69 protein-coding genes (1 of these 69 only partly in view) are annotated in these 53,211 nt (G+C 55.7%); 48 read left to right on the forward strand and 21 right to left on the reverse strand.

Annotation, left to right across the window (positions count from 1 at the left end; translation table 11 throughout):
• From KKW20_RS00005 to KKW20_RS00035, 7 genes are all read left to right on the forward strand, one after another.
• Positions 1 to 268, forward strand: a 268-nt coding sequence (locus tag KKW20_RS00005; protein ID WP_484771491.1) for an EF-Tu C-terminal domain-related protein, incomplete at its 5' end; no start/stop codon positions are given.
• 532 nt (positions 269 to 800) lie between these two features.
• Positions 801 to 1,277 carry a hypothetical protein gene (locus KKW20_RS00010; RefSeq protein ID WP_214565037.1) on the forward strand — a complete coding sequence of 159 codons (477 nt, stop codon included), beginning with the start codon at positions 801 to 803 and terminating at the stop codon, positions 1,275 to 1,277.
• Positions 1,278 to 1,432: 155 nt separating this feature from the next.
• A complete protein-coding gene (gene rpsJ, locus KKW20_RS00015) occupies positions 1,433 to 1,741 on the forward strand; it encodes a 30S ribosomal protein S10 (RefSeq protein WP_214565039.1) in 309 nt (102 codons plus the stop codon).
• 14 nt (positions 1,742 to 1,755) lie between these two features.
• Positions 1,756 to 2,481, forward strand: a complete 726-nt coding sequence (gene rplC / locus KKW20_RS00020) for a 50S ribosomal protein L3 (protein WP_214565041.1) — start codon at positions 1,756 to 1,758, stop codon at positions 2,479 to 2,481.
• Positions 2,478 to 3,095, forward strand: coding sequence for a 50S ribosomal protein L4 (rplD, locus tag KKW20_RS00025; RefSeq protein ID WP_214565044.1), 618 nt, complete (start codon positions 2,478 to 2,480; stop codon positions 3,093 to 3,095). Before rplC ends, rplD begins: the two co-directional genes overlap by 4 nt.
• Positions 3,092 to 3,388, forward strand: coding sequence for a 50S ribosomal protein L23 (locus KKW20_RS00030; protein ID WP_214565046.1), 297 nt, complete (start codon positions 3,092 to 3,094; stop codon positions 3,386 to 3,388). Before rplD ends, KKW20_RS00030 begins: the two co-directional genes overlap by 4 nt.
• A gap of 282 nt (positions 3,389 to 3,670) precedes the next feature.
• Positions 3,671 to 4,357: a L,D-transpeptidase gene (locus tag KKW20_RS00035; protein WP_214565994.1), complete on the forward strand. Its 687-nt coding sequence runs from the start codon at positions 3,671 to 3,673 to the stop codon at positions 4,355 to 4,357.
• Between the two features lie 112 nt (positions 4,358 to 4,469).
• Here the strand turns inward: KKW20_RS00035 and KKW20_RS00040 are convergent, their stop codons facing one another.
• Positions 4,470 to 4,769 carry a hypothetical protein gene (locus KKW20_RS00040; protein ID WP_214565048.1) on the reverse strand — a complete coding sequence of 100 codons (300 nt, stop codon included), beginning with the start codon at positions 4,767 to 4,769 and terminating at the stop codon, positions 4,470 to 4,472.
• A gap of 267 nt (positions 4,770 to 5,036) precedes the next feature.
• Between KKW20_RS00040 and KKW20_RS00045 the strand changes: the two genes are divergently transcribed.
• Positions 5,037 to 5,381 carry a hypothetical protein gene (locus tag KKW20_RS00045; protein WP_214565050.1) on the forward strand — a complete coding sequence of 115 codons (345 nt, stop codon included), beginning with the start codon at positions 5,037 to 5,039 and terminating at the stop codon, positions 5,379 to 5,381.
• Here KKW20_RS00045 and KKW20_RS00050 read toward each other — a convergent pair.
• Entirely contained in the window at positions 5,374 to 5,760 is a 387-nt protein-coding gene (locus KKW20_RS00050; protein ID WP_214565051.1) for a hypothetical protein, read from the reverse strand. The two genes, KKW20_RS00045 and KKW20_RS00050, sit on opposite strands and share 8 nt — an antisense overlap.
• Before the next feature lie 388 nt (positions 5,761 to 6,148).
• On the opposite strand from KKW20_RS00050, the gene rplB reads away from it, so the two are divergent.
• The 5 genes from rplB to rplP are packed head-to-tail and all read left to right on the forward strand — an operon-like array spanning position 6,149 to position 8,788.
• Positions 6,149 to 6,991, forward strand: a complete 843-nt coding sequence (rplB, locus tag KKW20_RS00055; RefSeq protein WP_214565053.1) for a 50S ribosomal protein L2 — start codon at positions 6,149 to 6,151, stop codon at positions 6,989 to 6,991.
• Between the two features lie 2 nt (positions 6,992 to 6,993).
• A complete protein-coding gene (gene rpsS, locus KKW20_RS00060) occupies positions 6,994 to 7,272 on the forward strand; it encodes a 30S ribosomal protein S19 (protein WP_214565055.1) in 279 nt (92 codons plus the stop codon).
• Between the two features lie 3 nt (positions 7,273 to 7,275).
• Positions 7,276 to 7,656 (forward strand): 50S ribosomal protein L22, encoded by a 381-nt coding sequence (rplV, locus tag KKW20_RS00065; RefSeq protein ID WP_214565057.1) that lies wholly within the window; start codon positions 7,276 to 7,278, stop codon positions 7,654 to 7,656.
• Complete coding sequence (rpsC, locus tag KKW20_RS00070) at positions 7,656 to 8,363, forward strand: 30S ribosomal protein S3 (protein WP_214565059.1); 708 nt, start codon at positions 7,656 to 7,658, stop codon at positions 8,361 to 8,363. Before rplV ends, rpsC begins: the two co-directional genes overlap by 1 nt.
• Before the next feature lie 11 nt (positions 8,364 to 8,374).
• Positions 8,375 to 8,788: a 50S ribosomal protein L16 gene (gene rplP / locus KKW20_RS00075; protein ID WP_214565061.1), complete on the forward strand. Its 414-nt coding sequence runs from the start codon at positions 8,375 to 8,377 to the stop codon at positions 8,786 to 8,788.
• A 113-nt stretch (positions 8,789 to 8,901) separates the two neighbouring features.
• Here rplP and KKW20_RS16680 read toward each other — a convergent pair whose 3' ends face one another.
• Positions 8,902 to 9,291 carry a type II toxin-antitoxin system death-on-curing family toxin gene (locus KKW20_RS16680; protein WP_214565063.1) on the reverse strand — a complete coding sequence of 130 codons (390 nt, stop codon included), beginning with the start codon at positions 9,289 to 9,291 and terminating at the stop codon, positions 8,902 to 8,904.
• 457 nt (positions 9,292 to 9,748) lie between these two features.
• Here KKW20_RS16680 and rpmC point away from each other — a divergent pair, with 457 nt between their 5' ends.
• The 30 genes from rpmC (at position 9,749) to KKW20_RS00230 (ending at position 32,117) form a co-directional block, all read left to right on the forward strand.
• Positions 9,749 to 9,955, forward strand: coding sequence for a 50S ribosomal protein L29 (rpmC, locus tag KKW20_RS00085; RefSeq protein WP_214565065.1), 207 nt, complete (start codon positions 9,749 to 9,751; stop codon positions 9,953 to 9,955).
• 13 nt (positions 9,956 to 9,968) lie between these two features.
• On the forward strand, positions 9,969 to 10,199 hold the full coding sequence (gene rpsQ, locus KKW20_RS00090; protein ID WP_214565066.1) for a 30S ribosomal protein S17: 231 nt from the start codon (positions 9,969 to 9,971) through the stop codon (positions 10,197 to 10,199).
• A gap of 88 nt (positions 10,200 to 10,287) precedes the next feature.
• Positions 10,288 to 10,656: a 50S ribosomal protein L14 gene (rplN, locus tag KKW20_RS00095; RefSeq protein WP_005621870.1), complete on the forward strand. Its 369-nt coding sequence runs from the start codon at positions 10,288 to 10,290 to the stop codon at positions 10,654 to 10,656.
• 1 nt (position 10,657) lies between these two features.
• Positions 10,658 to 10,963 carry a 50S ribosomal protein L24 gene (gene rplX, locus KKW20_RS00100; RefSeq protein ID WP_214565067.1) on the forward strand — a complete coding sequence of 102 codons (306 nt, stop codon included), beginning with the start codon at positions 10,658 to 10,660 and terminating at the stop codon, positions 10,961 to 10,963.
• On the forward strand, positions 10,963 to 11,517 hold the full coding sequence (rplE, locus tag KKW20_RS00105; protein WP_214565068.1) for a 50S ribosomal protein L5: 555 nt from the start codon (positions 10,963 to 10,965) through the stop codon (positions 11,515 to 11,517). Before rplX ends, rplE begins: the two co-directional genes overlap by 1 nt.
• Before the next feature lie 19 nt (positions 11,518 to 11,536).
• Positions 11,537 to 11,842, forward strand: coding sequence for a 30S ribosomal protein S14 (gene rpsN / locus KKW20_RS00110; RefSeq protein WP_214565069.1), 306 nt, complete (start codon positions 11,537 to 11,539; stop codon positions 11,840 to 11,842).
• 13 nt (positions 11,843 to 11,855) lie between these two features.
• A complete protein-coding gene (gene rpsH, locus KKW20_RS00115; RefSeq protein ID WP_214565070.1) occupies positions 11,856 to 12,248 on the forward strand; it encodes a 30S ribosomal protein S8 in 393 nt (130 codons plus the stop codon).
• Between the two features lie 10 nt (positions 12,249 to 12,258).
• Positions 12,259 to 12,792 (forward strand): 50S ribosomal protein L6, encoded by a 534-nt coding sequence (rplF, locus tag KKW20_RS00120; RefSeq protein ID WP_214565071.1) that lies wholly within the window; start codon positions 12,259 to 12,261, stop codon positions 12,790 to 12,792.
• Between the two features lie 11 nt (positions 12,793 to 12,803).
• A complete protein-coding gene (gene rplR / locus KKW20_RS00125; RefSeq protein ID WP_214565073.1) occupies positions 12,804 to 13,163 on the forward strand; it encodes a 50S ribosomal protein L18 in 360 nt (119 codons plus the stop codon).
• Positions 13,164 to 13,337: 174 nt separating this feature from the next.
• Complete coding sequence (rpsE, locus tag KKW20_RS00130; protein WP_214565074.1) at positions 13,338 to 13,904, forward strand: 30S ribosomal protein S5; 567 nt, start codon at positions 13,338 to 13,340, stop codon at positions 13,902 to 13,904.
• A 13-nt stretch (positions 13,905 to 13,917) separates the two neighbouring features.
• Positions 13,918 to 14,106 (forward strand): 50S ribosomal protein L30, encoded by a 189-nt coding sequence (gene rpmD, locus KKW20_RS00135; RefSeq protein ID WP_214565075.1) that lies wholly within the window; start codon positions 13,918 to 13,920, stop codon positions 14,104 to 14,106.
• 1,050 nt (positions 14,107 to 15,156) lie between these two features.
• Positions 15,157 to 15,627, forward strand: coding sequence for a 50S ribosomal protein L15 (rplO, locus tag KKW20_RS00140; RefSeq protein WP_214565076.1), 471 nt, complete (start codon positions 15,157 to 15,159; stop codon positions 15,625 to 15,627).
• A 104-nt stretch (positions 15,628 to 15,731) separates the two neighbouring features.
• Positions 15,732 to 17,087 carry a preprotein translocase subunit SecY gene (secY, locus tag KKW20_RS00145; RefSeq protein WP_214565077.1) on the forward strand — a complete coding sequence of 452 codons (1,356 nt, stop codon included), beginning with the start codon at positions 15,732 to 15,734 and terminating at the stop codon, positions 17,085 to 17,087.
• A complete protein-coding gene (locus tag KKW20_RS00150) occupies positions 17,084 to 17,662 on the forward strand; it encodes an adenylate kinase (protein ID WP_214565078.1) in 579 nt (192 codons plus the stop codon). The genes secY and KKW20_RS00150 overlap by 4 nt, the downstream gene beginning before the upstream one ends.
• A gap of 393 nt (positions 17,663 to 18,055) precedes the next feature.
• Entirely contained in the window at positions 18,056 to 18,424 is a 369-nt protein-coding gene (rpsM, locus tag KKW20_RS00155) for a 30S ribosomal protein S13 (RefSeq protein ID WP_214565079.1), read from the forward strand.
• Positions 18,425 to 18,439: 15 nt separating this feature from the next.
• Positions 18,440 to 18,832: a 30S ribosomal protein S11 gene (rpsK, locus tag KKW20_RS00160; protein WP_214565080.1), complete on the forward strand. Its 393-nt coding sequence runs from the start codon at positions 18,440 to 18,442 to the stop codon at positions 18,830 to 18,832.
• Positions 18,833 to 18,946: 114 nt separating this feature from the next.
• Positions 18,947 to 19,963, forward strand: a complete 1,017-nt coding sequence (locus KKW20_RS00165; protein ID WP_214565081.1) for a DNA-directed RNA polymerase subunit alpha — start codon at positions 18,947 to 18,949, stop codon at positions 19,961 to 19,963.
• A 235-nt stretch (positions 19,964 to 20,198) separates the two neighbouring features.
• The gene (gene rplQ / locus KKW20_RS00170) at positions 20,199 to 20,621 is read left to right on the forward strand and encodes a 50S ribosomal protein L17 (protein ID WP_214565082.1); all 423 of its coding nucleotides are present in this window, start codon (positions 20,199 to 20,201) and stop codon (positions 20,619 to 20,621) included.
• A 240-nt stretch (positions 20,622 to 20,861) separates the two neighbouring features.
• The gene (locus tag KKW20_RS00175; RefSeq protein ID WP_214565084.1) at positions 20,862 to 21,473 is read left to right on the forward strand and encodes an autoinducer binding domain-containing protein; all 612 of its coding nucleotides are present in this window, start codon (positions 20,862 to 20,864) and stop codon (positions 21,471 to 21,473) included.
• A gap of 94 nt (positions 21,474 to 21,567) precedes the next feature.
• A complete protein-coding gene (locus tag KKW20_RS00180) occupies positions 21,568 to 22,104 on the forward strand; it encodes an acyl-homoserine-lactone synthase (RefSeq protein WP_343207536.1) in 537 nt (178 codons plus the stop codon).
• Between the two features lie 200 nt (positions 22,105 to 22,304).
• Complete coding sequence (locus tag KKW20_RS00185) at positions 22,305 to 23,639, forward strand: replication-associated recombination protein A (RefSeq protein ID WP_214565088.1); 1,335 nt, start codon at positions 22,305 to 22,307, stop codon at positions 23,637 to 23,639.
• 39 nt (positions 23,640 to 23,678) lie between these two features.
• A complete protein-coding gene (locus tag KKW20_RS00190; protein WP_214565090.1) occupies positions 23,679 to 24,326 on the forward strand; it encodes a cytochrome b/b6 domain-containing protein in 648 nt (215 codons plus the stop codon).
• Positions 24,327 to 24,357: 31 nt separating this feature from the next.
• Positions 24,358 to 24,735 carry a fluoride efflux transporter CrcB gene (crcB, locus tag KKW20_RS00195; protein WP_214565092.1) on the forward strand — a complete coding sequence of 126 codons (378 nt, stop codon included), beginning with the start codon at positions 24,358 to 24,360 and terminating at the stop codon, positions 24,733 to 24,735.
• Positions 24,732 to 25,781, forward strand: a complete 1,050-nt coding sequence (locus KKW20_RS00200; protein WP_214565094.1) for an RluA family pseudouridine synthase — start codon at positions 24,732 to 24,734, stop codon at positions 25,779 to 25,781. Before crcB ends, KKW20_RS00200 begins: the two co-directional genes overlap by 4 nt.
• 18 nt (positions 25,782 to 25,799) lie before the next feature.
• The gene (locus KKW20_RS00205; protein ID WP_214565096.1) at positions 25,800 to 26,483 is read left to right on the forward strand and encodes an HAD-IA family hydrolase; all 684 of its coding nucleotides are present in this window, start codon (positions 25,800 to 25,802) and stop codon (positions 26,481 to 26,483) included.
• Positions 26,480 to 27,190 carry an ATP12 family chaperone protein gene (locus tag KKW20_RS00210; protein WP_214565098.1) on the forward strand — a complete coding sequence of 237 codons (711 nt, stop codon included), beginning with the start codon at positions 26,480 to 26,482 and terminating at the stop codon, positions 27,188 to 27,190. The genes KKW20_RS00205 and KKW20_RS00210 overlap by 4 nt, the downstream gene beginning before the upstream one ends.
• A 232-nt stretch (positions 27,191 to 27,422) precedes the next feature.
• A complete protein-coding gene (locus KKW20_RS00215) occupies positions 27,423 to 28,442 on the forward strand; it encodes an amino acid ABC transporter substrate-binding protein (protein WP_214565100.1) in 1,020 nt (339 codons plus the stop codon).
• A 123-nt stretch (positions 28,443 to 28,565) separates the two neighbouring features.
• Positions 28,566 to 29,828, forward strand: a complete 1,263-nt coding sequence (locus KKW20_RS00220; protein WP_214565102.1) for an amino acid ABC transporter permease — start codon at positions 28,566 to 28,568, stop codon at positions 29,826 to 29,828.
• A 1-nt stretch (position 29,829) separates the two neighbouring features.
• The gene (locus KKW20_RS00225) at positions 29,830 to 31,320 is read left to right on the forward strand and encodes an amino acid ABC transporter permease (RefSeq protein WP_214565104.1); all 1,491 of its coding nucleotides are present in this window, start codon (positions 29,830 to 29,832) and stop codon (positions 31,318 to 31,320) included.
• An 11-nt stretch (positions 31,321 to 31,331) separates the two neighbouring features.
• On the forward strand, positions 31,332 to 32,117 hold the full coding sequence (locus KKW20_RS00230) for an amino acid ABC transporter ATP-binding protein (RefSeq protein ID WP_214565106.1): 786 nt from the start codon (positions 31,332 to 31,334) through the stop codon (positions 32,115 to 32,117).
• A gap of 391 nt (positions 32,118 to 32,508) precedes the next feature.
• Here the strand turns inward: KKW20_RS00230 and KKW20_RS00235 are convergent, their stop codons facing one another.
• The 5 genes from KKW20_RS00235 to argB all read right to left on the reverse strand — a co-directional run bounded on the left by KKW20_RS00235 (position 32,509) and on the right by argB (position 35,759).
• Complete coding sequence (locus KKW20_RS00235) at positions 32,509 to 32,880, reverse strand: GFA family protein (protein WP_214565108.1); 372 nt, start codon at positions 32,878 to 32,880, stop codon at positions 32,509 to 32,511.
• A gap of 21 nt (positions 32,881 to 32,901) precedes the next feature.
• Positions 32,902 to 33,405 carry a SixA phosphatase family protein gene (locus KKW20_RS00240; protein WP_214565110.1) on the reverse strand — a complete coding sequence of 168 codons (504 nt, stop codon included), beginning with the start codon at positions 33,403 to 33,405 and terminating at the stop codon, positions 32,902 to 32,904.
• Positions 33,402 to 34,040 (reverse strand): ferredoxin, encoded by a 639-nt coding sequence (locus KKW20_RS00245; protein WP_214565112.1) that lies wholly within the window; start codon positions 34,038 to 34,040, stop codon positions 33,402 to 33,404. The genes KKW20_RS00240 and KKW20_RS00245 overlap by 4 nt, the downstream gene beginning before the upstream one ends.
• Entirely contained in the window at positions 34,037 to 34,831 is a 795-nt protein-coding gene (locus KKW20_RS00250) for a sterol desaturase family protein (RefSeq protein WP_214565113.1), read from the reverse strand. The genes KKW20_RS00245 and KKW20_RS00250 overlap by 4 nt, the downstream gene beginning before the upstream one ends.
• 67 nt (positions 34,832 to 34,898) lie before the next feature.
• Complete coding sequence (argB, locus tag KKW20_RS00255; RefSeq protein WP_214565114.1) at positions 34,899 to 35,759, reverse strand: acetylglutamate kinase; 861 nt, start codon at positions 35,757 to 35,759, stop codon at positions 34,899 to 34,901.
• 108 nt (positions 35,760 to 35,867) lie between these two features.
• Here argB and KKW20_RS00260 point away from each other — a divergent pair, with 108 nt between their 5' ends.
• The gene (locus KKW20_RS00260) at positions 35,868 to 36,602 is read left to right on the forward strand and encodes an SDR family NAD(P)-dependent oxidoreductase (RefSeq protein ID WP_214565115.1); all 735 of its coding nucleotides are present in this window, start codon (positions 35,868 to 35,870) and stop codon (positions 36,600 to 36,602) included.
• A 159-nt stretch (positions 36,603 to 36,761) separates the two neighbouring features.
• Here KKW20_RS00260 and yihA read toward each other — a convergent pair whose 3' ends face one another.
• The 11 genes from yihA to KKW20_RS00315 form a co-directional block, all read right to left on the reverse strand.
• Positions 36,762 to 37,415, reverse strand: coding sequence for a ribosome biogenesis GTP-binding protein YihA/YsxC (yihA, locus tag KKW20_RS00265; protein ID WP_214565116.1), 654 nt, complete (start codon positions 37,413 to 37,415; stop codon positions 36,762 to 36,764).
• Positions 37,412 to 38,170: an MOSC domain-containing protein gene (locus KKW20_RS00270; RefSeq protein ID WP_214565117.1), complete on the reverse strand. Its 759-nt coding sequence runs from the start codon at positions 38,168 to 38,170 to the stop codon at positions 37,412 to 37,414. Before KKW20_RS00270 ends, yihA begins: the two co-directional genes overlap by 4 nt.
• The gene (gene yidC / locus KKW20_RS00275; RefSeq protein WP_214565118.1) at positions 38,170 to 40,005 is read right to left on the reverse strand and encodes a membrane protein insertase YidC; all 1,836 of its coding nucleotides are present in this window, start codon (positions 40,003 to 40,005) and stop codon (positions 38,170 to 38,172) included. The genes KKW20_RS00270 and yidC overlap by 1 nt, the downstream gene beginning before the upstream one ends.
• A 94-nt stretch (positions 40,006 to 40,099) precedes the next feature.
• Positions 40,100 to 41,644, reverse strand: a complete 1,545-nt coding sequence (locus KKW20_RS00280) for a putative bifunctional diguanylate cyclase/phosphodiesterase (protein ID WP_214565120.1) — start codon at positions 41,642 to 41,644, stop codon at positions 40,100 to 40,102.
• A 99-nt stretch (positions 41,645 to 41,743) separates the two neighbouring features.
• Positions 41,744 to 42,589, reverse strand: coding sequence for a tRNA 2-thiocytidine(32) synthetase TtcA (gene ttcA, locus KKW20_RS00285; protein ID WP_214565123.1), 846 nt, complete (start codon positions 42,587 to 42,589; stop codon positions 41,744 to 41,746).
• Positions 42,590 to 42,778: 189 nt separating this feature from the next.
• A complete protein-coding gene (locus KKW20_RS00290; protein WP_214565124.1) occupies positions 42,779 to 43,027 on the reverse strand; it encodes a hypothetical protein in 249 nt (82 codons plus the stop codon).
• 201 nt (positions 43,028 to 43,228) lie between these two features.
• Positions 43,229 to 43,453, reverse strand: a complete 225-nt coding sequence (locus KKW20_RS00295) for a hypothetical protein (RefSeq protein WP_214565126.1) — start codon at positions 43,451 to 43,453, stop codon at positions 43,229 to 43,231.
• A gap of 439 nt (positions 43,454 to 43,892) precedes the next feature.
• Positions 43,893 to 44,162, reverse strand: coding sequence for a membrane protein insertion efficiency factor YidD (yidD, locus tag KKW20_RS00300; RefSeq protein ID WP_214565128.1), 270 nt, complete (start codon positions 44,160 to 44,162; stop codon positions 43,893 to 43,895).
• 80 nt (positions 44,163 to 44,242) lie between these two features.
• Complete coding sequence (gene rnpA / locus KKW20_RS00305; protein WP_214565130.1) at positions 44,243 to 44,716, reverse strand: ribonuclease P protein component; 474 nt, start codon at positions 44,714 to 44,716, stop codon at positions 44,243 to 44,245.
• A gap of 15 nt (positions 44,717 to 44,731) precedes the next feature.
• Positions 44,732 to 44,866 (reverse strand): 50S ribosomal protein L34, encoded by a 135-nt coding sequence (gene rpmH, locus KKW20_RS00310; RefSeq protein WP_048599009.1) that lies wholly within the window; start codon positions 44,864 to 44,866, stop codon positions 44,732 to 44,734.
• A 222-nt stretch (positions 44,867 to 45,088) separates the two neighbouring features.
• A complete protein-coding gene (locus KKW20_RS00315) occupies positions 45,089 to 45,730 on the reverse strand; it encodes a LysE family translocator (RefSeq protein WP_214565132.1) in 642 nt (213 codons plus the stop codon).
• Between the two features lie 267 nt (positions 45,731 to 45,997).
• On the opposite strand from KKW20_RS00315, the gene KKW20_RS00320 reads away from it, so the two are divergent.
• The 4 genes from KKW20_RS00320 to KKW20_RS00335 are packed head-to-tail and all read left to right on the forward strand — an operon-like array spanning position 45,998 to position 49,665.
• The gene (locus tag KKW20_RS00320) at positions 45,998 to 46,726 is read left to right on the forward strand and encodes a TVP38/TMEM64 family protein (protein WP_214565134.1); all 729 of its coding nucleotides are present in this window, start codon (positions 45,998 to 46,000) and stop codon (positions 46,724 to 46,726) included.
• Positions 46,726 to 48,093: a dihydrolipoyl dehydrogenase family protein gene (locus KKW20_RS00325; RefSeq protein WP_214565136.1), complete on the forward strand. Its 1,368-nt coding sequence runs from the start codon at positions 46,726 to 46,728 to the stop codon at positions 48,091 to 48,093. Before KKW20_RS00320 ends, KKW20_RS00325 begins: the two co-directional genes overlap by 1 nt.
• 20 nt (positions 48,094 to 48,113) lie before the next feature.
• The gene (locus KKW20_RS00330; RefSeq protein ID WP_214565138.1) at positions 48,114 to 49,502 is read left to right on the forward strand and encodes a sensor histidine kinase; all 1,389 of its coding nucleotides are present in this window, start codon (positions 48,114 to 48,116) and stop codon (positions 49,500 to 49,502) included.
• Between the two features lie 19 nt (positions 49,503 to 49,521).
• Complete coding sequence (locus KKW20_RS00335; RefSeq protein WP_214565139.1) at positions 49,522 to 49,665, forward strand: hypothetical protein; 144 nt, start codon at positions 49,522 to 49,524, stop codon at positions 49,663 to 49,665.
• 147 nt (positions 49,666 to 49,812) lie between these two features.
• On the opposite strand, the gene KKW20_RS00340 is transcribed toward KKW20_RS00335, so the two are convergent.
• Together KKW20_RS00340 and KKW20_RS00345 are read right to left on the reverse strand one after the other, a co-directional pair.
• Positions 49,813 to 53,028 (reverse strand): reductive dehalogenase, encoded by a 3,216-nt coding sequence (locus KKW20_RS00340; protein WP_214565142.1) that lies wholly within the window; start codon positions 53,026 to 53,028, stop codon positions 49,813 to 49,815.
• A protein-coding gene (locus KKW20_RS00345; protein ID WP_214565144.1) for a sulfatase-like hydrolase/transferase crosses the window boundary here: on the reverse strand, positions 53,029 to 53,211 show its 3' end. Its footprint extends 1,494 nt past the window's final position; only the last 183 of its 1,677 coding nucleotides appear in the window; its start codon lies beyond the right edge, outside the window — the gene reads right to left on this strand; it ends in the stop codon at positions 53,029 to 53,031. It abuts the gene before it with no gap.

The following is a 53,211-nucleotide window of genomic DNA, read 5'->3' on the forward strand; positions in this document are numbered from 1 at the left end:
AGCCGAGGTCTATATCCTGACCAAAGACGAAGGTGGCCGTCACACGCCGTTCTTCGCGAACTACCGTCCACAGTTCTACTTCCGGACCACCGATGTGACCGGGACTGTTGAACTGCCAGAAGGTACTGAAATGGTTATGCCAGGCGACAACCTGAAGTTCGGTGTTGAACTGATCGCCCCGATCGCCATGGAAGATGGCCTGCGCTTCGCGATCCGCGAAGGCGGTCGTACCGTTGGTTCCGGCGTTGTGTCGAAAATCATTGAGTAATTGCGACAGCAATTCTCGAACGAGAAGGGGCTGCCAATCGGCGGCCCCTTTTGCGTTCAAGTTACGAGATGATTTGAGGCGCACAATCAAACATGTGTCGAAAATTATCGAGTAATTACGGGGCGGCTTCGCGTAAGCGAAACGCACCGAAGACTAAACTGGGCGACAGGTGAATTGGCAAAGCCAAATCACCGAGAGCCTAAGCGGAAAACTAAAGAAGGGCCTCGCAAGACGCGGGGCCCTTTTTACATAAGCGCAAAGCCATCCCAAAGGGCCCGCCCGACCCCGGGTGGGCGCGGATACAGCCTTGGAAATCCAGCAAGTCACACCGCGCGTAACCGTCCTGCGTGATGAAAGCTCGCAATACGTCCTCCCGCGGGGATGAGGAGGGGACCGTCGCCCCAGTGGGGCGGCGAAAGCCCTGACGAACGGGCGTGGCCCGTGCCTTTCCATATCTCCGAAAGCGTGCTCAAGTAGGCAACTCATATTAGTTTCACGGTGTGGGAACTGTATTGAGGCGTGAGGGAACTTGATGGCGACTAGAGACCAGTTGTACGCAAAATTTGGCATTACTGCGGAGGCGGCACAGCTATTTGAAACGGTTCTGGGAACGATCGTACTCATTGCCAAGGGCCGGAATAACGATTGGTTCGTGGATGCGGATCCTGTAGCGGCGGCCACAATATTAAAACGCGTTGAGCGTAGTACTCTCGGCGGAATCTTAAATGGGCTGCTAAGCAAAGAACATCAGCTTAGCAGTGAAGATCTTGTAATGTTCAAAAAAGGGCTGGATACCCGAAATAAGCTTTTTCATGGATTTTATGAACGACACAATTTTAGTATTCAAACTGAAGCGGGTCGCGATGAGATGATTGCTGACCTCGAAGAGATCCATACTGAGCTTTTCAACTGTTGGCAGCGAGCTGGAGAAATCTGTGATTGCCTCAGTGATGGGCTTCTTTCGCAAGAAATGATTGACGAGATAGTAGAACGTGGAATTGGCAAATAAGCCTTGCCACACACCCCTTCCCGCTGTAATGCACAGCAGTTCGCAATGCGAATAACCACGAGACGGGATTCGTTCCCGTCTTTTGGCATTGAAGAGGGCAGGGGGAATGAGCCACCTGTCGTCCTATCAACTCTTTGCCTGAAAGGGCGAATGCTATGACAAGTCAAAACATTCGTATCCGTCTTAAGGCGTTTGACTATCGTGTACTGGATGCCAGCACACAAGAGATCGTCAACACCGCCAAACGCACGGGTGCAGACGTTCGCGGGCCCATCCCGCTTCCCAACAAGATTGAGAAGTTCACGGTTCTCCGTGGTCCGCACGTTGACAAGAAATCCCGCGATCAGTTCGAGATCCGTACGCACAAGCGTCTTCTCGACATCGTTGACCCAACACCGCAAACCGTGGACGCGCTGATGAAGCTCGACCTCGCCGCTGGTGTTGACGTCCAAATCTCGGTTTAAGGAGGGTATCCAAGATGCGCTCTGGTGTAATCGCGAAAAAAATGGGCATGACCCGTTTGTTCATGGAAGACGGCAAGCAGATCCCTGTGACCGTTCTTCAACTGCAAAGCCTGCAGGTTGTTGGCAACCGCACCGAAGACAAGCACGGCTATACCGCCGTTCAGCTTGGCGCCGGTGAGGCAAAAGCAAAACGCACATCCCAAGCCATGCGCGGCGTTTTTGCCGCTGCTAACGTGGCGCCCAAGCGTAAGCTGGTGGAATTCCGTGTATCAGAAGAGAACCTCATCGAAGTTGGTGCGGAAATCTCGGCTGAGCATTATGTGGAAGGCCAAAAAGTTGACGTCGCCGGTACCTCGATTGGTAAAGGTTTTGCCGGTGCTATGAAACGTCACAACTTTGGTGGTCTTCGCGCCACGCACGGTGTGTCGATTTCGCACCGTTCGCACGGTTCGACTGGCCAGTGTCAGGATCCGGGCAAAGTTTTCAAAGGCAAAAAGATGGCCGGTCACATGGGTAATGTCCGTGTAACCACCCAAAACCTTGAGGTTGTTCGGACCGACGCAGATCGTGGCTTGATCATGATCAAAGGCGCCGTACCGGGTTCCAAAGGTGGCTGGGTCACCATCAAAGACGCTGTGAAAAAGAAACTGCCAGAGAATGTTCCATTCCCGGCCGCTTTGAAATCAGCAGCAACTGAAGCTCCCGCAGTGGAAGCTCCAGCGGAAGGTGGTGAAGCATGAAACTTGATGTGATCAAACTTGACGGTGGCAAAGCTGGTTCTGTTGAACTGAATGATGCCCTCTTTGGTCTTGAGCCGCGTGCAGACATTCTGCACCGTGTGGTTCGTTGGCAGCGTAACAATGCGCAGGCCGGCACCCACAAGGTAAAGACGCGCTCAGAAGTTAAATACTCGACCAAGAAGATCTATCGCCAAAAAGGCACCGGTGGCGCACGCCACGGCGCTCGCTCGGCTCCGATCTTCCGCGGTGGTGGTGTTTACAAAGGCCCAGTTGTGCGTTCGCACGGCCACGACCTGACCAAGAAATTCCGTAAATTGGGTCTGAAACACGCCCTGTCCGCAAAAGCGCAAGCTGGCGAACTGGTTGTGATCGAAGACGTGACCACGGAAGGCAAAACCAACGTTCTGGCCAAACAGGTCAAGGACCTGGGTTGGAAACGCGCCCTGATCATCGACGGCTCTGACGTGAACGAAGCGTTCGCAAAGGCCGCCAAGAACATCGAAGGTCTGGATATCCTGCCAACGATGGGCGCCAACGTATATGACATCCTGAAACGTGACACTCTCGTGATCACCAAAGCAGGTGTCGAAGCTCTGGAGGCTCGTTTGAAATGAGTGTCAAAGCAGAACTCTATGACGTGATCCGCAAGCCGATCATCACCGAGAAAGCAACCCAAGCCTCTGAAAATGGTGCTTATGTTTTCGAAGTGGCAATCGACAGCAACAAACCGCAGATCAAAGAAGCTGTAGAAGCTTTGTTCGAAGTGAAGGTGAAAGCAGTAAACACCACCATCACCAAGGGTAAAGCCAAACGTTTCCGCGGCCAGTTGGGCAAGCGTAAAGACGTGAAAAAAGCCTATGTGACCCTTGAAGAAGGGAATGCAATCGACGTGTCCACCGGACTCTGATTGTAGGCTGATAGAACTCGGAAAGGCCCTCGCGATTGCGGGGGCCTTTTTCGTTTGGGCCGGAAAATCACATGTCGTCGGGTCGAAACCATCAGCAACACAGTGTTTTGACTCGTAATTGGGGGCATCTCGCCTAAAATACCATTTTAATGCGTTTTGACTTAAACTTGGATCACCTATCGCTGCCTGAAATCAAAGATTTCAACGCGTTAGTTGATTGGGGTGTTGCAAGGTAAAGTCGAAACGCTTTTGATCATTCATTTTGTGATGAGGAAGCCGCCCATGTTGACCCGCCGCCATTTCGTGATGACCTCCACCGCATTGTTCTCATGCCCGATTGCCACCCCCCTGTGGGCGCAAGAGGCATCAAAACCCGCGCGGCGCCCCGTGTCGGACAGTTCAAAATGGGCCTCATATGACGCGCGCGTGACCCCGGCCAATTACGATCCTGCCACCTCAAACCCTTGGGGGCTGCACCCACGGTTTCTGCCCCAAGTGGTGCAGGCGAATGCCGGGCTGACGCCGGGGGATATCCATGTGGATGCGGTGGCGCGCTATCTTTATCACATCCGCGAAGATGGCACCGCGATGCGCTACGGCGTGGCGATTGCCAAGGGGAACCTTTATGAACCCGGGGTCTATACAATCGGGCGCAAGGCCAAATGGCCGACCTGGACGCCGACCCCCGCGATGATCAAGCGTGAGCCGCATAAGTACAAAAAATACGAGGATGGTCAGGACGGCGGGCCACGCAATCCGCTCGGCTCTCGTGCGCTGTATCTTTACGCGGGCAAGCGCGACACCTATCTGCGCATCCACGGATCCCCCGCGCCGCGATCCATCGGATCACGCGCCAGCTCTGGCTGTGTGCGCATGGTGATGGCGCATATCATTGGGCTTTATGATCAGGTCAACACCGGCGTAACCGCGCATCTTTACGCGACCGAGCGGGTCACGGCGCAAAGTTAAAGCGCTTTCGGTTTTCATTGACGCATCTGCCAGCGCTTTTTGCGTTTGAGCGCGGTGAAAGGCAGCGAACAAGCGATACAACGTGAACTGGAAACGCTCTAATGCGCCGGGCTTATGTCTCAGCAGGGACCGCTTGCGGGGTGCAGATCGGCCGCCCCTCGGTGTTTCTGAGCGGCAGATAGGTCGTTTCAACCGGCCCGTTGTGGCGGTATACCAAACACCCGTCGCGCGCATCAATACGCACGTCACTTAGATCCTGCTGCGGGTCAGCCTTTGCGCGCAGCGCATCTGTCGTGACCGCCGCCACAGGGCGCAGGTTCGGATCAACATCAACCACGGCCCCACCCTCTGGCGACACACAAGCCGAGAGCACGAGCACGGCCCCCCCGGCAATAACACCCAATCTTCTCATAATAGATACCCCTGAATTGCTTTATGAGAGGATGGGGGATTTTCGTGGGGATGGGAAGGGGGGATGCGAGGTGGTCGTAAGTCGCGAAGGAATTTGAAATTGAAGAAGGCCCTCGTGATCGCGGGGGCCCTCTTTTGTCACTTGCGCATTTTTGAAGCTGATCCCTTCTTGTTAAGGAGGAATTAGTCGATGTTCTATTAGTGTGCGGATATGATGAAGTATCTTTCACACTTTCGGACGGATTGGACGTGGCTCGTAGCGCTCCACATGATTGCTTTTCTGGGCTTCCATGCGACTGTAGAGCTTAACGGGGCCTTATGGTTTCAAAGGCTGACTTATGACCAGCACGAATGGCTTGCGATTGCCGTTGGGGAAATTGGATTTTGGGTGTGGTCGCTGGGATTTGCGGCTTACTTTCTTCTGTTGGCAGTCGGCACCAATACCAACCGTCTATTCACTTCCCTGAGCTTCTTTCTCGCGCTCGTCTGTTTTATTGAATACCGCTACCCGGTTGCCACCAGTTTTTTGGTGGTTTTGGGCCAGTTCGACCGGATAGGGTATCTGGTGCTTGAGCAAGTTGCGCCACTGAAAGATGTGCTTGGACTCAGTTGATTGAGATATTCACAGGGTAGGAAAAGAACGTTGCACCGCTTGAGTATGAGACTCGGACGGCGAACTCGATTGTGCCGGTTGTCATCGCTTCAAATGTAGCTGACCCAGAATCGGTGAAGGTGTCTTCATAGCTTCCGTGACCGTCGTAGGATTCAATGACGATAGCATAGATCGCACCACCTCCTGCGGGGTCTTCCGCGCTCCAACTGATTTCATAGGATTGCCCTAGCTCAACACTTACAGAAATGGTTCCGTTGTTGTAATTTCCACCAGCGCCAGCATCAATGCTGGTGCTTGACTTTCTTTGAAGGCGCGGTTTTTTGTTTGCGACGGCCATATTTACGGCTTGTTGCAGTGATTTCGCATTGAATTCATACATTGTTGACGTCCATCAATTGATAATGGCCGGAGCATCCCATCGGAACATTAGCGACTCCCAACCCTAGCGTTCGGATTTAGCACTCTTTATTAATAAACCGGGGTAGGCGCGCGTGGGGAAGTAGCCAAACATTCTTAGAAGAATACCGCAGTAAGTTGGATTGTTCTCCTCCCCTATAGACACTCCCCCCCATCCCCGTTATATCCGCACAGTCGCTAGGCCCCAGATTCGTTCTGTGGCCTTTTGATATTTGGAATTGGGGACCTGTTTGCAGTCGATAACGGGGCCCTTTATTGGTCACCTGCACAAATGCAGGGGGCTTTACTTTCCAGGGGATGATGTCGGGAAAACTCGGTGCATCGCCTGAGCTAAACGGAAGACAGAAAGCATGGCATTAAAGTCGTATAAACCGACGACGCCAGGCCAGCGTGGGCTGGTTCTGATCGACCGTTCGGAGCTGTGGAAAGGTCGTCCGGTTAAATCCCTCACCGAGGGTTTGACCAAGTCGGGCGGCCGGAACAATACCGGACGGATCACGTCGCGCCGCCGTGGTGGCGGAGCAAAGCGTCTCTATCGTATCGTAGACTTCAAACGCAACAAGCTGGATATTGCAGCCACAGTTGAGCGGATCGAATATGACCCCAACCGTACGGCCTTTATCGCGCTGGTAAAGTATGAAGACGGCGAACAAGCATACATCCTGGCCCCTCAGCGTTTGGCTGTTGGCGATCAGGTTGTTGCATCTGCAAAAGCTGACATCAAGCCGGGCAACGCGATGCCGTTCTCTGGCATGCCGATCGGTACTATTGTTCACAACATCGAGATGAAACCAGGCAAAGGCGGCCAGATCGCCCGTGCAGCTGGGACATACGCTCAGTTTGTTGGTCGTGACGGTGGTTACGCACAGATCCGCCTGTCTTCAGGTGAACTGCGCCTCGTTCGTCAGGAATGTATGGCCACTGTTGGTGCCGTGTCGAACCCCGACAACTCGAACCAAAACTTCGGTAAAGCCGGCCGTATGCGCCACAAAGGCATTCGTCCGTCGGTTCGTGGTGTTGTTATGAACCCGGTTGATCACCCCCACGGTGGTGGTGAAGGTCGGACTTCTGGTGGTCGTCACCCGGTTACTCCTTGGGGTAAACCGACCAAAGGTGCACGTACCCGCAACAAGAACAAGGCGTCGTCGAAGCTTATCATTCGCTCGCGTCACGCTAAGAAGAAGGGTCGCTAAATATGGCACGTTCTGTCTGGAAAGGCCCTTTTGTCGACGCTTACGTCCTCAAAAAAGCCGAGAAAACCCGCGAGTCGGGTCGCAACGAAGTCATCAAAATCTGGTCGCGTCGTTCGACCATTCTGCCCCAGTTCGTGGGTCTGACTTTTGGTGTCTATAACGGTCACAAGCACATCCCTGTGAATGTTACCGAAGAAATGATTGGCCAAAAGTTCGGTGAATATTCGCCAACTCGTACCTATTACGGTCACGCGGCTGATAAAAAAGCGAAGAGGAAGTAAGCCATGGGTAAGGATAAAAATCCCCGCCGCGTGGCCGATAACGAAGCAATGGCTAAGACCCGTATGCTCCGTACGTCCCCGCAGAAACTGAACTTGGTTGCTGGTATGATCCGCGGCAAGAAAGTCGATCGTGCACTGACCGATCTGACCTTCTCGAACAAGCGCATCGCACAAGACGTGAAGAAATGCCTTCAGTCTGCTATCGCCAACGCCGAGAACAACCACAACCTTGACGTCGACGAATTGGTCGTGGCCGAGGCCTATGTGGGCAAAAACCTGACCATGAAACGTGGTCGCCCACGTGCGCGTGGTCGTTTCGGCAAGATCATCAAGCCGTTCTCGGAACTCACCATCCTGGTGCGTCAAGTTGAGGAGCAAGCGTAATGGGTCAGAAGGTTAATCCAATTGGCATGCGTCTGCAGGTCAACCGTACTTGGGACAGCCGCTGGTACGCTGAAAGCAAAGATTTTGGCGATCTTCTTCTGGAAGACATCAAAATCCGCGACTTCATCAAAACCGAGTGTAAGCAAGCCGGCATCAGCCGTGTGATCATTGAACGTCCGCACAAAAAGTGCCGCGTTACAATCCACACTGCACGCCCCGGTGTGATCATTGGTAAAAAAGGTGCAGACATTGAAACTCTGCGCAAGAAAATTGCCAACATCACCGACAGCGAACTGCACCTCAACATCATCGAAGTGCGCAAGCCCGAGCTGGACGCTGCTCTCGTAGCAGAAAACATCGCTCAACAGCTTGAGCGTCGTGTGTCCTTCCGTCGTGCCATGAAACGTAGCGTGCAAAACGCTATGCGTATGGGCGCGTTGGGCATTCGTGTGAATGTTGCTGGCCGTCTGGGTGGTGCTGAGATCGCCCGTACCGAATGGTACCGTGAAGGTCGTGTGCCGTTGCACACTCTGCGCGCAGACATCGACTATGCACATGCTGAAGCAATGACGCCTTATGGCATCATTGGGATCAAAACCTGGATCTTCAAAGGCGAGATCATGGAACACGATCCACAAGCGCGTGACCGTCGTCAGGCTGAGCTCCAAGAAGGTCCCGCGCCCCGTGGCGCCGGCGGCCGTCGTTAAGGAGAAGATAGATGCTGCAACCAAAGCGTACTAAATTCCGCAAGATGCACAAAGGCCGGATTAAAGGCCTTGCAAAAGGTGGTTCCGATCTGAACTTTGGCACATACGGTCTGAAGGCTCTTGAGCCTGAGCGCGTAACCGCCCGTCAAATCGAAGCTGCTCGTCGTGCAATGACGCGTCACATGAAACGTCAAGGCCGCGTATGGATCCGGATCTTCCCGGATACCCCCGTGTCCTCGAAACCAACCGAAGTTCGGATGGGTAAAGGTAAGGGTTCGGTAGACTTCTGGGCTGCCAAAGTGAAACCCGGCCGTGTGATGTTTGAAATCGACGGTGTATCGGACGACGTTGCCCGCGAGGCCCTGCGCCTTGCCGCAATGAAACTCCCGGTCAAAACCCGTACTGTGGTACGTGAAGACTGGTAAGGTCGAAATCGCATCGCGATTTCTGACCAAAGCGGTATAGCGGATTTCAAAGAAATCCGCGGGCCGCACCCGGTTTGAAATAGAAAGCCCCGCCAGAAATGGCGGGGTTTTTGCTATTTATGGCGCTCAATTCGTTCGTGAAACCATTTATGAAGTTCGTCAAATCCCATACCACCGGAAGCCACCGCCACAACCAAATCGTCAATGGGTTCGTCGTCAGGAATGTCTAAATAGAAGCCGCTTCGCTCAATGAGCAATTCAACCAAAATCCATGCGGTTCTCTTGTTGCCGTCCGTGAAGCCGTGGTTTCCAACGACACTTTCTAGTAAAGCCGCTGCCTTGCGAGAAATTGGGCGATGATAACCAGAGTAAGGACGAGAGATTGCAGATTCAATTAGGTGAAGGCTCGTGACGCCGTGTCTGCCGCCGTATGAGAGGGCCTCATCATGTGCTATGAATGCATCGGCTAACGTGAGCCGGTAGTGGCGCCTAGCGATTGACAAGCCGTTTCAAAGCAGCACTTCGCTTCTTTGAAACTTCTTTCGTACAGCTACGCGTAACGAAACTCCCCGAAGTGATGCTTTTACCACTTCGCACATTTACAAACTGACCTGACTTGGCGTCACGTGTGACCGAGCCACCTTTCAGCGTTGTCTTTTCGGTTGTGTTTGTCATCTTCTTCTTCGTTCTCAATAGATCTGGTTACATGTCTATATCTATTATCTAGTTTTCCTAAGAAAAAAGTAAAGGTGCGTACGCCCAACCTCCCCTTAATAACGGGTCTGGGCGTCACCCAAATCCCCAAACTATCCCTTGCCCCCATACCCCATTCCCCCTATAGAGGCGCATCGCACAGATTCCGCACGCGGGATTCGTGTGTTTTGACATTCACCCACCAGGTTAAGGGTCACCTGTCGCATACGGGCAGAGCTCTCTGGTGTAAGGAAAGGAAAAGGCGAAATGAACGCCAAGGATCTTCGTGAGAAGTCGCCCGAAGAGCTGAAGACAGCTCTCGCCGACATGAAGAAAGAAGCCTTCAACCTGCGCTTTCAGCAGGCCACCGGCGCAATCGAAAATACCGCTCAGATGAAAAAAGCACGTCGCAACGCCGCGCGTGTAAAAACCATTCTGAACGAAAAAGCAGCAGCTGCTGCGGCAACCGAATAAAGGAGCCTGAGATATGCCCAAACGTATTTTGACCGGCACCGTGACTTCGGCCGCCAACGAGCAAACTGTAACCGTTTCTGTAGAGCGTCGCTTTAAGCACCCGCTTCTGCAAAAAACCGTTCGTAAGTCGAAGAAATATCGCGCTCACGACGAAAAGAATGCCTTTAAGGCAGGGGACAAAGTTCGCATCATCGAATGTGCGCCGAAATCCAAAACCAAGCGTTGGGAAGTTCTGGAAGGTTAAGTTTAACTTACCTTCCCGGACGACTTAACAAGTCGAAACCCTGGGGGTTCCGCCATGCATCGGCGCCCCAAAGGTCGGGAGAAACCACATGATCCAGATGCAAACCAATCTGGATGTAGCTGACAACAGCGGCGCGCGCCGTGTTCAGTGCATCAAGGTTCTGGGTGGTTCCAAGCGTAAATACGCATCCGTAGGCGACATCATTGTTGTCTCGGTTAAGGAAGCCATTCCGCGCGGTCGCGTTAAAAAAGGGGATGTCCGCAAGGCCGTCGTCGTACGCACCGCAAAAGAAGTCCGTCGTGAAGACGGCACCGCCATTCGCTTCGACCGCAACGCGGCCGTTATCTTGAACAACAACAACGAGCCCGTCGGCACCCGGATCTTTGGACCGGTTGTTCGCGAACTCCGCGCGAAGAACTTCATGAAGATCATCTCGCTGGCTCCGGAGGTGCTGTAAGATGGCTGCTAAACTGCAAAAAGGCGATAAAGTTATCGTTCTGGCCGGGAAAGACAAAGGCAAAGAAGGCGCGATCGCATCTGTTGATCCAAAAGCCGGAAAAGCCATTGTTGACGGCGTGAACATGGCCGTACGCCACACCCGTCAAAGCCAAACGTCACAAGGTGGCCGCATCCCGAAAGCGATGCCAATCCAACTGTCGAACCTGGCTCTTTTGGACAAGAATGGCAAAGCGACCCGTGTTGGCTTCCGTGAGGAAGACGGCAAGAAAGTACGTTTTGCGAAATCAACAGGGGAGACCATCTGATGTCTGATTATACCCCCCGTCTGAAGTCCGCGTATAAAGACAGCATTCGTGCCACTCTGAAAGAAGAGTTCGGCTATAAAAACGACATGCAGATCCCACGCTTGGACAAAATCGTTCTGAACATTGGTTGCGGTGCCGCAGCCGTGAAGGACTCGAAGAAAGCCAAGTCGGCTGTTGCTGACCTGTCTTCCATCGCGGGTCAACAGGCGTTGACGACCAAAGCCAAGAAATCGATCGCTGGTTTCCGCGTCCGTGAGGACATGCCGATGGGTGCGAAAGTGACCCTTCGCGGCGACCGTATGTACGAATTCCTGGATCGTCTGATCACCGTTGCTATGCCTCGTATCCGCGACTTCCGCGGCGTATCTGGCACTTCGTTTGATGGCCGTGGCAACTATGCCATGGGCTTGAAAGAGCACATCGTATTCCCAGAAATCGACTTTGATAAAGTTGATGAAAACTGGGGTATGGACATCGTGATTGCCACCACCGCGAAAACCGACGCGGAAGCAAAGAGCATGCTGAAAGCCTTCAACATGCCCTTTAACAGCTGATCCGCGGGAAGGAATAGACATGGCTAAAAAAGCAATGATCGAACGCGAGAAGAAGCGTCAGGCTTTGGTGGAAAAATACGCCGCCAAGCGTGCTGCTCTTAAAGAGATCGCAAACGATGAAAGCAAATCGATGGAAGAGCGTTTTACCGCTCGCCTGAAACTTGCAAAACTGCCGCGTAACAGCTCGGCCACACGCTTGCACAACCGTTGCCAGCTGACCGGTCGTCCGCATGCTTACTATCGTAAACTCAAAGTTTCGCGGATCGCGCTGCGGGAACTTGGCTCTAACGGCCAAATCCCCGGCATGGTGAAATCGAGCTGGTAAGGGAGAGACAGATATGAACGATCCTATCGGCGATATGCTCACCCGTATCCGTAACGCTCAACTGCGTGGTAAAACCACTGTTTCGACCCCTGCGTCGAAACTGCGCGGCTGGGTTTTGGATGTTCTTCAGGACGAAGGTTACATCCGCGGCTACGAAACTGGTAACGACGTAAATGGTCATCCGACCCTTGAAATCGGCCTTAAATATTATGATGGCACCCCTGTCATTCGCGAAGTGAAACGGGTTTCAAAACCTGGTCGTCGCGTTTACATGGGCGTGAAAGACATCCCACAGGTCCGTCAGGGTCTGGGTGTGTCGATCGTGTCCACCCCTAAGGGTGTCATGTCGGACGCAAATGCTCGCAGCCAGAATGTTGGCGGCGAAGTTCTTTGCACCGTCTTCTAAGGAGGTCTGAATGTCTCGTATTGGTAAAAAACCAGTCGAACTGCCCGCAGGCGTTAGCGCTTCGGTTTCAGGCCAGACTGTTGAAGTAAAGGGCCCCAAAGGGACCCTCACATTCACCGCCACCGACGATGTCACAATCACCGTCGGGGACAGCAGCGTTTCGGTTGAGCCTCGCGGCAAATCAAAACGTGCGCGCCAACAGTGGGGCATGAGCCGCACAATGGTTGCCAATCTGGTAACTGGCGTATCCGAAGGGTACAAAAAAGAGCTCGAAATCAACGGTGTTGGTTATCGTGCGACAATGCAGGGCAACACCCTGAAATTGAACCTCGGCCTGTCCCACGACGTTGATTATGTTGCACCGGAGGGCGTCACAGTGACGGCCCCCAAGCAAACCGTCATCATCGTCGAAGGCATCGATCAACAACTCGTCGGCCAAGTTGCGGCCAATATCCGCGCCTGGCGGAAACCCGAGCCCTATAAAGGCAAAGGTATCAAATACAAAGACGAGTATATCTTCCGCAAGGAAGGTAAGAAGAAGTAAGGACCAGCAAGATGGCAAACAGCAAACGGACCCTGTTCCTCAAGCGCCGCCTGCGCGTCCGGAACAAACTTCGCAAGAACAATGTGGGCAAAATGCGCCTCTCTGTTCACCGCTCGAACAAGAACATCAGCGTTCAGCTGATCGACGACGTTCAAGGCACCACCCTGGCTTCGGCCTCGTCGCTGGAAAGCGCATTGGGTGTTGTTGGCAAAAACAACGTAGAAGCCGCTTCCAAAGTGGGCGCTGCGATTGCCGAGCGCGCGAAAAAAGCCGGTGTCGAAGTATGTTACTTCGACCGTGGTGGCTTCCTCTTCCACGGCAAAGTGAAGGCCTTGGCCGACGCAGCCCGTGAAGGTGGCTTGAAGTTCTAAGAACCTAGCGCAACCCGAAAACTGGGAACCGGTTTTCGGACCTAGTTGCGCGACAAAAAAAAAGAGGAGGGCGGTGATGCCCTCCCGATGATCCAGGGGCGACAGATGAAGGTCTGTCGCCCACTAGGATTGAGATTTAATGGCGTCAAATACGCCACTTGAAAGGATTGCCAAATGGCAGAACGTGATAACCGTCGGGGCAACCGCCGCGACCGTGATGAGACACCGGAATTTGCAGATCGCCTGGTCGCGATCAACCGCGTTTCCAAAACCGTAAAAGGTGGTAAACGCTTTGGCTTCGCAGCCCTCGTGGTTGTTGGCGACCAAAAAGGCCGCGTTGGCTTTGGTAAAGGTAAAGCGAAAGAGGTCCCTGAGGCCATTCGTAAAGCCACCGAGCAAGCCAAGCGCCAAATGATCCGCGTGCCCCTTCGTGAAGGCCGCACCCTGCACCACGACATCGAGGGCCGTCACGGCGCTGGTAAAGTGGTTATGCGCACAGCCCCAGAAGGGACCGGTATTATTGCTGGTGGCCCAATGCGTGCCGTGTTCGAAATGCTGGGCGTGAAAGACGTGGTTTCCAAGTCTTTGGGTTCCGCAAACCCCTACAACATGATCCGTGCGACCATCAACGGCTTGACCAAAGAAGCAAGCCCGCGCCAAATCGCACAGCGTCGTGGTAAAAAAGTGGCTGACATCCTGGGCAACAAAGACGCTGCCCCGGCTGAAACCACTGACGCGTAAGGAGATCTGACCAATGGCTAAAACCATCGTTGTAAAACAGGTCGGCTCGCCGATCCGTCGCCCCAGCAAACAGCGTCAAACGCTGATCGGCTTGGGTCTGAACAAGATGCACAAAACCCGTGAACTCGAAGACACCCCCGCCGTCCGCGGCATGGTGCGCTCGATCTCTCACATGGTTGAGATCATCGAAGAAAAAGGGTGAAAACCGGTTCAGACCGTAAGGTCTGACACTCCTTCCAGTGAAAGGAGTGAGGTTTGAACGGGCACAGCTCCGGCACCAAGTTTCTTTGAGACATTAAAACGCCCCGGTCAGAAATGGCCGGGGCGTTTTGCTTACTGCGGTCGCTCACTTGCAATTTGTCTAAGTTGATGCCGCCACCAATACACAGCCTCTCTGAAGTAATGTAACTTCTGCTCGACGATGGGTTCGACGTCATACTCGCCCGGTTCTAGGTAGGGCTCAGTCACAAAGCCGAGCTCAAATTCCTTGAGGATGTTATTTCTTTCCTTCTCGATGAATTCCCAAAACACCCAATTGCCAGACCGATCAGATTTCCATTTCCTCCAATGATTTTGCGCGTTCTACCAATGATTCCTCCTATTTGGTGAGAGTATACCTTCTATGGTGGTTAGTTTCAGCACGGCCCATCCGGGCAGCGCCCGACCCTCCCCACGGGAGGGCGCTTTTGCAACGGCCCATCCGATTGATACATCTCGAAACTTGCGCCGCTGCGAAATACACACGGGTCTTGGCACCCACCCAGTGTCGGGCGCTGCCCTCACCCCCCACCCCCTGCACCCAACGCAACCCAGCCCTTCCAAATCTCGGGCTGGTCCACGCCAAAATACACGCCTATGAGAACGCCACCTTATCACCTTTGAACCGGAGGCCCCGCATGGCCGTTCTCACCGCTCCCCTTGGTCTCTTCAGCGCCCTCGTCACGACAGCAACACTGGCCATCAAACGCTTCCTTGCCTCAAAACCGACCCAAACCTGGTCCCAGTTCATGCATGATTGCAATTGCGGCAAGTAAACCAACACCGCCGCACCTGCCTTCCTCTTTCCAAAAATATCCTGGGGTGAGACGCGCAGCGGCGAGGGGCAAGGCCCCTTTCCACTTGATCCACACGGCACGCTGTTCTATACGCCCCCGGTGGCGCGCATTTCGGTGCAATCCATAGAATCAAAATCACACGCCGTGTTTGGCCCCGTTACGCTTCTGGGGTCAGTTCCGGCAATAGGAGAAGCGACATGAAACTTCATGAACTGCGCGACAATCCCGGCGCAACAAAACCCCGCAAACGCATTGGTCGTGGTCCGGGGTCCGGCACTGGTAAAACCGGTGGCCGTGGTATCAAAGGTCAAAAATCCCGTTCGGGTGTGGCCATCAATGGTTACGAAGGCGGCCAAATGCCCTTGTACCAACGTCTTCCCAAGCGTGGCTTTAACAAACCGAACCGTAAAAAGTTCGCTGTTATCAACCTTGGTTTGATCCAGAAATTCATCGACGAGAAAAAGCTCGACGGCAAAGACATCACCGAAGACACCTTGGTTGCTTCGGGTCTGGTGCGTCGCAAGCTTGACGGCATCCGTGTGCTGGCCAAAGGCGAACTGACCGCCAAAGCCAACATCACCGTGACCGGCGCGTCGAAATCGGCTGTTGAAGCTGTTGAGAAAGCTGGCGGTAAACTTACCGTGGCGGCCCCGGCTGCGGCTGAATAAGACCTTGTTCGGGGCGCGATTGCCCCTTACATGTCTTTTACGTTTTCAAACGCCGCCGAGCCCGGGAACGGACCGGCGGCGTTTTTCTATATTAGGGGGCCTTGATGGCATCTGCAGCAGAACAAATGGCCGCAAACATGAGCTGGGGCGCCTTTGGCAAAGCCTCGGAATTGCGCCAGCGCATCTTATTCACCATCGGCTTGCTGATCATTTACCGCATCGGCACCTATATTCCTGTCCCCGGCATTGATGCCGGCGCGCTTCGCGACTTTATGGAACAGGCGCAATCAGGCATCGCCGGCGTTTTGGGCATGTTCACCGGCGGCGCCCTGTCGCGGATGGGTGTGTTTGCGCTGGGGATCATGCCGTATATCTCGGCCTCGATCATCGTACAGCTTCTGTCTTCCATGTGGGAGCCGCTGAAACAGCTGAAAAAAGAAGGCGACGCAGGCCGCAAGAAGATCAACCAATACACCCGTTACGGGACGGTTCTTCTGGCCACCGGTCAAGCCTTTGCCCTGGCAAATTCGCTTCAGGCGGGCGAGCTGGTGCATACGCCGGGCCTGTTCTTTCTGGCCTCCTGTGTGATCACCCTTGTGGGCGGCACCATGTTCCTGATGTGGCTGGGTGAACAGATCACCGCACGCGGCATCGGCAACGGCATCTCGTTGATCATCTTTGTCGGCATCGTGGCTGAAATTCCCGCCGCATTGGCACAGTTCTTGGCATCTGGTCGTTCGGGCGCCGTCAGCCCCGGTGTGATCATCGGCGTGCTGGTCATGATCGCGCTTGTGATTGCCTTTGTGGTCTTTATGGAACGCGCGCTGCGCAAGGTGCATATCATGTATCCGCGCCGCAACGTGGGCATGAAGGTGTATGAAAGCAACTCGTCCCACCTGCCGATCAAGGTGAACCCTGCGGGCGTGATCCCGGCGATTTTCGCCTCGGCGCTGTTGCTGCTGCCGACCGCCATTTCGACCTTCTCGTCGGGTCAAACCGGCCCGATTATGTCGACGGTTCTGGCGTATTTTGGCCCCGGCCAACCGCTTTACCTGTTGTTCTTCACCGCGATGATCGTGTTCTTCACCTTCTTCTACACCAAAGAAGTTGCGTTTAAGCCGGATGAAGTGGCGGACAACCTGAAGAATCAGGGCGGCTCGATCCCCGGCATCCAGCCCGGTAAGAAAACAGCGGCGGCTTTGGACTATATTGTGACGCGTATTTTGGTGATGGGGGCCGCTTACCTTGCGGCAGTTTGTCTCTTGCCAGAGATTCTTCGTAGCCAACTCGCCATTCCGTTCTATTTTGGCGGGACATCCGTGCTCATCGTTGTTTCGGTAACGATGGACACAATCCAACAGGTTCAGTCCCACATGCTGGCGCACCAGTACGAAGGCCTGATCGAAAAATCCCAATTGCGCGGTAAGAAGCGTAAGAAAAAAGGACCAGCCAGACGATGAATCTTATTCTTCTCGGACCCCCCGGTGCAGGTAAAGGCACACAAGCGCAATTTCTTGTGGAAGAGCGGGACATGATCCAGCTTTCCACCGGTGACATGCTGCGTGAAGCCAAAAGCTCGGGGACCGAGATGGGTCTTAAGGTTGCTGCCATTATGGATGCTGGCGGCCTTGTGACCGATGAGATCGTTATTGGGTTGATCAAGGAAAAGCTGCAGGGCGACAAAAAGGGTGGCTTCATCTTTGATGGCTTCCCCCGCACCCTGCCGCAAGCGGACGCGCTGGCCGATCTGCTCGCAGAGCAAGGCGAGACTTTGGACGTCGTGATCGAGATGCAGGTGGATGATGAGACGCTGGTAAAGCGGATTGTGAACCGCGCCGCCGAAGCTGTCGCCGCAGGCAAAGAAGCCCGTGCGGATGACAACGAGGAAAGCGTGCGTTTCCGCCTGATGGAATATTATAAAAAGACCGCGCCGCTGATTGGTTATTACTGGGCCAAAGGCAACCTGACCTCGATTGATGGCTTGGGCGAAATTGCCGAAGTGAAAGCGTCGATTGCGGGTGTGATGGATCGCTAAGTCTTTCGGTTTTGAATATCCTAAAACGCCGCGCATCTGTCGCGGCGTTTTTCGTTGTGGTGGGTGTGTCCGTGACGCGGTTTTAAAAGGGGCTTTGCCCCTCTTGCCCGATGGGCAATTCACCCCAGGATATTTTTGGAAAGAGGAAGGCGCGCGCGGGAAGCGGAAGGCAAAAATCATGGCTGAGAAGGTCTTGTGGAATTCCATCCTTGACCTTTGCGCCAATCCCTTCTAATTCACCCCATCCCTTACGGGAATCGGTGTTTGCCGGGGTCGCACCCCAAAGACATCGGATCATCGAATTCAGCAAAGGCCCGCAGATCTGATCCGCGGGCTTGTGTTGTGAAAAAAGGTTCCGGAACTACGGAACCGCAACCAAAAGGAACATAACACTTGGCACGTATCGCCGGCGTTAACATCCCGACCCATAAACGGGTCCCGATCGCCCTGACATATATCACTGGTATTGGCCACACATCGGCCGCTGCTATCTGCGAAGCCGTTAATATCGACGTCACCCGTCGTGTTAACGAACTGTCGGACGCTGAAATCCTCGCCATTCGCGAGCATATCGACGCGACCTACACCGTAGAAGGCGACCTTCGTCGTGAAGTTCAGATGAACATCAAACGTTTGATGGATCTGGGCGCGTACCGTGGCCTTCGCCACCGTCGCAACCTTCCTGTACGCGGTCAGCGTACTCACACCAACGCTCGTACCCGCAAAGGCCCCGCAAAGGCCATCGCTGGTAAGAAGAAGTAAGGGAGGGTTTGATCAATGGCACGCGATAAAACAACTCGTCAAAAGAAAAAAGAGCGCAAGAATATTGCCTCTGGTGTTGCGCACGTTAACTCGTCGTTCAACAACACCAAAATCCTCATCTCTGATGTGCAAGGCAACGCCATTTCGTGGTCGTCTGCTGGCACCATGGGCTTTAAAGGGTCGCGTAAATCGACACCTTATGCCGCTCAGATGGCTGCTGAGGATGCTGGTAAAAAAGCACAAGAGCACGGCGTTAAAACGCTTGAAGTTGAAGTTCAAGGCCCCGGTTCGGGCCGCGAGTCAGCTTTGCGCGCGTTGGCTGCGATCGGTTTCAACATCACCTCGATCCGTGATGTAACCCCGATGGCCCACAACGGTTGCCGTCCGCCTAAACGCCGCCGCGTTTAAGCACCGCACTATTTGCCGGGGCACGGACTTATCCGTGGCCCGGCTTTTTGTCATTTTTAACCTCGGGCGTCCTGCCCTTACGGACATGGGGACGGGACTGGAATGGAGGGACACATGATCCATAAAAATTGGGCTGAGCTGATCAAGCCAACGCAGCTGGAAGTGAAGCCGGGCAACGACCCAGCACGCCAGGCAACTGTGATTGCCGAACCGCTGGAACGCGGCTTTGGTCTGACGCTTGGCAACGCGCTGCGTCGCGTTTTGATGAGCTCGCTGCAAGGTGCGGCCATCACATCGGTACAGATTGACAATGTTCTGCACGAGTTCAGCTCGATCGCGGGTGTCCGTGAAGACGTGACCGACGTGATCCTGAACCTCAAAGGCGTTGCCATCGACATGGAAGTTGAAGGCCCCAAGCGTCTGTCAATTTCTGCCAAAGGCCCACTGGTTGTTACCGCTGGTGACATCTCGGAAAGCGCTGGCATTGAGATCCTGAACAAAGAACATGTGATCTGTCACCTGGATGACGGCGCTGATTTGTTCATGGAACTGACTGTGAACACCGGCAAAGGCTATGTGGCCGCTGACAAAAACAAACCGGAAGACGCGCCAATTGGCCTGATCCCGGTCGATGCGATTTATTCGCCCGTGAAAAAAGTCAGCTATGACGTACAGCCCACCCGTGAAGGTCAGGTTCTCGACTATGACAAACTGACGCTGAAGCTGGAAACCGATGGGTCGGTCACACCAGATGACGCCGTGGCCTATGCTGCGCGCATTCTGCAAGATCAACTGTCGATCTTCGTGAACTTTGACGAGCCTGAATCAGCAAGCCGTCAGGACGAAGATGATGGTCTCGAGTTCAACCCGCTTCTGTTGAAGAAAGTGGACGAGCTGGAGCTGTCTGTGCGTTCGGCAAACTGTCTCAAGAACGACAACATCGTCTATATCGGGGATCTGATCCAGAAAACCGAAGCAGAGATGCTGCGCACGCCAAACTTTGGCCGCAAGTCGCTTAATGAGATCAAAGAAGTGCTTTCGGGCATGGGTCTGCACCTCGGCATGGATGTCGAAGAATGGCCACCAGAAAACATCGAAGATCTGGCGAAGAAATTCGAAGACCAGTTCTAAGATTGACAGACGACCGGGGGCGGCGTAAAGCGGCCCCCGTGCGCATTCCCACGACAAGGGGACCGGTTTTCCGGTTCGGGAATGCGCGCATCAATGCCCACACTGGTGGGGAATAGGTGCGAAATCATAAGGATTTCACACCCGGGCGATCCTGCCCCAAGGAGAGGGACCGACACGCATCGGTTCTCAGACAAAGCACCGCTCATTCAAGAGCACCAAATGAAGGATAAGAAACATGCGTCACGCAAAAGGCTACCGTCGCCTGAACCGGACCCACGAACACCGCAAAGCGATGTTCGCAAACATGGCCGGCTCGTTGATCGAGCACGAGCAAATCAAAACCACTTTGCCAAAAGCAAAAGAACTGCGTCCGATCATTGAAAAAATGATCACGCTGGCGAAACGCGGCGATCTGCACGCCCGTCGTCAAGCCAACGCACGTCTGAAACAAGACATGCATGTTGCGAAATTGTTCGACGTTCTGGGCCCACGCTTTGCGGACCGTCAAGGTGGTTACGTTCGCGTGCTGAAAGCTGGTTTCCGTTATGGCGACATGGCACCGATGGCGATCATCGAATTTGTGGACCGTGATGCCGACGCCAAAGGCGCCGCTGACCGTGCCCGTCTGGAAGCTTTCGAAGCAGCCGACGAAGAATAAGGTTACCCATGTAACCCAAAAGCCTCGCCTTTTGGCGGGGCTTTTTTTGTGTCATGTTTGGCAAAGCGGTCGCGCAAAAAATCGCCGTTTCGATGTTCAGAACACGGGTTTGACTGGACAAAAGAAATAATTACGATTTTAACGAAACTTGTATCAACGCTTTACTATTATAGGTTGTTTGACAACAATGGGCCTGTCTAAAAGGATAGGCCTCTACCATGTCAGGGATGATCTCAAACGATGAGTGACGTACAAGGACTTGATCAAGGGCTGGCCAAATTGGCTGACTTGTCACCCAAGGGCTATGCCTTGGGGTTACATATCCGTTTTGCCTCGGCCCACCTTATGATCCAGACCTATGATGCCCGTTGGACCGAAATTTATACCGAAAAAGGGTATATGCTCGCGGATCCTATGGTGTTTTGGGGATTTGGCACAGAAGGCGCAATCCGTTGGAGCGCGCTTGACCTGCCTGATCCACACGACATCTTGGGACAGGCGGCCAGCTTCGGGTTGACCTACGGGGTTGCGGTGTCATTTGGCCCCACATCGTCACGAACCATCGGCGGCTTTGCCCGCGGGGATCGGGAATACACCGATGCTGAAATCGCAGCGATCCAGGATATCGTGCAGGATTTGCATGTGAAATCGACCCCCCCTGAACAATTGACATCAGCTCAACGAATGGCGCTGAGGCTTATCGCCAAAGGCAGCCGCCACACCGAGGCGGCCGCTCTTTTGGGGATATCGGAAAGTGCACTTAAGGCCCGTTTGCGCAGCGCGCGTGAACGTCTTTTCGTGCGCACCACGGCCGAGGCGATTCAACGAGCGCAGGAGTATAATTTGCTCTGACAGTCGCGCGGTCTCATGAGGTTCACCAACCGTGGAGGCTAGGATGCAAACGACGACAATATCATTCCAGAACATGCATACGCATGGGGCGCTGTTGAGCAATATTCTCAAGGCCCGTCGCGAATGCTTTATTGTGCAAGAGAACTGGGATCTGCCGGAAACGGATGGGATGGAGTTCGATCAATATGACACACCGCAAAGCCGTTGGATTGCTGTGCACAAGGAGGGTCGGGTCTTGGCCGGGATCCGTCTGACCCCAACCACAGCCAAATGCGGGATGTACAGCTATATGATCCGCGACGCCCAGCTGGGCCTGTTGCAATCCATCCCGGTCGGCATCCTTTATGATGCGGCCCCGGTGGCGGAACATATCTGGGAAAGCTCGCGGGTGTTTATCGCACAGGATGTGCCCGCCGCAGATCGCGGCCACATTCAGAAAAGCCTGATTGGCGAAATGGTACACACCGCGCAATGTAATGGCGCCAGCGAAATTCTGGCGCTTTGCCCGCGGGCGTGGAAACGCTGGATGCGTATGCTGGGCTATGAGACCGAACATGTGGGTCCCCCGCTGGAAATTGGCGGCACCGTCAACCAAGCGATCCATATGTATCTGCGCCCCGCGCTTCACTAGGGCGCTTTCAGTTGATATTGACGCGGTTGTTCGCGGCCTTTCGCTGCGCTCAAACGCGAAAAGCGATGGCAGATGCGTCTATGAAAACTGGGACCGCTTTCGCGGGACAAATGCCGGCGGGGGTCGGCGGCAGAAAGTGATCCTCGCCGCGCGTGCGTTTTGCGCTTTTCACACCGGGGCCGGGTGCCTACTGTGGCGCTATGGCTGACCTGTTTGAAACCACCGCCCAAGAGGCATCTGATCGTACCGGACGCGAGGCTCCGCGCCCGCTGGCGGATCGTCTGCGCCCGCAAACCTTGTGCGAGGTGATTGGGCAGGAACAGGTGATCGGACCAGAGGCCCCCTTGGGGGTGATGCTGGCCGCCGGCGCGCTTGGCTCGCTGATTTTTTGGGGCCCGCCCGGCGTGGGCAAAACCACGATCGCGCGCCTTTTGGCCCATGAAACCGACCTGCATTTTGTGCAGATCAGCGCGATTTTCTCGGGTATTTCCGACCTGCGCAAAGTGTTTGAGGCCGCCAAAATCCGTCGCCAAAACGGGCAGGGCACCTTGCTGTTTGTGGACGAAATCCACCGTTTCAACAAAGCCCAGCAAGACGGCTTTCTGCCCTATATGGAAGACGGCACCATCCTTTTGGTGGGGGCGACCACGGAAAACCCCTCGTTTGAGCTCAATGCCGCTGTGCTCAGCCGCTCGCAGGTTCTGGTGCTGACGCGCCTCACGCTTGGTGATCTGGAACGGCTTGCGCAACGGGCCGAACAGGAATTGAACCGCCCCTTACCTTTGGATGGCCCCGCGCGCGAGGCGTTATTGGAAATGGCCGACGGGGATGGGCGCGCGCTTTTGAACCTGATCGAACAGGTCATGGCGTGGAAAATCCGTCCCGAAAACGGCGGCAAGCTGACCAAGGATGCCCTGTCGACGCGATTGATGAAACGCGCGGCGGTTTATGACAAATCCGGCGATGAGCATTACAATCTGATTTCCGCCTTGCATAAATCCATTCGCGGCTCTGACCCGGACGCCGCCCTTTATTGGCTGGCGCGCATGCTCGAGGGCGGCGAAGACCCGCGCTTTTTGGCGCGTCGTCTGACGATGATGTCGACCGAAGATATTGGCATGGCCGACCCGCAGGCCAACACCGTCTGTCTGAACGCCTGGCAAACCTATGAACGGCTGGGCAGCCCGGAAGGCGAGCTTGCCTTGGCCAATGCCGCCGTCTACCTCGCCCTCGCGCCGAAATCCAACGCGGTGTATGTGGGCATCAAAGCCGCGCGCCGGGCCGCACAGAAAACCGGATCCGAACCGCCACCCAAACATATTCTGAACGCGCCCACCGCCTTGATGGAAGATCAGGGATATGGTGCAGGTTATGCCTATGACCACGATGCGCCCGACGGGTTTTCGGGCCAGAATTACTTCCCCGAGACGATGAAACGCGGGGTCTATTATTTCCCGGTGGAACGCGGGTTTGAACGCGAGTTGAAAAAGCGCGTCGATTATTTTGCCAAGCTGCGTGCCAAACGCCCGGATTAAGCGCCAGATTTGTGCGCCATGTGACGACGGAGATGTGTGATGAAACAGCAAGATGACGAGCTTCCTGAGGGGGTGTCACGGGTGCGGATCTGGGATCCGGCGTTGCGGGTGTTTCATTGGGCGCTGGCCGCGGCTGTGATCGTGACATGGGGTCTTGGAAAATTTGGCCCGGCGATCATGACGCTTCATATGTACCTCGGTTACGCGGTGATTGGCCTGTTGGCGTTTCGCCTGATCTGGGGGGGCGTCGGGCCCAATCCCGCGCGCTTTTCCCATTTCCTGTTTGGTCCGAAAAAGACGCTGGCGTATGCGGCTACTTTGCCCAAACGCAGGCCCAGCTATTGGCCCGGTCACAACCCAATCGGCGCCTTGTCGGTGTTTGGCCTGCTGGCCATTTTGGGTGCGCAAGTGGCCACGGGGCTGATCTCGGACCCTGATGATTTCCTGAACGTGGGGCCGCTTGCGAAATATGTCTCGTTTGAGACCGCCCGCTTGGCCAATGGCTGGCATCACCGGCTGTCGCTGGTTGTGCTGCTCTTGGTGGGGCTGCATATCGCTGCGATCCTGTATTACCGCTTTTGGAAACGCGAAGATTTGGTCACGCCGATGATCACTGGGCAAAAAGCGGTCCGAGAAGCGGACGTGCGCGCCCCGCAAAACACCCCGCCGACGTCCCCCAGTGCTTGACAAAAGCCGCACTTCAGCCCAGTCAGTCCGCATGATGACACATCTTATCCAAGTTGCACTGGGCGGCGCGCTCGGGGCGTCCGCGCGCTATCTCACCGGGACCTTCGCAACCCGCCTTTTGGGCCACGGCTTTCCCGCAGGCACGATGATCGTGAATGTGCTGGGATCCTTTGCCATGGGCGTTTTGCTGGTGCTGCTGGCGCGCAAAGGCGGGCAGCAATTTGCCCCGTTTCTGATGGTGGGGGTGTTGGGTGGCTTCACCACCTTTTCGTCGTTTTCGCTGGATGCTCTGACGTTGTTTGAACGCGGTCAGCACGGCGTGGCCTTGGGCTATGTGTTGGCATCTGTTGGGCTGTCTTTGGCGGCGATTGTGGCGGGCGTATTTGCGACCCGAATGGTGTTGGCATGAGCAAGGTTCAAGTGGTGACACTGAGCGAGGATGACGCAGAGCAACGCATTGATCGTTGGGTGCGCCGGATGTTTCCCCATGTGGGGCAGGGGCGCATTGAAAAAGCGTGCCGCAAGGGAGAGATCCGTGTGGACGGCGCCAAGGTGAAAACCTCAACCCGCGTGGGGCCGGGGTCACAAATCCGCGTGCCGCCCTTTCCGCTGCCCGCTGAAGGCGACGTGAAACCCAAGCCGCAGCCGCGCGTCACGGATGCCGACGCCAAGATGATCCAATCCTGCGTTCTCTATCGGGATGAGCATATCATCGCGATCAACAAACCGCCCGGATTGCCCAGCCAGGGGGGGTCAAAACAGACCCGCCATGTGGATGGTCTGGCCGAGGCGTTGAAGTTTGGCCGTGACGACAAGCCCCGCCTTGTGCACCGTTTGGACAAAGACACCTCGGGGGTGCTTTTGCTGGCGCGCACGCAAAAGATGGCAAATGAGCTGACCCGCGCCTTTCGCGCCCGCACCACCCGTAAGATTTATTGGGCCTTGGTCGCGGGTGTGCCGCAGCCCCGTTGGGGCACTTTGCGTTGGGGGCTTGTGAAAGCGCCCGGTGGCGGGCGCGGCGAAGGCGAGAAAATGATCTGTGTGCATCCGCGCCGCGTGGACAGCACGCCAGACGCCAAACGCGCCACCACCGAATATGCGGTGCTTTCAACCCTTGCGACCCGCGGTGCTTGGGTCGCAATGGTGCCGGTCACCGGCCGTACCCACCAGTTGCGCGCGCATATGGCGGAACTGGGCCACCCAATTGCGGGCGACGGCAAATATGGCGGATCCGGTCAGGAAAACCTTGGTGACGGTTGGGGCGCGATGCTGGGCGGTGAACTGTCCAAGAAACTGCACCTGCACGCGCGCACCATCAAATTTGAACATCCCGTCACCAAAAAAGAGATCACCATCACCGCCCCCTTGCCCGACCATATGCAACGCACCTGGGACTATATGGGCTGGAAAGACAATGATGTGGCCGAAGATCCGTTTGAAGATCAGGATCAATAGGGCAGGGCGGAACTGGGCATGAGCGATTTGCGTTTGGTGGTGTTTGATGTCGATGGCACGCTGATCGACAGCCAGGATTTTATCGTCGAGGCGATGAACCGGGCATTTGGCGACATGGGTGTTTGCTTACCAACCCGCGCCGAAATCCTGTCGATCGTCGGCCTGTCGCTGAACGAGGCGATCAGCCGTTTGGTGCCAGACATGTCCGCGCGCGATGTGGACCATGCCACCCAGCAATACAAAGACATGTTCATCAAGCTACGTGCCGAAAAAGGGGGCGAGGCGGCCGCCCCGATGTATCCCGGTGCGCGAAATGCCCTTGAGGTGTTGCATCAGCGCGACGAAGTGCTGTTGGGCGTGGCCACTGGTAAAGCCAAACGGGGCCTTGATCACGCCTATCACGCCCATGACATTGGGCATTTTTTCCTGACCAGTCAGACGGCGGACAACCACCCGTCAAAACCGCACCCGTCGATGCTTCACGCGACCCTGTCTGAGACCGGGGCCGAGGCGCATCAGGCGGTGATGATTGGCGACACCAGTTTTGACATCGAAATGGGGGTCGCGGCCGGGTTTCACACCATCGGTGTGACATGGGGATATCACGGGTCAGAGGCGTTGATCTCTGCCGGAGCTGACCGGCTGGTCGATTCTTATGACGCGCTTTTACCGGCGCTGGAACAGATTTGGGGCAAGATATGAGCGCTTGGGCAGCAAAAAGATTTTGGAAAGAGACCACAGTTGCGGCAACCGAGGGGGGATTTACCGTCGCCCTGGATGGCCGCTTGATCAAAACTCCGGCCAAAACACCCTTGGTGGTGCCGACCCGTGTATTGGCCGAGGCGATGGCGGTGGAATGGGACGCACAAGAGGAAAAGGTGGACCCAAACACCATGCCGTTTACCCGCATGGCGAACTCCGCCATCGACAAGGTTGTCCCGCAATTTGCCGAGGTGGCCGACATGTTGGCGGCCTATGGCGACAGCGATCTTTTGTGTTACCGCGCGACCAACCCAGAAGAGTTGATTGCCCGCCAATCTGCGCTATGGGATCCGGTGCTGGATTGGGCCGAATCGGCCCTAAATGTCCGCCTGATCCCGGTCGCAGGTGTGATCCATGCCCCACAAAACCCGCAGGATTTGGCCCGGATGACCGCCCGCGTGCATGATTTTTCGCATTTTCAGCTGGCGGCCTTTCACGATCTTGTGTCCATTTCCGGATCCTTGGTGCTGGGGTTTGCGGTTTCTGAGGGGCATTTGTCGCCAGAACAGGCCTGGGATCTGTCGCGGGTTGATGAAAAATGGCAGGAAGAGCAATGGGGCAAGGATGATCTGGCGACCGAACAGGCGGCGGTGAAACGCGACGCATTTATCCATGCCCACCGTTTTTTCCGACATTGCGCCGTATAAATCCGTCACCCTGCCAATAATCTTCGCAACCCTCACGTTAGCGTCTGACAGATTCTGTCGCTTTCCCCTGCGTCATGTATTTATATTTTCGATGTAACCCTTGACGAATTCTGATGAATTTGCACAAACTCTTGGCACGCTGAGAGGGGGGAGAGCCCTTTCGCAAACTGACCCACGGCCATTTGGCCGATAAGAATGCCCGAAAATCGGGTGAACTCAGGAAGAGGTAAAAATGAAAAAAACCGTATTTCTTGGCGCATTGACTGTCGCCGGACTTGCTGCTGGTGCTTCGGCAGCTGCGACGCTTGATGATGTCAAAGCCCGCGGTAAATTGAACTGTGGTGTGACCACCGGCCTTGTTGGCTTTGCGGCACCTGACGCAAACGGCAACTGGGAAGGTTTCGACGTTGCGGTCTGCCGCGCGGTTGCTGCTGCTGTTCTTGGCGATGCAAACGCTGTTGAATTCGTTCCAACCACCGGTAAAACACGTTTCACCGCGCTGGCATCTGGCGAAGTTGACATGCTGGCGCGTAACACCACTTGGACGCTGTCTCGCGACGCTGACCTGAAGTTCACATTTGTTGGTGTGAACTACTATGACGGCCAAGGCTTCATGGTACACAAAGACATGGGCGTCAGCTCGGCGAAAGAACTGGATGGTGCAACTGTTTGTATCCAAACCGGGACCACCACCGAATTGAACTTGGCCGATTTCTTCCGTGCCAACAACATCAGCTATGAGCCGGTTCCGATCGAAACCAACGCTGAAGGTCAGCAACAGTACCTTGCCGGTGCGTGCGACACCTACACCACCGATGCGTCGGGTCTGGCCGCAACACGCGCCACATTTGAAGATCCATCAGCGCATGTTGTTCTTCCGGAAATCATTTCGAAAGAGCCACTTGGTCCGCTTGTTCGCCACGGCGACAACGAGTGGGGCGACATTGTCCGCTGGACATTGAACGCGCTGATCTCGGCTGAAGAGCTGGGTATCACATCGGCAAACATCGGTGAATTGTCGGCTGCGGCTGGCGACAACCCAGAAATCAACCGTATTCTTGGTACCGAAGGCAACCTGGGCGAAATGCTTGGTCTGGATGCTGAATGGGCCAAACGTGCGATTATGGCTGGCGGTAACTACGGCGAAGTCTTTGCGAAAAACATCGGCGAAGACACACCGATCGCTCTGGCCCGTGGCCTGAACGCTCAGTGGCAAGACGGTGGCCTGATTTACTCACCACCCTTCCGCTAATTACATCTGAAAGGGGCGTGGAAATTCCACGCCCCTTTCTTCTTTACGTGACCGCACTCTGGCAGAGCGCGCCGAAACGGCGCAGACAAAAACAAAAATGCCAGAGGCTACGGGGATGTCCTTATGACAACGACTACAGACCCTCATCAGGGCCAGTTCCGTCTGTCGATGCTTTTGTACGACAGCCGCTACCGCTCGATGACCATTCAGATTATTGCCCTTATCGGCTTTCTGTTGCTTCTCGGCTGGATCTTTTCAAACACCGCACAAAACCTGACCGACCTGGGTAAAGAACCCAGTTTCCGGTTCATGGGGGAACCTGCGGGGTATGATATCAACCAGCGACTTTTAGAATATTCCAACCAAGACACCCATTTGCGTGCGGCCCTGATCGGGCTGTTGAACACGCTGTTGGTGGCGGCGTTGGGCTGTATCACGGCCACCGTTCTGGGCGTGATCATTGGCGTGCTGCGCCTGTCGCCAAACTGGATCATTTCACGCCTGTCGGCCGTTTATGTGGAAATGTTCCGCAACGTGCCGGTGCTGTTGTGGATTGTGTTCATCATGGCGATCTTGATCGAGACATTGCCGTCGCCAAGCGCCTTTCGAAAAGGCGAGGCGTCACTGTCGCTTTGGGATTCTGTTGCGGTCACAAACCGCGGCATTTACATCCCAGAGCCATTGTTCACAAACACGCTTGGCAACCTGCATCTCTTTGGGAACAGCAGCCTTCGGTTTGACGTCAGTCTTGATTTGATTGCCATTTTGGCGGTGTTCATCGGCGGTCTTCTGACCTCTGGTCTGATCAAACGCCGTGCGGATCACACGCAAGAGGCCACCGGCACCCGTCCGACCACATGGTACTGGCGTCTGGGTGTTGTGGTGATCCCAACCTCGATTGTGCTTGTCCTGTTGGGCCTGCACTGGGGATATCCCGAGCTGAAGGGCTTTAACTTCAAAGGCGGGACGCATCTGCGCAACTCGCTGATTGCCCTGTGGCTGGCCCTGTCCGTCTATACGGCGGCCTTTATTGCCGAGATTGTCCGCGCGGGCATTTTGGCGATTTCCAAAGGTCAATCCGAGGCGGCTGGCGCATTGGGGCTTCGTTCAAATCGCACCATGTCCTTGGTGATCCTGCCGCAAGCCTTGCGCGTGATCATTCCACCGCTGATTTCCAACTATCTCAACCTGACCAAAAACTCGTCTTTGGCGATTGCGGTTGGGTATATGGACATCACGGGGACGTTGGGGGGCATCACCATGAACCAAACCGGGCGCGAGCTTGAGACGGTTCTTCTGTTGATGCTTGTCTACCTCGCCATCTCGCTGACAATTTCCAGCGTGATGAACTGGTACAACGAATCTGTGAAGCTGAAGGAGCGCTGATATGTCTGATATGTCTTATGTCCGCTCTGATATGTTGCCCGAACGCACCCCACCCGCATCGTCGGTTGGTTTTGTGGGCTGGGCAAGAGCAAACCTGTTTAACGGGGTCGTCAATTCGATCCTGACCATCGTGTCGCTTGTCTTGATCTTTTTTGTGCTGGCGGCACTTTTGCCTTGGCTCTTTTCACCGACTTGGAACAGCGGCTCGCTGAACGAATGTCGTGAGATCCTGAACGGCCATGAAGGGGCCTGTTGGGGTGTGATCCACGAACGCTGGCAACAGCTTCTTTATGGGTTCTATCCAAACGGATCAGAGGCCGGCACTGTTGATCAACGCTGGCGTCCAAATCTGGCCTTCTTGTTGCTGTTCGTGGCGGTTATTCCGGTGCTTTTCAACATGATCTCGCGTCGGATGAACTGGGTGCTGTTGCTGGTGGCGCTGTCTTATGGCGCTTACGCTGTTGGCGGCACGCTTGGCATGATCACTGTTGTGGTCCTGCTGGCGGCGGCTGTGATTGTTGGCTACAAAGCGTTCAGCACTGACAAAGCGGCCCGCGCTGCTGAGATTGAAGCAGGGGCAAAACGCCTGCCCAATCCGTTGATCTTTTCCGCGATCTTCCCTTTCGTGGTGCCCTTCCTTCTGTGGGGTGGGTCCATTTGGGTCTTTGTTGGCGCAGCCCTTGGGTTTGTGCTGGCGGGCTTGGCCTATCGCTATCTGTCAGCCGCTGTCGGCAGCTTGGCCGGGATGATCATCTCGGTTCTGGTGGCGATTGTCTGGTGGCTGTTCTTGATCGGACCCTTCGCCAGCGCAATGGATGCGATCCTGCCAATCGCTTTGGAACAAATCGAAAGCCGGAAATTTGGTGGCTTTATGCTGTCGATCACCATTGGGGTTGTCGCCATTGGCATCTCGCTTCCCATCGGGATCGTGCTTGCCTTGGGCCGTCAGTCGGATCTGTTGATCGTCAAGGCGCTGTCTGTTGGTTTCATCGAGTTCATTCGCGGTGTGCCTCTGATCACGCTCTTGTTTGTGGCCTCAACGCTTCTGAACATCTTCCTGCCGCCGGGCACCAATTTTGACATCATCCTTCGGGTACTGATCATGGTGACCCTGTTTGCCTCGGCCTATATGGCAGAGGTGGTGCGGGGTGGTCTGGCCGCGCTTCCAAAAGGCCAATATGAGGCCGCGGACGCGCTGGGACTTGATTACTGGAAGGCACAACGGCTGATCATCATGCCGCAAGCCCTCAAGATCTCTATCCCGGGGATCGTTTCAACCTTCATCGGCGTCTTCAAAGACACGGTGCTGGTGTCGATCATCGGCCTTCTGGACCCGCTGGGTCTGTCCAATGCCATCCGTGCGGATCAGGCGTGGAACGGTGTGGTGTGGGAGCTTTACGGCTTCATCGCCTTCATGTTCTTCGTGTTCTGTTTTTCTATGTCCCGCTATTCGATGTATCTTGAACGTCGTCTACGCACGGGTCACAAATAAAGGAGTAGGGTATGTCTTCAATTACTCTCGACCATCACGCAGACCGCTCGGCCATGAAAGTGTCAGATCAGGTTGCCATCGACATCCGTGGGATGAACAAATGGTACGGTGCGTTTCACGTACTGCGCGACATTGATCTGACCGTCTATGAAGGCGAACGGATTGTTATTGCGGGGCCTTCGGGGTCCGGTAAATCCACGCTCATCCGCTGTATCAACCGGCTGGAAGAGCACCAAGAAGGGCAGATCATCGTTGACGGAACCGAGCTGACCTCGGATCTGAAAAACGTCGATAAAGTGCGTTCCGAAGTGGGGATGGTGTTTCAACACTTCAACCTCTTCCCGCATCTGACCATTCTGGAAAACTGCACGCTGGCCCCCATCTGGGTGCGCAAGACGCCCCGTAAAGAGGCGGAAGAAGTGGCGATGCATTTCCTTGAAAAAGTGAAGATCCCAGAGCAGGCCCATAAATATCCGGGCATGCTTTCAGGTGGTCAGCAACAGCGTGTGGCGATTGCCCGTTCGCTGTGCATGATGCCGCGCATTATGCTTTTCGATGAACCCACCTCGGCGCTTGACCCCGAGATGATCAAAGAAGTGCTGGAAACCATGGTGTCACTCGCAGAAGAAGGCATGACCATGCTCTGCGTGACCCACGAAATGGGCTTCGCCAAAGAGGTCGCCAACCGCGTGATCTTTATGGACCAAGGGCAGATTGTGGAACAGAACGAACCAGAAGAGTTCTTCAACAACCCACAATCCGAACGCACCAAATTGTTCCTCAGCCAGATCCTGTAATCTCGCTGACCACGATATTAAAACGCCCCGGAGCTTGCTGCGGGGCGTTTTCTTTTGCCCAGAACGACACCCCTAACGCTTCGGTGGCCTCGCTCCGCTCGGCGGATTTTCTTGCCTTCGGCGAAGGTATTTTTGGCAAGAAAAAGTAACGTGCGATTAACCAAGATCTGACAGGCTGAACTTACGGTACAGGCGGAGGCGCCGATGGCCGTGCAAGGAAAAGAGACAGGATCTCTTGGCAAAAGAGGGTCGCAAACCGCGCCCTCTTTTTCTTGCCTAAAATACCTCGGGGGTTCGAGGGTGTCTTAAAACGGCCCCGGCGACCGTTTGCCCGAAGAGCGGGCGGAGCCCATTGCAAGGCCCATGGGCAGCGCCCCTATGTGTTGCGATCCTAATGCCGGTCTCGTTTAAACTGCGTGATCCCGGCGACATCAGGCAACCAGCTCTCTCGTCGTTTGGTCCAGCATTCATAACTTGGCTGAAACTGGTCCGGGGCATCCATAGCCCCAAGGTGCAACTCGATCTCATTTCCGCTGCGTGCAAAGACGGATGAACCACAGGTTGGGCAGAAATGTCGCCCATGAAACTCCTGTGTGGCCCCGGTGATCTCTACCGCGTCTTGCGCAAAGATTGCGGCCGCATAAAAAAGCGCGCCGTGGTGTTTTCGACAGTCATTACAATGGCATATTCCAACGCGGTCTGGGGCGCCGGTGGCGGTGAAGCGTAGTTTCCCGCAAAGACATCCACCCGAATGCTGTTCCATCTGACGCGTGCCCCCTTGATCCTAAATCAGCTCGCGCGGCACCACAAATTCGACCACACGACCGCTTTTCCATTGCACCTGTGACCAATCGTCGGCGTCAAATTCAATCACCGCTGTGGCACCCGTTGGATAGTGGCTGAACTTCTCATGATTGGGCGTCTCAGCCACCAATTTGCGCGCCATATAGGCAGAGCCGGGGTTATGCGCGACCATCATCACGGTCTTGCCCTCTGCCATCGCCAGCACGTTGCGCATCGCGTCCGCGTCGGCCAGATAAAGCGCATCTGTGAACTGCGCCTCTGGGTCACCCACCATCGTCTCGGCAATATGTGTCCATGTCTGGCGGGTGCGCAAAGCGCCCGAGCACAGCACCTCATCCGGGACCAGGCCATGATCCGCCATCCAGCGCCCAATGGCCTTGGCTGAGGCGCGCCCCCGCTTGTTCAGCGGGCGGTCATGGTCGGCCAGATCGGCGTCTCCCCAACTGGATTTTGCGTGGCGGGTCAGGATCAGGGTCAGGGTCATGTCGGATGAAACGCTTTCATGTGAAAATGGGATTGCTCCGCCAGCCTGCCATAGGTTTGTGACACAGGGCAAACAGATCGCACCAAACACCCCTGCGTCAGACAGGCCTTGCCCTCTTTTGTGTCGAGATGGGCGTGACATCGCGCAACATCATACCCATCGCCGTTCAATGCCCCCACCGGGCAGGCGGTTTGACACGGGGCGGTGCAGGTGGTGCAAGGGGGCGTGGGCGTGGCGGGCAGATCCAACAGATAGGGCAGGCGCAACGCCCCGCGAAAGCTGACCCACAACCCGGCGCGATCATGCACCAACAAGGTGACGGGCGATTGCCACGCGCGGCCTGACTGCATCGCCCAGCTGAAAAACGGTGCATAGGGTGGGCCGTCTGACGGGAACAGCGCTGTGCCCCCAAATTGCTGTGCCAAAGGCGCGATCACCCGCTTTGACCAACGATCCATCGGGTCCGGCGCGCCGTCACCGGCCTCAGGCGCGGATGAGAACACGGCCCAAAATCCCGGCTCATGCGGCCCCAGCAAAAGCACCGTGTCAGCCCCCTCATGCAGAGCGCCAAACACATCAAGCTGCACCGCTTGGGCGGCTTTTGTGATCTCACCCAAGCTCGCAGGCGCGGTCATTTCTTTTGAAACGGAAGCATCAGGCTCCACCCCAATTTACCGGGCTTCTCATCCTGCCACTCAAGCCCAATCACCATCTCATCATGACCATCGCGCGGCTGATCAGTATAGGTGCGAAAGATCCGATCCCAGATCGACAGGCAAAACCCATAGTTGCTGTCTGTTTCGTCCCGGTGCACTGAATGATGCACGCGGTGCATGTCAGGCGTGACCAGAATTTGGCGCAAGATGCGGTCGACACCCAGCGGCAGGCGCATATTGGCGTGGTTGAACATCGCCGACCCATTCAGCACAATTTCAAACAGGATCACCCCAAGCGCGGGCGCGCCGATCAGGTAGACAACGCCGATTTTAATCAGCATTGAGGCTGCAATTTCAATGGGATGAAAGCGCAACGCGGTCGAGACATCAATATCGCGGTCCGCATGATGCACCCGGTGCAATCGCCACAACACCGGCACCTTGTGAAACACCATGTGCTGAAACCAGATCGCAAAATCCAGAATGATCATCGCCAAAATCACCGATACCCAACTGGGCAGGGACACGAGGTTCAATATCCCCCAGCCTTGCGTACCGGCATCCAGCGCCGCCCCCACCGCCAGCAGTGGCAGAAACACGGCCATCACGCGGGTGGTCAGGCTGTCGATGACGATAATCGCGAAATTCGTGGTCCAACGCTGGGTGCGCGACAAAGCCCGCCCGCGCCGGGGGGCCAGTGTTTCAATCAGGGTGAACAGGGCAAACAGACCCAAAAAGGCCGCCAGCCGGATAAGCGCTTCGTTTTCCATGAGGCTAACCTAGGCGCAATCTGTTGGGACGCAATGCACAAATTTGCGACCAAATGACGTCTGGGTGTTAGTTGCGAATGATCGAACCAGCGCCGTGGTCGGTGTAAAGCTCAAGCAGGCAGGCATTGGGCGCGCGACCGTCCAGAATAACCACCGCACGCACCCCGTCCTCGATGGCGGCAAGGGCGGTTTCGGTTTTGGGGATCATCCCGCCAGCAATCACGCCGGACGCGGTGAGCTCGTGGATATGTTCGATGGAAAGTTCGGTCAAAACCTCGCCATCCGCGCCTTTTACGCCCTCAATATCGGTCAGCAACAAAAGACGATCAGCCTTAAGGGCGGCGGCAATGGCCCCCGCCATCGTGTCGCCGTTGATGTTATATGTCTCACCATTTCGGCCCGCCCCAAGCGGCGCAATCACCGGAATGGTTTCCGCCTCGGCCAGCGATTGCAGCACCGACACATCCACATCCGCGGGGGTGCCAACAAAGCCAAGATCGGGGTTGGTTTGATCACAGATCACAAGATTTGCGTCCTTGCCAGACAGGCCCACTGCCTTGCCGCCCTCGGCATTAATCGCTTGCACAATGCGCTTGTTCACGCTGCCGGACAGGACCATTTCCACCACTTCCACAGTGGCTTGATCCGTCACGCGCTTGCCGTTCACAAACTCGCTTTTGATCGCAAGTTTATCGAGCATCGCGTTGATCATCGGCCCGCCGCCATGCACCACAACCGGGTTCACGCCAACATGACGCATCAGCACAATATCGCGCGCAAAGCTTGCCATTTCCTCGTCGCTGCCCATGGCGTTGCCGCCAAATTTGATGACAACCGTTGCCCCGGCATAGCGCTGCAAATAGGGCAGGGCCTGGGACAAAGTTCTGGCGGTGGCGATCCAATCACGGTTCATGTTTTGCGTCTTCATGGCTGATCCTCATTCCATACCTGTGTTAGTGCCTGCGCGCGGGCCTGCCAAGGGGCATTGCGCCCAAACTTCGCAGTGGTAGGGTGGGCGCAATCGCAGGAGGCGCATATGGCAGACGACCGCAGAACACTTCTTTTGACCGGGGCCAGCCGCGGGATCGGCCACGCCACCGTGCGCAAGTTTAACGCCGAAGGCTGGCGGGTGATCACCTGTTCGCGCCAACCTTTCCCCGAGCAATGCCCCTGGGGTGGCGGTCAGGAAAACCATGTTGTGCTGGATCTGTCAGACCCCGCCGACACCATCAATGCCGTTGGAATCATTCAGGAAAAACTGGACGGGCGGCTGGACGCGCTGGTCAATAACGCTGGAATTTCCCCCAAAGGACCAGAAGGCGAGCGGCTAAATACGCTCGACACCGGTTTGATGGATTGGGGCAAAGTCTTTCATGTGAATTTCTTTGCATCGGTCGTATTGGCCCGCGGGTTGAAGGACGAATTGGCGGCGGCCAAAGGGGCTGTGGTCAATGTGACCTCGATCGCCGGGTCGCGCGTGCACCCGTTTGCGGGCGCCGCTTACGCAACCTCTAAAGCCGCGCTCGCCGCGTTAACCCGCGAAATGGCGCATGACTTCGGCCCCATGGGCGTGCGTGTAAATGCGATTGCGCCGGGCGAAGTGGAAACCGCAATTCTGTCCCCCGGCACCGATAAGATTGTCGAGAAATTGCCAATGCAACGGCTGGGCCAACCCGAAGAAGTTGCCTCGGCGATCTACTTCCTCTGCTCCGATCAATCCTCGTATATCTCAGGGGCTGAGATCGAGGTGAACGGCGCGCAGCACGTCTGATTTCGGGGTTTAAAGAGTTTACAGTTTTGCCAAAACCAACGGGCAAAACTTTAAAGTTTTGCGGTCTGGCACATTAAACAGTTTAAAGTTTCCGGTTTTCAGACTTTAAACTGTTTACAGTTTTGGATGCTGTGCCCAGAGGCCAAATACGGGGCCGGATCAGTCCAAACCCGCAATGATCGCGCGCAAAGTTTCGATCCCCAAACCTTTTTCAGATGAGGTCATTACCAGCTCTGGATATGCCGCCGGGTGCTTTGACAATGCACCGCGCACCTGCGCCAGCATCTTGTCCATGTCTTTGTCTTTGACCTTATCAACCTTGGTCAACACCACCTGAAACGTCACCGCGGACCGATCCAAAAGTGCCATAATCTCTTCATCCACAGGCTTTACACCGTGGCGGCTGTCCACCAACACAAAGGCGCGGCGCAGGCTGGCGCGGCCCGACAAATAGGCCTTCAACAGACGCTGCCAGCGTTCCACAATCGGCACGGGCGCATTGGCGAAACCATAGCCCGGAAGGTCGACCAAAAAGGGCCCGCCGGTGGTGGTGAAATAGTTGATCTCTTGCGTTCGGCCTGGGGTGTTTGACGCACGCGCCAACCCCTTGCGGCCCGTTAGCGCATTGATAAGGCTTGATTTTCCAACATTTGACCGCCCAGCAAAGCAGACCTCTAACCGGTCGGCATCGGGCATGCCGCTCATCGCAACCACGCCTTTTAAAAAGTCGGTGGCGCCCGCAAAAAGCTTGCGGCCTTTTTCGCGTGAAATGTCATCAGGCTCTTCAGCCATAGGGAAAGGCAATTGGCTCATGATAGCACCTCAATCTCGTCGTCCACGGCAATGTCGCCGGCTTTGATGACCACCGCATGTACGCCCATTTCCTGAATGTCCCAGCCCGCGCGCAAGGCACCGAGCGTGTCGGCATCGCGTTCCCCGGTGCGGGTGCTGGCTTCGGTCATGCGGCAGCGCGTGATCTCTTTTCGGATGAAAAACTCAGCTGATCCAATGCGGATGTTTTTGCCAACCCAGCTGCGTTCGTCCCAAGCGTCAAACCCGCGTATGAGCAGATTTCCGCGCCATCTGAGCGGTGAAAGCGGCCGGCCGATGTGGGCACAAATGGCATCATGGCTGGCCAAATTCATGATCGAAAGCGACAGGGTTTCGCTATCTGTCAGCGCGTTTTGCGCTTTGAAAATACCGGTGGGCTGCGGGCGACCACTTGGCGTAAGGGGTTGTAACCACTGGATAAATTTGTCCTGATCTGCAGGCAGGTCAGGGTTGATTGTGATCCCCGGCATCTTTGGGTGGGTCAGGGTAATCGTCCCTGTCACCGCGTCCATACGTGCATCCATCGCTTGCAGCAAAGGCACCCCAGCCCCGCGTGAAAAGTTGCGGCAATGCTGCCAACCACCGTCGTTGCGTTCACCCAGTTTTGCCGCCGTATGGGTCACCCCCCACTGCCGATCAAAGGGCAGGGCGCGGCCTGGTTCGAGCGTCGCCCCAACCAGCGCTTCGCGCCCATGCGCTTTAATCGGATGGCGCCAAATCTGGGCGAGTTGCCCCATCAGCCGGCGTCCTTGGTTTTACGCTTAAAGCTTTTCAAGACGTTGCCAAGCACGTTGGGTTTGTGACCGTGGCTGCGCATGATCAGGTATTGTTGCGTAAAGGTGATCGTGTTGTTGGCGATCCAGTAAAGCACCAGACCCGAGGCAAACCGGCCCAACATGAACATGAACACCCAAGGCATCCAGGCAAAGATCATCGCCTGTGTGGCATCGGTGGGTGCTGGGTTCAATTTCTGTTGCAACCACATGGAAATACCCAGAATGATTGGCAAAATCCCAAGGGATGCGATGGCCAGAACGCTTTCCGGACCTGGCGCCGCAAATGGCAAAAGTCCAAACAGGTTCAGGATGGAACTGGGATCAGGTGCCGACAGATCCTGGATCCAACCGATCCAAGGGGCGTGGCGCAATTCCATCGTGACAAAGATCACTTTATAGAGTGAAAAGAAGATCGGGATCTGCATCAGGATCGGCAAACACCCGGACGCCGGGTTCACCTTTTCCCGCTTATACAGCTCCATCATTTCTTTTTGAACTTTGGCACGGTCGTCGCCCGCCGCTTCCTTGATCTTCTCCATTTCCGGCTGAAGCTCTTTCATCTTGGCCATGGAAACATAGGATTTATATGCGAGCGGGAAGAGCACTGCCTTGATCACCAGCGTCAGCCCGATGATCGCCCAACCCATATTGCCAATCACGCTGTGAAGCCAGTGGAGCATGGCAAAAATTGGTTTTGTGAGGAAGAAAAAGAAGCCCCAGTCGATTGTGTCGAGGAAATTTGTGACGTCTTCAGATTTCTGGTAGTTGCGTATGGTTTCCCATTCTTTTGCGCCCACAAACAACCTTGTATCGACGGATTCGGTTTGCCCGGCGTCGACCGTCAAAGTGTCGAGTTGCGCATAAGTTCGGTAGGTATCAGTTGTTTCGTTGTACTGAAAGACCGAGGTGAAGGCGTTGTTCGACGCGGGAATAAGCACAGACATCCAGTAGTGGTCTGTGAAACCCGTCCAACCTTTTCCGCTTACATCTTTTACATCGGCAACCACACCAGGGCTTGACCAGCGAGCGGACAGTTCATCGCGGGCATCAATGTCGCGCAGGTGTTTGTATTTGAAATACTCGCGTTCATCGTCGTTTTGGCGAAGCGCCCCTTCATGGAGGATAAAGAAACCCTTGAGATCAGATGGTTCACCATGTCGAGCGAGCACACCATAGGGGGCCAATCGCTGTGCCTTCGTACCTGTGTTTTCGACGGACTGACGAATTGTAAACATGAATTTTTCGTCGACCATAAGCGTGCGACGGAAAATAAGGCCGTTGTGGTTTTCCCATCGGAGTGTGACAGGCGTTGTCGGGGTGAGTGTTGTCCCCTCTTCAATACTCCAAACAGTCGATGGGCTCGGCACATCCTCTACGGCGGTGTCGCCGCCCGGGGTCCAGCCATATACCGCATAGTAGGCTTCGGGCTGCCCTGTGGGTTTCAAAAGTTTGACAATTGGGCTCTCGTCGGACAGCTCGGTGTGATAGGCTTTCAAACTAATGTCGTCAAAGCGGCCACCAAGCAAAGAGATCGAGCCGGCAAGCTCTGGCGTGTCGATTGCAATGCGTGGAACTTCGGCCAATGTGGCGGCGACATCGTCTGCCGCTGAAGTAATCGGTGCGGTGCCGGCACTTGTCTCAAGCCCTGCGGATGGCACGGTGTTTTCTGCAACAACCGCTGGCACGTTATCTTGTGTTGGTGCCGGGTCTGCCGGCGGAAACATGATCATCCATCCGGTGATTACGAGGAAACTTAATACTGTTGCCAGGATCAGGTTCTTATTCTGGTCGTCCATTTGGCCCACCGCTCTTGAAGAATTGGTCAGAGTGGTTCAAGCGGTCCAGAGGCAAAAGGTCAAGCAGTTTTCCCAGATTCTTAAGCTTCTTTACTTACGCGCGCTTGGGGAGAACAGCTGATGCGGCGACTTTTTCCTCCAAGGTTTGCAGCCAACCGACAGTGGCATCAAACGGCATTGGCTTTGCGATTGAGTACCCTTGGACATGGGTACAACCTAATTGCCCGAGCATGGCATGCTCGCCATGGGTTTCGACACCTTCTGCGATAGCTTCCAGGCCCAGGCGTTCCGCCATCGTCAAGATGGCTGCAATCATGCTTTGTTGGTCTCGGTCCGTGTCGACATGTGTGACAAAGGAACGGTCGATTTTGATGCGGCTTACATCAAATCGCCGAATGCTTGAGATAGAAGCGTGACCAGTCCCGAAGTCATCAAGGTCCACGCCGCAACCCAATTGTGAGAAAGAGGCGATATTGCGAGATGTGATATCATCATCCGAGCGCGCCACTACCGTTTCGAGGATTTCAACGGTCAGGCGTTCAGGGTCAAGTTCGAACCGGTCAAGTTCCCATTTTACTTTTTCAAACAGACGTGGATTGCGTAATTCGTCCGCCGAGAAATTTACCGAGATTGCAGGCACCTTCAACCCGAGTTTATCCCAATCTTTCAGGGCTGTTAGGGAGTGATAGAGAATAACTTCACCAAGCCGTTCGGAAAGCCCCGCCTGAACAAGGGCAGGTAAAAAGGCGCCGGGTGCAATCAGGCCTTTTTCGGGATGGTGCCAACGCGCCAAGGCTTCAAACCCGGACAACGCCCCTGTGTCTGTCGACAGCTGAGGTTGGAACCAGGGCACAATTTGCCCGTCATTCAGTGCATTGAGAATTTCTTTTACGGTGTGTTCAGAGGCTGAAACACGGGGTTTCATTTCATTAGAATAGGCGCGAATCGATCCTGGGCCAGAGAGCCGAGCCTCTTGCAGGGCGCTTTCGGCAGCGGCCAGAATGGCTTCGCCAGTTTTTTCAGAGACGCGAGAGGGAAGGGCAAACCCCACTGACAGGGTGCAGTGAACCTGTACGTTTTCGTTTGTGAGGGGAGTGTCAAATGCCGTTTGGATGCGCGAGGAAAGCTGAATCAAGGCTTCGAGATCAGCCCGGCGGGTTTTGTCGAGGCAGAGGCCGAACCGTGCGCTACCGAGATAGGTGACCATATCGGTGGCCCGTAAAACACTTTTTATGCGTTCGCCACATGTGAACAGCATACGGTCAGCAATATCTTCGCCAAGATTGCGCCGGGCGTTCGCAAAATCATCCACCTCCATCACGACGCAGGCTTTGGTCGGAGAGTTCTCGCGCAGGATTGAGCGATCGATGGATTTGATAAGCCGGTCCCGCAATGGGAGCTCTGTCACCGGATCGACGGGGCCAGAATTCGCCCGTGGGGTGGGTTGGGTCATAATCCCCGCCAGCAGCAAAATGCCTGGGAAAACAATGGCAAAGAACATCAAGAAGCCCTCGCCGCCGAACCAATAAATTCCCAATGCAGCCGCTGGCAAAAACGCCGCTAGCTGGGGCCCAACCAATGCTGTGCGAATGGTTTCTTTAACGCGATGCGAAATATGAGAAGTGCCGGTGGCAGCCATGCTTCTTCGTCCTCTTGACCCGAAGCAGGAGCGCCTCGTCTAAGGACAAATTAGGAACACGGTGTCAATCGAACGTTAATGCGAGAGGGAATTTTAAGTTTATTTTTCACTATCTGCGGGCGACGGTCGTGAAAGCCCAACAAAATCGAACAATTGTGGATCCAAAAGATGGCTGGGGCGGGTGTTCATAAGCGCTTTGAACATGATTTGTCGCCGTCCGGGGAAGTTTTTTTCCCACTGATCTATGATTCCCTTAACCTGTTGCCGCTGCAATCCGTCCTGTGATCCACAGAGGTCGCAGGGGATGATGGGATAGTTCATTTGGGTGGCAAATTTTTCGCAATCCGCTTCGGCCACATGTGCAAGCGGGCGGTAAACAAACAAATCGCCTTCTTCATTCACCAGTTTTGGCGGCATGGTTGCAAGGCGGCCACCGTGAAAGAGGTTCATGAAAAAGGTTTCCAGAATGTCGTCGCGGTGATGGCCCAATACTACCGCAGAACACCCTTCTTCACGGGCGATTCTGTAAAGATTTCCGCGTCGCAGACGGGAGCAGAGTGAACAAAACGTGCGCCCTTGGGGGATCTTATCCATGACAATGGAATAGGTGTCTTCATATTCGATCCGGTGCGGAACCTGCATGTCTTCCAAGAACTTAGGCAAGACCGTCGCTGGAAAATTGGGCTGTCCCTGATCCAGATTGCAGGCCACCAACTCCACCGGCAGCACACCACGCCATTTCAGCTCATAAAGGGCGGCCAACATGGTGTAGCTGTCTTTGCCGCCAGACAGGCAAACAAGCCATTTGGCCCCGCGTTCCACCATGCCATATTGATCAATGGCTTCGCGTACATTGCGGATGATCCGCTTGCGCAGTTTCTTAAACTCGGTGGTCGAAGGGGCGCCAGCGAAGAGCGGGTGGATGTCATCAAGCGTGTCAGTCATGGCCCGCATTTAGGCGGTTTCGCCCAGCCTGACAAGCACAAGGGGGAAATGGTCATGATCAAGGTGGTGCATTGCGTCCTTAATTATTGAGTGAGCTTGTCAGGCCCGCTGCATGGCATGCTGCGGACGGTCGGGGGACATGGTGAATGTGATGATAACCGCGATCAGCGGGGCGCATTCTTGTCACCGCTACAGGATAATGTCCCGTGTGGGCAATTTTTCCTTGCGGGCTTTCGGCGTTGTGTCCGTCAGCCCGACGTCCCTGTGCAGGTTTTTAGGCACCTTTCTGCGCCGTTTGCGGAGGGGCGTTGGATGCCCCGCAAAAAGGGCCGCGCGCAACACGCGCCAACGGCCGTGACGTTCCACAAGGGCTTCGATCACCTGTGCCATCGGGTTCTTGGGGCGCGGTGGGTAAATCAATGTTCTGACATCGCTCATCTGGCATTCCTTTCGTGATTCTTATGCGTTTTGCGACCTCAAGTGAGGTTTAGCTCAAGCACTAATTTGCCACCAAATTGGCCGCGCATTGGCCGCACGGGACCGTTCGATGGCGCCGCGGCGCATCGAGCAATCGGATCTGGTGGTGGTTTGGATGCGGCGCGACCGATCAGGAAATTGTCCTGTCAGCCGCGCTTGAAATTACATCATGAGATCTCGGAATGGCGGGGGTGGATCGCGCGGCGGAAGTCCAATGTCGCGCCGCAAATGATTGCTCATCCCCTTGTTCAGCGGGCGTCGCCGCAGACGTGCCAGCATGTTTGCCAACAGCACACGGGTCACGCGCAGGCCGCCATATTCGGTGACAATCGCGTCGATCAAATCCTGAAGGCGCACAGCCCCAGGGTGAAAATTACTGTCCATCATTGTTGTGTAACCGGCTGGAATGCCGGCCCTCTTGTTTGGTGTACACACGAAGGTGCAATTCGGGTGAAAAGGTTGGATGTCCCACAGCGAAACAAGGGCAGGGCCACGGGCGATACGCCGGTGGCAATACTCTTGTGCGATCGTTTGCGGGAGGTGTCAGAAAGATCCGGCGATCAGACAAATGCACGCAGAAACGCTCTGTGTGAGATGTTCAAAAAACCGGGGATGACGGGGCCAATCAGGCGGTGATACGGATGATCACGAAGCGATATAGGCCGGGGTTCCCGCTGCACGGAGGCAGAATGCGCTGATATAGTTCATGTAAGCCTCCTTTTTGTATGCGTTGCGGATGTGGGTGTTTTAGCGCAAACAGGGTGTCGATCAACCGGCAGTTTACAGTAAAGCCCACCTGTGGCGTAAATGGCACGTTAGCGGGGCGTCAGTGGTCATGTGTGTCGTGGGTGCAGGTTTTGGTGTCAGATGTGTTCTGATCAGGCACCGGATCATACCCGCAATTGCCCCACGGATGACAACGCCCAATGCGTTTTGCAGCCAGCCAACCGCCCTTGATCGCACCGTGTTTTTCCAAGGATTCCAGCGCATAGGCGGAACAGGTCGGTTGATAGCGGCAATTGAACCCAACCCACGGCGAAAAGATCATCCGATAGGCGCGGATCGGCAGGGCGGCAATATGAGCAAGTGGGGTCATTGACATAATCTGGGGCCTGTCATGCGGCTTTTCTAGTTTTCTAGTTTTCTAGTTTTCTAGTTTTCTAGTTTTCTAGTTTTCTAGTTTTTGCGGGGCTTGCGGGGGGCGTGGATGTCTTTGATGGCGCGCGTAAGGTCTTTGATCAGATCACTATACTCCCGCGTTGCGGTGGCGTCTTTGCGGCCGATCAGCACATAGTCCCAGCCTTGCTGGCCAAGCTTGGGCAAAACCTCGCGCGCGATGGCGCGCAGGCGACGTTTGGCGCGATTGCGGGCCACGGCATTGCCGACTTTTTTGGAACAGGTGAACCCCACACGAACACCCGCGACAGGATCTTCGCCATCACGCCGTTTGCGGGCTTGCAACATAAAAGCCGGTTGCGGCGCACGGCGCGCGCGGGCGGCGGCCAGAAAGTCGCGCCGCTGGGTCAGGGTGATCAATTTTTCAGACATATCATCACCGAATGAACCACCTTGGGTGTCACCACGCGCAAAAACCGCCGCAGGCCCTGTGGCCTCGGCGGTTTGCGTCTTATCACTGTCTGGTGCAGTCATGACTGCAACCAACGCTTATGCGCTCAGCGACTTCCGACCACGTGCGCGACGTGCATTCAGAATCTTACGGCCAGCTTTGGTGGCCATACGTGAGCGGAAGCCGTGACGGCGTTTGCGAACCAGGTTCGAGGGTTGGTAGGTGCGTTTCATCGCCCGTCTCCGTTTAAGCCCGTTTCCATCTGATGCGGTTCTGCGCTCTGATCTCTCAGATCAACAGCCCGCGGAAGGATTCGGGACAAGTGTCATTCGAAGCCCGGTCTATAGGGGGCATTTGGCGGCAAGTCAAATGGGGCAGTTAAGATTTCTTGCCAAATGATCGCCGAAGCGGTGGGATTGTTTGGGTCACCTGCTGCGGACACCCCGGATGGCTTATTATGTGGCGCGGCGCAAGGCCCGGCCCGCCTCTGCGATCATCAAAAGACCGGCCGTGCCGATAAAGGCCGCGGCCCAACGGTTCATGGTTTTCAGCGTGCTGGAGCGTGCCAAAACCCGACCCGCTTTATTGGCCAAAAGGGCATAGGGGGTCATCACGGCAAAAAGCACGATCACGCTGACCAGCACCAACAGACCCCATTCTGATACACCAACCGCATTCAGGTCCAGAACGCTCGGTACAAGGGCGAGATAGAAGATGATGGCCTTTGGATTGCTGATCGTGATGGTAAAGGCTGAAAGCAGCGTTTTGGGTGTGCTGTACTTACGTGACTTGGCCATTTCTGGCGCTTTGGGGTCACTGGTCCAGAATTGATATGCCAAATAGGCCAGATAGAGCCCGCCCAGGAGCTTCAGAACAATCATCGCCCCTGCAAAGCTTTTGGCAACCGCGGCAAGCCCGGCCACGGCGATGGTCAGATACACAACATCGCCACAGGCAATGCCCAAAATAAAGACCAAAGCGTTGCGCAAAGATCCCCCCATGGCCTGCCCCACAAGGGCGGCAATTCCGGGGCCGGGGATGGCGGCGGCGATTCCAAGCGCAAGCGCATAGGTAACGAGAGAGGTTAAAAGGTCCATCAGGGGCGTCCTTTGGGCAGAAATACCGAGTGATCTAAACGCAATATGTGACAGGGGTCGAGCGATTTTTCCCGAATGTGTCGTGTCTTAGCGCCGCAACTGAAATGTTTTGTAACCTTTCGCCTCGATATTCTCACCTCAGTTCAAGCAACTGTGAGATCCTATGTCGGTGGCTAGGCAAGCCCGCCCCCAGCCCTCATGTTGCCCGCAACGTGAAAGGAACACCCGATGACTTCATCCGATGGCTCGGCCCCAAGGACAAATGACATGCCCCACCCAAAGCCACCTGCGGCCAACCCGCTTTTGAAACGCCTGCCGTTGATTGCCATTTTGGCCGTTGCGGTCATCGGCGCGTTCACCCTGCGCGATTATCTCAGCTTTGAGACGCTTGCCGAAAACCGCGAGGCGTTGATTGGCTTTCGTGATGCGAATTACCTGTTGGCTGTGTTGGTGTTTGTCGCCGCTTATGTGGGGATCGTTGGGTTTTCCCTGCCCGGGGCGACCATTGCGACGCTGACCGGTGGGTTCCTTTTCGGCACCTTTCCCGGCGTGCTTTTTAACGTGACCGGGGCCACCATCGGGGCGATTGTGATTTTTCTGGCCGCGCGCTGGGGGCTGGGTGAAAAGCTCGCCGCGAAAATGGAAAGCTCGGACGGGGCCGTGAAGCAGATCAAAGATGGCATTGATGAAAACCAATGGTCCGTCCTCTTTCTGATCCGACTGGTGCCTGCGGTGCCGTTTTTTGTCGCCAACCTGATCCCTGCGCTGGTCGGTGTGCCGCTTTATCGCTTTGCGATCTCGACCTTTGTGGGCATCATTCCCGGCGGGCTGGTCTATACCTCCGTGGGGGCGGGCCTGGGCGAGGTGTTCGCCCGTGGCGAGACGCCCAATTTGGGCATTATCTTTGAACCCCATATCCTGTTGCCGATCTTGGGTCTTGTGGCGCTGGCCGCCCTTCCCATGGTGCTGAAAGCCCTGAAAAAAGGAACCGCGTGATGAAGCGTATTAAGACAGATATTTGCGTCATTGGTGGCGGATCAGGCGGGCTTTCGGTGGCGGCGGGGGCTGTGCAAATGGGCGCGTCTGTTGTGCTGCTTGAAGGGCATAAGATGGGCGGCGATTGCCTGAACTATGGCTGCGTGCCGTCCAAGGCGCTTTTGCATGCAGGCCATAAAGGCATGGATTGGAAGGCGGCGCATGATCATGTGCGCGCCACCATCGCCACCATTGAACCCCACGATTCGGTGGAACGGTTCCAAGAGCTGGGCGTGAATGTGATCACTGAATACGGCAGCTTCATTTCGCGCAGCGAAGTGCAGGCGGGCGATACCATCATTGAAGCGCGCCGCTTTGTGATCTCAACCGGGTCGTCCCCCTTTGTGCCGCCGATCCCCGGTTTGGATCAGGTGCCACATCTGACCAACGAACAGATCTTTGATCTGGACGATCACCCCAAGCACCTCTTGATCATCGGCGCCGGCCCCATCGGGTTGGAAATGGCACAGGCGCATCGGCGTTTGGGCTGTGAGGTCACGGTGATCGAAGGGGCCAAAGCGCTGGGCCGGGATGACCCGGAAATGGCGGTACAGGTTCTGGACGCCCTGCGCGCAGAAGGGATCAAGATCGAGGAAGAGGCCCTTGCCGCCGAAGTGCGCGGTGACGTTGGCGCCATTGAGGTCGAGGTCAAAGATGGCCGCATTTTCAAAGGCACACATTTGCTGGTCGCCGTGGGGCGCAAAGCCAATATCGACAAACTTGATCTTGACAAAGCCGACGTCGAGGTCACGCGTGTAGGCATCAAAGTGGACGCTGGGTTGCGCAGCACAAACCGTAAGATCTACGCAATTGGCGACGTGGCTGGCGGGCTGCAATTTACCCATGTGGCGGGTTATCATGCGGGGGTGATTATCCGCTCCATGCTGTTTGGCTTGCCGTCAAAGGCGAAAACCAGCCACATCCCATGGGCCACATATACCGCGCCTGAAATGGCGCAGGTGGGCCTGACCGAAGCGCAAGCCAAGGATATTCATGGTGAGCGCCTAGAGGTGGCGCGCTTTGATTTCGCCGGCAATGATCGCGCGCTCGCCACCCAACAGGCTAAGGGTTTGATCAAGGTGATGGTTGTGAAAGGCCGCCCCGTGGGCGTGTCGATTGTCGGCCCGCAAGCTGGCGAAATGATCACCCTCTGGTCGCTGGCAATGGCCAATAATCTCAAGATGAGCCAGATCGCCGCGATGATCGCGCCATACCCCACAATGGCGGAGGTGTCGAAACGTGCAGCAGGGGCCTATTTCTCGCCGCGACTTTTTGATAATCCTAAGGTGAAACAGGTGGTTGGCATGGTACAACGCTGGCTGCCGTAACGATTTAGGCGGAGCAACCTGTGCTAAACTCCCTCTCTGGCCGATTTTTGATCCTGACTATGGCGTTTGTCATGCTGGCCGAAGTGTTGATCTTTGTGCCGTCCGTGGCGCGGTTTCGCGAGGATTACTTGCTGGCGCGACTTGAGCGTGCGCAGATTGCGTCCTTGGTTCTGCTTGCCGATGACATGATCGACCCCGCGCTGGAGGCGGAGCTTTTGGAAAATGCGCAGGTTTTCAACGTGGCGCTGCGCCGCGATGAGATCCGCGAACTGGTATTGAACTCCCCGATGCCACATGCGGTGGATCAGACGTTCGATCTGCGCATGTCGACCCCGTGGGAGATGATGCGCGCCGCCCTGGCGCGTCTTGCCAATCCGACGCCTCAGGTGGTCCGCGTGATCGGCAAGCCGGTCCAGATGGGCGGTGAGCTGATTGAGGTGACAATGGACACCGGCAATCTGCGCAAAGCCATGATCGATTACGGTTTGAACATCGCCAAATTGTCGGCGGTGATTTCTGCGATCACGGCCACACTGTTGTTTTTTGCGGTACGTTGGCTGATGGTGCGGCCGATCCGGGGGGTTGTTGGCAATATGATCGCTTATGCGCGCGCGCCCGAAGATACGCGCCGGATCATTGTGCCCCATGCAGGCGTGACTGAATTGCGTGATGCAGAGGTGGCGTTAAATGCGCTTCAGACCGACTTGACCCATGCCTTGAAGCAAAAGGAACGCCTGGCCCAATTGGGCGGGGCGGTTGCGCGGATTTCCCATGACTTACGCAATATCCTGACCACCGCACAGCTGTTTGGCGACCGGATGGAAATGAGCGAAGACCCAATGGTGAAGCGCATCGGCCCCAAACTGATGAACTCGATCTCACGCGCCATTAACCTGTGTGAAAACACCCTGGCGTTTGGCAAGGCCGAAGAACCTGCACCGCGTCTGGAACGGATTGATCTCGCGAATTTGGTCGGCGATATTATTGACAGCGAACGTCTGTCGGCGGGCGATCATGATCTGAGTTTCGCCGAGGACGTGCCTTCTGGCCTTATGTTGCGCGCGGATCCCGAACAGCTTTACCGCGTGCTGTCGAACCTCGTGCGCAATGCGCGCCAAGCGATTGTGGCGTCAGGCAAGCCCGGTGAAATTGCCATCTGCGCCGGTGAAGCCGATGACAGCTGGACCATCGATGTGCGCGACACCGGGCCGGGCCTGCCGCTGTCGACCCGTGAGAACCTGTTCCAACCCTTTGCCGGATCCAACCGCAAAGGCGGCTCCGGGCTGGGTATGGCGATTGCGGCGGAGTTGATCCGCGGGCATGGCGGCGAGCTGACGCTGGCTGAGACTGGTGAGACAGGCACAAGTTTTAAGATCACATTGCCGAAAGAGATTGAGAGACCTCAGTGATACGACACTATCCATAAAAATGTCCGACAACGATGCCATGTGGGCTTATGGCCGCGCGCGTTCCGTGACCGTTATCGTCAAATATCACCCGGTCGAGAATTCAAACTGCTTATCCTCAATGTTGCGCAGTGCGGACAGCGGCCGCGAAGAGGTGCGCCGGTGAATATGTCGGCCTTTCGTTTGATACCGTTGTCACATCGCCACTGAATTTCTAGCGGTCTGAATCTCATTTCGGTTGCGAAGTTCCTCAGAAATTTTGACGTTTAGTGGCAGAAGATCTGATGGCGACATTTCGAGTGGTTTTGGCGTATCAGGCATCAATTTCCACCACCCCCCCAGCCTCGCGCGCACGGCTTTGACACAGGATCATCGTCCCTTCGCGCTGGGCGTTGGACAGGACAAAATCGCGGTGTTCAATGTCGCCGGACAGCACGTCACATTTGCACACGCCGCAAATCCCGTCAGAGCATTTCACGTCCACATGGATGCCATTGGCATTCAGCACATCTGCTGCCGTCTGATCCTCGGGCACCTCCAATTCGCGCCCATCGCGCAGCTTCAGGGTGAAGGGGTGGTTTTCATATTCGGGCTGTTCGGGGACCGAGAAATACTCCAGATGACGCGCCTCTTCGGGAAACCCCTGCGCCTGCGCCGCCGACATCACCGCGTCCATATACCGCTCAGCGCCACAGCAATAGACGTGCCAACCGGGTTGATACCCAGCCATCACCGCGTCCATATCCGCCCGCGTGCCTTCGTCTGAGAAATGGTAATGCACATGATCCGCCCAAGGCATCTGTGCCAGATCGTCCAGATACCCGGCATCCGCACGGCGCGAGGCAGAGTAATGCAGTTCAAAGTCGCGCCCCAAAGCGTGCAACCGGTGCGCAAAGGCGATCATCGGCGTGACCCCAATGCCGCCGCCCATCAAGATGGTTTTTCTGGCATCTTCCACCAGTTCGAAATGGTTGATCGGCTTGGAGATAAAGACCTTGCGGCCCTCTTCAAAGATCCGGTGCATCAGGGCAGACCCGCCACGGCCTGTGTCCTCTCGCAGCACGCCGATTTGATAGCGGCTGGTGTCGTTCGGATTGCCGGACATCGAGTATTGGCGCAGGTATTCCGGGCTGACCAGCACGTCCAAATGCGCGCCAGCGGACCATGGGGGCAGGGGCGATCCATCCAGCGTGGCGAACTCATATTTGGTCACACCATCGGTCATCTGTTCGGCTTTGCTGATCGTGACCTGCATCACCGGCGCGTCCCCGTCGATGGTGTAGCGATGCACCATCGAAGTGTCGCCGGACGCCAGCCGGTCACGGTATTCGGCCGCTGGGATCATCGCCTGATACGCGCCAATGCCCGCCTCGCGGTCCATCGGAAACGGGTAGGGATAGGGATGGGGCGCCAATGGGGCGGGGTAGACGGCCAAGGTCTGATCCTCAGCTTTCAGGTCAAGATCCTTTTGCAGGCTGCGTTTGTTCACCGGTTCATCGGGCGGGTGATATCCGCCATCCTCGCCAAGTTTCAGATCCCACCACCATGTTTTCACTGGATTAATCTCGCCATGCCCGGCCATATCATCGAGCTTGGCCAAAACAGGGGCCGCGGCGGGAAGGGTGCTTGCCGCCCATCGAAATGGCGCTTGGGCAAACAGCCCTTCGAGGTTCCAAGGGCAGGTTTTCATGCACCGTCCACACATCGCGCCCCCCGGTTGGGTCACGCGGTAGGTGGTGCATTTCTGGCTGTCGGATTTCCAGATCTCATACCCGTTGAACATCAGTTTTGGCCCGGCGGTGATCGCGCCCGACGGGCATTCGCGCGCGCATTTATTGCAAGCCTCGCAGAACTTTTGCAGGCCAAAGTCGATCGGCTTGTCGTGTGTCATCGGCATATCGGTGGTCACCACGCCGGATTTCAGACGCGGGCCGAGGTAAGGGTTCAGAATTACTTCGCCAATGCGCGAGACCTCCCCAAGCCCCGCCAACAAAAGCAGAGGGGGCTGTAGCACAGTTCCATCCATCACCGTATGCGCCTTGGCCCCATAGCCAAGATTTCGGATCTGCTGGGCAATCACACCGCCGATCAGCGAAAACCGCAAATAGGCGCGCATGGATTGGCTGACGGCGATCCAATCATCGCCCGAGGCCCCCTCCATCGTTTCGAACCCCTGGTCGACAATCATTGAAACGGCATTGTCGTGGGTTGGGTGGATTTCAGCCCCCGTGGCGTCATGGCTGTACCATGTCCAATCGGGGCAACGCGACGTGCCTGCGGCATCAACCCCCAGAAAGTAACTCGCCGCGCGCAAGTTGTCTGCGTTTCGGGCGGGGTCTTTGGCGGTGGGGCCTTGCGCGCGTGCGCCGTCCTGCAACGGCACAAACGCCCCTAACATCCGGCGCTGGGCAAAACTGGGGGCGGATTTTCGCACGTAATAGCCGCCCTTGGCATTGTCCTGCAGGGGTTTGCCCATGTCGCCAAACTGGCTGCGGGCAAACATGTCGGCGCGTTTTGGCACGCGGGCAACATTGGCCTCGTCAATATAAGTTGTGGGGTCGTCCACACGTTTGAGCCGTTCAAACGGATGTGGCCCCATGTGATAATCGCGCTTGGCATAGGGGTCGCGGGTGCGCGCGGATTTCGCGTGTCCCTTGCCCGGTCCGGTGCCGCCGAGCCACCAAGAGGGACCATGTGTGGCATGCCAGGGCTGTTCACTCATTGGGGCCAACGGAAAGTCGGTGGCCAAATCCATATCGGTTGAGACAACGGCGACGCCAAAGCGCTCGCCCAGCCAAGGTGCCACGAGTGTACCGTTTTCAACAGTCGCCAGACCCGCGGTCACCGCGAGTTGGTTCAGGTCCAGTTCAGTTGACGTCGCAGTGTGGGCCACCGCATCAAATCCCAAAAGGCGGATGTAATTGGCGATGACGACAGCGGTTTCCGTGGACCGCAAACAGGCGCGATGGGGTTGCGCATCAAGGATCCAATCGGCGCCGCGCTCAGCGGGATCAGGGTCGCGCTGATATTCGTAAAGGAACACCAATGCGTTGTGGTGATGGTCGACGGCGCGCGCGGCCCGCCCCATCGAGGCCTTAAGATCCGCCATAATCATGTCGATACCGGCGGCCAAGGTTTTCACCTCGCGGGTTTTTAACGCCATTGAAAGGCGGGCAATATCCGGGTTGGAGCGGGGTGTTTTTAGCCGCGCCGAGGATGGAATTTCGCCGATGCCAACCATCGACGCATCTGAGAAATAGCCAAAGGATTTTAGGTGATTTGATCGCTCGGCCGCGCCATCGGGAATGGTCGACCGCGCGGCGTTCACATCGCCGTCACGGATGGCATCCATCATCGCCTGAAATTCACCCATTGCATTGACAATGCTTTCCGGGCGGTCTGACCTGTGAAAGCTGATCGGGGTCATTTCTGGCACCAAAGCAAGCTCTGGCAAGGGGCCGCGTTTAAGGCGTTCAAGCGGGTAAGGCCCCAGATGCACCGGGCGTTTTTTATCTGAAAAGACTTTCATTCATCGGCCCTCAATCGGGGTGGCTTTGCCGCGATAGGCCGTAAGATGTTCGTCCGGTATCTCCTCGTCGCCGTAAACGCCAATGAGCACGCCCACCTGGGCTGATCCGCCTTTGCGACGCGCCAGAATTTGGGCATCGGAAACTGTGGTGCGTTGTGCCATGCGGCGCGACCATTGGTGCAG

This window comes from Aliiroseovarius lamellibrachiae, assembly GCF_018599245.1.
Taxonomy (GTDB): domain Bacteria; phylum Pseudomonadota; class Alphaproteobacteria; order Rhodobacterales; family Rhodobacteraceae; genus Aliiroseovarius; species Aliiroseovarius lamellibrachiae.

What these genes read in the sequence shown, in the direction of transcription:
- yihA (WP_214565116.1), bottom strand. Translation starts at nt 37,415, where the DNA reads ATGAGCCAATTGCCTTTCCCTATGGCTGAAGAGCCTGATGACATTTCA.
- KKW20_RS00270 (WP_214565117.1), bottom strand. Translation starts at nt 38,170, where the DNA reads ATGGGGCAACTCGCCCAGATTTGGCGCCATCCGATTAAAGCGCATGGG.
- rplV (WP_214565057.1), top strand. Translation starts at nt 7,276, where the DNA reads ATGGGTAAGGATAAAAATCCCCGCCGCGTGGCCGATAACGAAGCAATG.
- KKW20_RS00220 (WP_214565102.1), top strand. Translation starts at nt 28,566, where the DNA reads ATGACAACGACTACAGACCCTCATCAGGGCCAGTTCCGTCTGTCGATG.
- rplC (WP_214565041.1), top strand. Translation starts at nt 1,756, where the DNA reads ATGCGCTCTGGTGTAATCGCGAAAAAAATGGGCATGACCCGTTTGTTC.
- KKW20_RS00215 (WP_214565100.1), top strand. Translation starts at nt 27,423, where the DNA reads ATGAAAAAAACCGTATTTCTTGGCGCATTGACTGTCGCCGGACTTGCT.
- KKW20_RS00320 (WP_214565134.1), top strand. Translation starts at nt 45,998, where the DNA reads ATGCCCCACCCAAAGCCACCTGCGGCCAACCCGCTTTTGAAACGCCTG.
- rplQ (WP_214565082.1), top strand. Translation starts at nt 20,199, where the DNA reads ATGCGTCACGCAAAAGGCTACCGTCGCCTGAACCGGACCCACGAACAC.
- crcB (WP_214565092.1), top strand. Translation starts at nt 24,358, where the DNA reads ATGATGACACATCTTATCCAAGTTGCACTGGGCGGCGCGCTCGGGGCG.
- rplN (WP_005621870.1), top strand. Translation starts at nt 10,288, where the DNA reads ATGATCCAGATGCAAACCAATCTGGATGTAGCTGACAACAGCGGCGCG.
- KKW20_RS00210 (WP_214565098.1), top strand. Translation starts at nt 26,480, where the DNA reads ATGAGCGCTTGGGCAGCAAAAAGATTTTGGAAAGAGACCACAGTTGCG.
- KKW20_RS00050 (WP_214565051.1), bottom strand. Translation starts at nt 5,760, where the DNA reads ATGTATGAATTCAATGCGAAATCACTGCAACAAGCCGTAAATATGGCC.
- rplX (WP_214565067.1), top strand. Translation starts at nt 10,658, where the DNA reads ATGGCTGCTAAACTGCAAAAAGGCGATAAAGTTATCGTTCTGGCCGGG.
- KKW20_RS00035 (WP_214565994.1), top strand. Translation starts at nt 3,671, where the DNA reads ATGTTGACCCGCCGCCATTTCGTGATGACCTCCACCGCATTGTTCTCA.
- KKW20_RS00225 (WP_214565104.1), top strand. Translation starts at nt 29,830, where the DNA reads ATGTCTGATATGTCTTATGTCCGCTCTGATATGTTGCCCGAACGCACC.
- KKW20_RS00340 (WP_214565142.1), bottom strand. Translation starts at nt 53,028, where the DNA reads ATGAAAGTCTTTTCAGATAAAAAACGCCCGGTGCATCTGGGGCCTTAC.
- rnpA (WP_214565130.1), bottom strand. Translation starts at nt 44,716, where the DNA reads ATGACTGCACCAGACAGTGATAAGACGCAAACCGCCGAGGCCACAGGG.
- KKW20_RS00240 (WP_214565110.1), bottom strand. Translation starts at nt 33,405, where the DNA reads ATGACCCTGACCCTGATCCTGACCCGCCACGCAAAATCCAGTTGGGGA.
- KKW20_RS00290 (WP_214565124.1), bottom strand. Translation starts at nt 43,027, where the DNA reads ATGAGCGATGTCAGAACATTGATTTACCCACCGCGCCCCAAGAACCCG.
- KKW20_RS00040 (WP_214565048.1), bottom strand. Translation starts at nt 4,769, where the DNA reads ATGAGAAGATTGGGTGTTATTGCCGGGGGGGCCGTGCTCGTGCTCTCG.
- KKW20_RS00315 (WP_214565132.1), bottom strand. Translation starts at nt 45,730, where the DNA reads ATGGACCTTTTAACCTCTCTCGTTACCTATGCGCTTGCGCTTGGAATC.
- rpsC (WP_214565059.1), top strand. Translation starts at nt 7,656, where the DNA reads ATGGGTCAGAAGGTTAATCCAATTGGCATGCGTCTGCAGGTCAACCGT.
- secY (WP_214565077.1), top strand. Translation starts at nt 15,732, where the DNA reads ATGGCATCTGCAGCAGAACAAATGGCCGCAAACATGAGCTGGGGCGCC.
- ttcA (WP_214565123.1), bottom strand. Translation starts at nt 42,589, where the DNA reads ATGACTGACACGCTTGATGACATCCACCCGCTCTTCGCTGGCGCCCCT.
- yidC (WP_214565118.1), bottom strand. Translation starts at nt 40,005, where the DNA reads ATGGACGACCAGAATAAGAACCTGATCCTGGCAACAGTATTAAGTTTC.
- rpsS (WP_214565055.1), top strand. Translation starts at nt 6,994, where the DNA reads ATGGCACGTTCTGTCTGGAAAGGCCCTTTTGTCGACGCTTACGTCCTC.
- rplB (WP_214565053.1), top strand. Translation starts at nt 6,149, where the DNA reads ATGGCATTAAAGTCGTATAAACCGACGACGCCAGGCCAGCGTGGGCTG.
- KKW20_RS00260 (WP_214565115.1), top strand. Translation starts at nt 35,868, where the DNA reads ATGGCAGACGACCGCAGAACACTTCTTTTGACCGGGGCCAGCCGCGGG.
- rplR (WP_214565073.1), top strand. Translation starts at nt 12,804, where the DNA reads ATGGCAAACAGCAAACGGACCCTGTTCCTCAAGCGCCGCCTGCGCGTC.
- rplO (WP_214565076.1), top strand. Translation starts at nt 15,157, where the DNA reads ATGAAACTTCATGAACTGCGCGACAATCCCGGCGCAACAAAACCCCGC.
- KKW20_RS00045 (WP_214565050.1), top strand. Translation starts at nt 5,037, where the DNA reads ATGATTGCTTTTCTGGGCTTCCATGCGACTGTAGAGCTTAACGGGGCC.
- KKW20_RS00200 (WP_214565094.1), top strand. Translation starts at nt 24,732, where the DNA reads ATGAGCAAGGTTCAAGTGGTGACACTGAGCGAGGATGACGCAGAGCAA.
- KKW20_RS00325 (WP_214565136.1), top strand. Translation starts at nt 46,726, where the DNA reads ATGAAGCGTATTAAGACAGATATTTGCGTCATTGGTGGCGGATCAGGC.
- rplF (WP_214565071.1), top strand. Translation starts at nt 12,259, where the DNA reads ATGTCTCGTATTGGTAAAAAACCAGTCGAACTGCCCGCAGGCGTTAGC.
- rpsE (WP_214565074.1), top strand. Translation starts at nt 13,338, where the DNA reads ATGGCAGAACGTGATAACCGTCGGGGCAACCGCCGCGACCGTGATGAG.
- rpmH (WP_048599009.1), bottom strand. Translation starts at nt 44,866, where the DNA reads ATGAAACGCACCTACCAACCCTCGAACCTGGTTCGCAAACGCCGTCAC.
- rplD (WP_214565044.1), top strand. Translation starts at nt 2,478, where the DNA reads ATGAAACTTGATGTGATCAAACTTGACGGTGGCAAAGCTGGTTCTGTT.
- KKW20_RS00030 (WP_214565046.1), top strand. Translation starts at nt 3,092, where the DNA reads ATGAGTGTCAAAGCAGAACTCTATGACGTGATCCGCAAGCCGATCATC.
- KKW20_RS00010 (WP_214565037.1), top strand. Translation starts at nt 801, where the DNA reads ATGGCGACTAGAGACCAGTTGTACGCAAAATTTGGCATTACTGCGGAG.
- rpmC (WP_214565065.1), top strand. Translation starts at nt 9,749, where the DNA reads ATGAACGCCAAGGATCTTCGTGAGAAGTCGCCCGAAGAGCTGAAGACA.
- KKW20_RS00335 (WP_214565139.1), top strand. Translation starts at nt 49,522, where the DNA reads ATGTCCGACAACGATGCCATGTGGGCTTATGGCCGCGCGCGTTCCGTG.
- rpsQ (WP_214565066.1), top strand. Translation starts at nt 9,969, where the DNA reads ATGCCCAAACGTATTTTGACCGGCACCGTGACTTCGGCCGCCAACGAG.
- KKW20_RS00250 (WP_214565113.1), bottom strand. Translation starts at nt 34,831, where the DNA reads ATGGAAAACGAAGCGCTTATCCGGCTGGCGGCCTTTTTGGGTCTGTTT.
- KKW20_RS00185 (WP_214565088.1), top strand. Translation starts at nt 22,305, where the DNA reads ATGGCTGACCTGTTTGAAACCACCGCCCAAGAGGCATCTGATCGTACC.
- rpsN (WP_214565069.1), top strand. Translation starts at nt 11,537, where the DNA reads ATGGCTAAAAAAGCAATGATCGAACGCGAGAAGAAGCGTCAGGCTTTG.
- rpsJ (WP_214565039.1), top strand. Translation starts at nt 1,433, where the DNA reads ATGACAAGTCAAAACATTCGTATCCGTCTTAAGGCGTTTGACTATCGT.
- rpmD (WP_214565075.1), top strand. Translation starts at nt 13,918, where the DNA reads ATGGCTAAAACCATCGTTGTAAAACAGGTCGGCTCGCCGATCCGTCGC.
- KKW20_RS00295 (WP_214565126.1), bottom strand. Translation starts at nt 43,453, where the DNA reads ATGATGGACAGTAATTTTCACCCTGGGGCTGTGCGCCTTCAGGATTTG.
- rpsH (WP_214565070.1), top strand. Translation starts at nt 11,856, where the DNA reads ATGAACGATCCTATCGGCGATATGCTCACCCGTATCCGTAACGCTCAA.
- argB (WP_214565114.1), bottom strand. Translation starts at nt 35,759, where the DNA reads ATGAAGACGCAAAACATGAACCGTGATTGGATCGCCACCGCCAGAACT.
- KKW20_RS00165 (WP_214565081.1), top strand. Translation starts at nt 18,947, where the DNA reads ATGATCCATAAAAATTGGGCTGAGCTGATCAAGCCAACGCAGCTGGAA.
- rplE (WP_214565068.1), top strand. Translation starts at nt 10,963, where the DNA reads ATGTCTGATTATACCCCCCGTCTGAAGTCCGCGTATAAAGACAGCATT.
- yidD (WP_214565128.1), bottom strand. Translation starts at nt 44,162, where the DNA reads ATGACCCCACTTGCTCATATTGCCGCCCTGCCGATCCGCGCCTATCGG.
- KKW20_RS00205 (WP_214565096.1), top strand. Translation starts at nt 25,800, where the DNA reads ATGAGCGATTTGCGTTTGGTGGTGTTTGATGTCGATGGCACGCTGATC.
- KKW20_RS00190 (WP_214565090.1), top strand. Translation starts at nt 23,679, where the DNA reads ATGAAACAGCAAGATGACGAGCTTCCTGAGGGGGTGTCACGGGTGCGG.
- KKW20_RS00230 (WP_214565106.1), top strand. Translation starts at nt 31,332, where the DNA reads ATGTCTTCAATTACTCTCGACCATCACGCAGACCGCTCGGCCATGAAA.
- KKW20_RS00175 (WP_214565084.1), top strand. Translation starts at nt 20,862, where the DNA reads ATGAGTGACGTACAAGGACTTGATCAAGGGCTGGCCAAATTGGCTGAC.
- KKW20_RS00150 (WP_214565078.1), top strand. Translation starts at nt 17,084, where the DNA reads ATGAATCTTATTCTTCTCGGACCCCCCGGTGCAGGTAAAGGCACACAA.
- rplP (WP_214565061.1), top strand. Translation starts at nt 8,375, where the DNA reads ATGCTGCAACCAAAGCGTACTAAATTCCGCAAGATGCACAAAGGCCGG.
- KKW20_RS00245 (WP_214565112.1), bottom strand. Translation starts at nt 34,040, where the DNA reads ATGACCGCGCCTGCGAGCTTGGGTGAGATCACAAAAGCCGCCCAAGCG.
- rpsK (WP_214565080.1), top strand. Translation starts at nt 18,440, where the DNA reads ATGGCACGCGATAAAACAACTCGTCAAAAGAAAAAAGAGCGCAAGAAT.
- KKW20_RS00235 (WP_214565108.1), bottom strand. Translation starts at nt 32,880, where the DNA reads ATGGAACAGCATTCGGGTGGATGTCTTTGCGGGAAACTACGCTTCACC.
- KKW20_RS00280 (WP_214565120.1), bottom strand. Translation starts at nt 41,644, where the DNA reads ATGGCTGCCACCGGCACTTCTCATATTTCGCATCGCGTTAAAGAAACC.